General features: G+C 54.7%; 52 protein-coding genes, 1 tRNA gene and 1 pseudogene. 34 read left to right on the forward strand and 20 right to left on the reverse strand.

The features are described 5' to 3' along the window. Positions 1-163 precede the first annotated feature (163 nt). From JUE30_RS06530 to JUE30_RS06550, 5 genes are all read left to right on the forward strand, one after another. Positions 164-3133: a phage tail tape measure protein gene (locus tag JUE30_RS06530; RefSeq protein WP_203624154.1), complete on the forward strand. Its 2970-nt coding sequence runs from the start codon at positions 164-166 to the stop codon at positions 3131-3133. Positions 3134-3167: 34 nt separating this feature from the next. Then, positions 3168-3563 carry a phBC6A51 family helix-turn-helix protein gene (locus JUE30_RS06535; RefSeq protein WP_203624155.1) on the forward strand — a complete coding sequence of 132 codons (396 nt, stop codon included), beginning with the start codon at positions 3168-3170 and terminating at the stop codon, positions 3561-3563. Between the two features lie 18 nt (positions 3564-3581). Beyond that, on the forward strand, positions 3582-3845 hold the full coding sequence (locus tag JUE30_RS06540; protein WP_203624156.1) for a hypothetical protein: 264 nt from the start codon (positions 3582-3584) through the stop codon (positions 3843-3845). A gap of 14 nt (positions 3846-3859) precedes the next feature. After that, positions 3860-4387: a hypothetical protein gene (locus tag JUE30_RS06545; protein WP_203624157.1), complete on the forward strand. Its 528-nt coding sequence runs from the start codon at positions 3860-3862 to the stop codon at positions 4385-4387. A gap of 117 nt (positions 4388-4504) precedes the next feature. Further along, positions 4505-5059 carry a hypothetical protein gene (locus tag JUE30_RS06550; RefSeq protein ID WP_203624158.1) on the forward strand — a complete coding sequence of 185 codons (555 nt, stop codon included), beginning with the start codon at positions 4505-4507 and terminating at the stop codon, positions 5057-5059. A gap of 216 nt (positions 5060-5275) precedes the next feature. On the opposite strand, the gene JUE30_RS06555 is transcribed toward JUE30_RS06550, so the two are convergent. Both JUE30_RS06555 and JUE30_RS06560 read right to left on the reverse strand, forming a co-directional pair. Beyond that, a tRNA-Lys gene (locus tag JUE30_RS06555) sits at positions 5276-5348 on the reverse strand. Between the two features lie 166 nt (positions 5349-5514). Further along, positions 5515-6456 (reverse strand): ribose-phosphate pyrophosphokinase, encoded by a 942-nt coding sequence (locus tag JUE30_RS06560; protein ID WP_125756827.1) that lies wholly within the window; start codon positions 6454-6456, stop codon positions 5515-5517. Between the two features lie 202 nt (positions 6457-6658). Here JUE30_RS06560 and JUE30_RS06565 point away from each other — a divergent pair, with 202 nt between their 5' ends. From JUE30_RS06565 to JUE30_RS06590, 6 genes are all read left to right on the forward strand, one after another. Continuing rightward, entirely contained in the window at positions 6659-7441 is a 783-nt protein-coding gene (locus tag JUE30_RS06565; protein WP_203624159.1) for a tyrosine-protein phosphatase, read from the forward strand. A gap of 148 nt (positions 7442-7589) precedes the next feature. Then, the gene (nagB, locus tag JUE30_RS06570; RefSeq protein ID WP_203624160.1) at positions 7590-8297 is read left to right on the forward strand and encodes a glucosamine-6-phosphate deaminase; all 708 of its coding nucleotides are present in this window, start codon (positions 7590-7592) and stop codon (positions 8295-8297) included. 90 nt (positions 8298-8387) lie between these two features. Next, positions 8388-9173 (forward strand): Cof-type HAD-IIB family hydrolase, encoded by a 786-nt coding sequence (locus JUE30_RS06575; RefSeq protein WP_203624161.1) that lies wholly within the window; start codon positions 8388-8390, stop codon positions 9171-9173. Positions 9174-9779: 606 nt separating this feature from the next. Continuing rightward, the gene (locus tag JUE30_RS06580) at positions 9780-10037 is read left to right on the forward strand and encodes a hypothetical protein (RefSeq protein WP_125756836.1); all 258 of its coding nucleotides are present in this window, start codon (positions 9780-9782) and stop codon (positions 10035-10037) included. 16 nt (positions 10038-10053) lie between these two features. Continuing rightward, positions 10054-10230, forward strand: a complete 177-nt coding sequence (locus JUE30_RS06585) for a hypothetical protein (protein ID WP_203624162.1) — start codon at positions 10054-10056, stop codon at positions 10228-10230. A 231-nt stretch (positions 10231-10461) separates the two neighbouring features. Beyond that, positions 10462-11166: a deoxynucleoside kinase gene (locus JUE30_RS06590; RefSeq protein WP_203624163.1), complete on the forward strand. Its 705-nt coding sequence runs from the start codon at positions 10462-10464 to the stop codon at positions 11164-11166. 58 nt (positions 11167-11224) lie between these two features. On the opposite strand, the gene mnmG is transcribed toward JUE30_RS06590, so the two are convergent. The 6 genes from mnmG to rpmH all read right to left on the reverse strand — a co-directional run bounded on the left by mnmG (position 11225) and on the right by rpmH (position 17510). Next, positions 11225-13141 carry a tRNA uridine-5-carboxymethylaminomethyl(34) synthesis enzyme MnmG gene (gene mnmG / locus JUE30_RS06595; protein ID WP_203624164.1) on the reverse strand — a complete coding sequence of 639 codons (1917 nt, stop codon included), beginning with the start codon at positions 13139-13141 and terminating at the stop codon, positions 11225-11227. Between the two features lie 38 nt (positions 13142-13179). Further along, entirely contained in the window at positions 13180-14568 is a 1389-nt protein-coding gene (gene mnmE, locus JUE30_RS06600) for a tRNA uridine-5-carboxymethylaminomethyl(34) synthesis GTPase MnmE (RefSeq protein ID WP_203624165.1), read from the reverse strand. Positions 14569-14960: 392 nt separating this feature from the next. Continuing rightward, positions 14961-15698: an RNA-binding cell elongation regulator Jag/EloR gene (gene jag, locus JUE30_RS06605; protein ID WP_203624166.1), complete on the reverse strand. Its 738-nt coding sequence runs from the start codon at positions 15696-15698 to the stop codon at positions 14961-14963. A gap of 13 nt (positions 15699-15711) precedes the next feature. Further along, positions 15712-16539, reverse strand: coding sequence for a membrane protein insertase YidC (gene yidC, locus JUE30_RS06610; protein ID WP_239061372.1), 828 nt, complete (start codon positions 16537-16539; stop codon positions 15712-15714). A 29-nt stretch (positions 16540-16568) separates the two neighbouring features. Further along, the gene (gene rnpA / locus JUE30_RS06615) at positions 16569-16928 is read right to left on the reverse strand and encodes a ribonuclease P protein component (protein WP_125756848.1); all 360 of its coding nucleotides are present in this window, start codon (positions 16926-16928) and stop codon (positions 16569-16571) included. Between the two features lie 441 nt (positions 16929-17369). Beyond that, entirely contained in the window at positions 17370-17510 is a 141-nt protein-coding gene (rpmH, locus tag JUE30_RS06620) for a 50S ribosomal protein L34 (protein ID WP_003568442.1), read from the reverse strand. Between the two features lie 583 nt (positions 17511-18093). Between rpmH and dnaA the strand changes: the two genes are divergently transcribed. From dnaA to JUE30_RS06695, 15 genes are all read left to right on the forward strand, one after another. After that, entirely contained in the window at positions 18094-19455 is a 1362-nt protein-coding gene (dnaA, locus tag JUE30_RS06625) for a chromosomal replication initiator protein DnaA (RefSeq protein ID WP_203624167.1), read from the forward strand. Between the two features lie 170 nt (positions 19456-19625). After that, entirely contained in the window at positions 19626-20765 is a 1140-nt protein-coding gene (dnaN, locus tag JUE30_RS06630) for a DNA polymerase III subunit beta (RefSeq protein ID WP_203624168.1), read from the forward strand. A gap of 83 nt (positions 20766-20848) precedes the next feature. Continuing rightward, positions 20849-22231, forward strand: coding sequence for a hypothetical protein (locus JUE30_RS06635; RefSeq protein ID WP_203624169.1), 1383 nt, complete (start codon positions 20849-20851; stop codon positions 22229-22231). 216 nt (positions 22232-22447) lie between these two features. Then, positions 22448-22663 (forward strand): S4 domain-containing protein YaaA, encoded by a 216-nt coding sequence (gene yaaA / locus JUE30_RS06640; protein ID WP_203624170.1) that lies wholly within the window; start codon positions 22448-22450, stop codon positions 22661-22663. Then, positions 22660-23787, forward strand: coding sequence for a DNA replication/repair protein RecF (gene recF, locus JUE30_RS06645; protein ID WP_203624171.1), 1128 nt, complete (start codon positions 22660-22662; stop codon positions 23785-23787). The genes yaaA and recF overlap by 4 nt, the downstream gene beginning before the upstream one ends. Positions 23788-23799: 12 nt before the next feature. Then, positions 23800-25773, forward strand: a complete 1974-nt coding sequence (gene gyrB / locus JUE30_RS06650) for a DNA topoisomerase (ATP-hydrolyzing) subunit B (protein WP_203624172.1) — start codon at positions 23800-23802, stop codon at positions 25771-25773. 316 nt (positions 25774-26089) lie between these two features. Further along, positions 26090-28762, forward strand: coding sequence for a DNA gyrase subunit A (gene gyrA / locus JUE30_RS06655; RefSeq protein WP_203624173.1), 2673 nt, complete (start codon positions 26090-26092; stop codon positions 28760-28762). A gap of 73 nt (positions 28763-28835) precedes the next feature. Continuing rightward, positions 28836-29540, forward strand: a complete 705-nt coding sequence (locus JUE30_RS06660) for an MgtC/SapB family protein (protein WP_203624174.1) — start codon at positions 28836-28838, stop codon at positions 29538-29540. Positions 29541-29905: 365 nt separating this feature from the next. Beyond that, positions 29906-30202 (forward strand): 30S ribosomal protein S6, encoded by a 297-nt coding sequence (gene rpsF, locus JUE30_RS06665; protein ID WP_054662810.1) that lies wholly within the window; start codon positions 29906-29908, stop codon positions 30200-30202. Positions 30203-30225: 23 nt separating this feature from the next. Further along, entirely contained in the window at positions 30226-30804 is a 579-nt protein-coding gene (gene ssb, locus JUE30_RS06670) for a single-stranded DNA-binding protein (RefSeq protein WP_203624175.1), read from the forward strand. Positions 30805-30862: 58 nt separating this feature from the next. After that, complete coding sequence (rpsR, locus tag JUE30_RS06675; RefSeq protein WP_054662813.1) at positions 30863-31099, forward strand: 30S ribosomal protein S18; 237 nt, start codon at positions 30863-30865, stop codon at positions 31097-31099. A 213-nt stretch (positions 31100-31312) separates the two neighbouring features. Then, positions 31313-31846, forward strand: coding sequence for a ClbS/DfsB family four-helix bundle protein (locus tag JUE30_RS06680; protein ID WP_203624176.1), 534 nt, complete (start codon positions 31313-31315; stop codon positions 31844-31846). A 53-nt stretch (positions 31847-31899) separates the two neighbouring features. Then, a complete protein-coding gene (locus JUE30_RS06685; protein WP_203624177.1) occupies positions 31900-32634 on the forward strand; it encodes a hypothetical protein in 735 nt (244 codons plus the stop codon). A gap of 227 nt (positions 32635-32861) precedes the next feature. Then, positions 32862-33176 (forward strand): helix-turn-helix domain-containing protein, encoded by a 315-nt coding sequence (locus tag JUE30_RS06690; RefSeq protein ID WP_203624178.1) that lies wholly within the window; start codon positions 32862-32864, stop codon positions 33174-33176. 64 nt (positions 33177-33240) lie between these two features. After that, positions 33241-33792, forward strand: a complete 552-nt coding sequence (locus JUE30_RS06695; protein WP_203624179.1) for an AAA family ATPase — start codon at positions 33241-33243, stop codon at positions 33790-33792. 97 nt (positions 33793-33889) lie between these two features. Here the strand turns inward: JUE30_RS06695 and JUE30_RS06700 are convergent, their stop codons facing one another. From JUE30_RS06700 to JUE30_RS06710, 3 genes are all read right to left on the reverse strand, one after another. Further along, the gene (locus JUE30_RS06700; protein WP_203624180.1) at positions 33890-34381 is read right to left on the reverse strand and encodes a GNAT family N-acetyltransferase; all 492 of its coding nucleotides are present in this window, start codon (positions 34379-34381) and stop codon (positions 33890-33892) included. After that, the gene (locus JUE30_RS06705; protein WP_203624181.1) at positions 34368-35498 is read right to left on the reverse strand and encodes an Mbeg1-like protein; all 1131 of its coding nucleotides are present in this window, start codon (positions 35496-35498) and stop codon (positions 34368-34370) included. The genes JUE30_RS06700 and JUE30_RS06705 overlap by 14 nt, the downstream gene beginning before the upstream one ends. An 87-nt stretch (positions 35499-35585) precedes the next feature. Then, positions 35586-35762: a hypothetical protein gene (locus JUE30_RS06710; RefSeq protein ID WP_203624182.1), complete on the reverse strand. Its 177-nt coding sequence runs from the start codon at positions 35760-35762 to the stop codon at positions 35586-35588. 134 nt (positions 35763-35896) lie between these two features. Here JUE30_RS06710 and JUE30_RS06715 point away from each other — a divergent pair, with 134 nt between their 5' ends. Further along, positions 35897-37435 (forward strand): multicopper oxidase family protein, encoded by a 1539-nt coding sequence (locus JUE30_RS06715; RefSeq protein WP_203624183.1) that lies wholly within the window; start codon positions 35897-35899, stop codon positions 37433-37435. A gap of 75 nt (positions 37436-37510) precedes the next feature. Here the strand turns inward: JUE30_RS06715 and JUE30_RS06720 are convergent, their stop codons facing one another. Then, positions 37511-37972 (reverse strand): hypothetical protein, encoded by a 462-nt coding sequence (locus JUE30_RS06720; RefSeq protein ID WP_203624184.1) that lies wholly within the window; start codon positions 37970-37972, stop codon positions 37511-37513. 189 nt (positions 37973-38161) lie between these two features. Here JUE30_RS06720 and JUE30_RS06725 point away from each other — a divergent pair, with 189 nt between their 5' ends. Then, a complete protein-coding gene (locus JUE30_RS06725) occupies positions 38162-38485 on the forward strand; it encodes a cupin domain-containing protein (RefSeq protein ID WP_203624185.1) in 324 nt (107 codons plus the stop codon). Next, a complete protein-coding gene (locus tag JUE30_RS06730; RefSeq protein ID WP_203624186.1) occupies positions 38482-38823 on the forward strand; it encodes a cupin domain-containing protein in 342 nt (113 codons plus the stop codon). The genes JUE30_RS06725 and JUE30_RS06730 overlap by 4 nt, the downstream gene beginning before the upstream one ends. Positions 38824-38897: 74 nt before the next feature. On the opposite strand, the gene JUE30_RS06735 is transcribed toward JUE30_RS06730, so the two are convergent. After that, positions 38898-39554 carry a MarR family transcriptional regulator gene (locus JUE30_RS06735; RefSeq protein WP_203624187.1) on the reverse strand — a complete coding sequence of 219 codons (657 nt, stop codon included), beginning with the start codon at positions 39552-39554 and terminating at the stop codon, positions 38898-38900. A gap of 243 nt (positions 39555-39797) precedes the next feature. Between JUE30_RS06735 and JUE30_RS06740 the strand changes: the two genes are divergently transcribed. The 5 genes from JUE30_RS06740 (at position 39798) to JUE30_RS06760 (ending at position 44802) form a co-directional block, all read left to right on the forward strand. Continuing rightward, on the forward strand, positions 39798-41720 hold the full coding sequence (locus JUE30_RS06740; protein WP_203624188.1) for a heavy metal translocating P-type ATPase: 1923 nt from the start codon (positions 39798-39800) through the stop codon (positions 41718-41720). Between the two features lie 48 nt (positions 41721-41768). Next, positions 41769-42002 (forward strand): heavy-metal-associated domain-containing protein, encoded by a 234-nt coding sequence (locus tag JUE30_RS06745; protein WP_125757636.1) that lies wholly within the window; start codon positions 41769-41771, stop codon positions 42000-42002. Positions 42003-42014: 12 nt separating this feature from the next. Continuing rightward, positions 42015-42563: a ferritin-like domain-containing protein gene (locus tag JUE30_RS06750; protein WP_203624189.1), complete on the forward strand. Its 549-nt coding sequence runs from the start codon at positions 42015-42017 to the stop codon at positions 42561-42563. A 164-nt stretch (positions 42564-42727) separates the two neighbouring features. Further along, the gene (locus tag JUE30_RS06755; protein WP_203624190.1) at positions 42728-43309 is read left to right on the forward strand and encodes a hypothetical protein; all 582 of its coding nucleotides are present in this window, start codon (positions 42728-42730) and stop codon (positions 43307-43309) included. 461 nt (positions 43310-43770) lie between these two features. After that, complete coding sequence (locus JUE30_RS06760; protein WP_203624191.1) at positions 43771-44802, forward strand: hypothetical protein; 1032 nt, start codon at positions 43771-43773, stop codon at positions 44800-44802. Between the two features lie 78 nt (positions 44803-44880). Here the strand turns inward: JUE30_RS06760 and JUE30_RS06765 are convergent, their stop codons facing one another. The 7 genes and pseudogenes from JUE30_RS06765 to JUE30_RS06795 all read right to left on the reverse strand — a co-directional run bounded on the left by JUE30_RS06765 (position 44881) and on the right by JUE30_RS06795 (position 55172). Next, the gene (locus tag JUE30_RS06765) at positions 44881-45408 is read right to left on the reverse strand and encodes a TetR/AcrR family transcriptional regulator (protein WP_203624192.1); all 528 of its coding nucleotides are present in this window, start codon (positions 45406-45408) and stop codon (positions 44881-44883) included. Positions 45409-45592: 184 nt separating this feature from the next. After that, positions 45593-47047 (reverse strand): annotated as a pseudogene (locus JUE30_RS06770) (glycoside hydrolase family 1 protein). A gap of 176 nt (positions 47048-47223) precedes the next feature. Next, complete coding sequence (locus JUE30_RS06775) at positions 47224-49590, reverse strand: phosphoketolase (protein WP_203624193.1); 2367 nt, start codon at positions 49588-49590, stop codon at positions 47224-47226. Between the two features lie 206 nt (positions 49591-49796). Then, positions 49797-51281, reverse strand: coding sequence for a glycoside hydrolase family 1 protein (locus JUE30_RS06780; protein ID WP_203624194.1), 1485 nt, complete (start codon positions 51279-51281; stop codon positions 49797-49799). After that, positions 51282-52751, reverse strand: a complete 1470-nt coding sequence (locus JUE30_RS06785; RefSeq protein WP_203624195.1) for a glycoside hydrolase family 1 protein — start codon at positions 52749-52751, stop codon at positions 51282-51284. Between the two features lie 29 nt (positions 52752-52780). After that, positions 52781-54235: a PTS transporter subunit EIIC gene (locus JUE30_RS06790; protein ID WP_203624196.1), complete on the reverse strand. Its 1455-nt coding sequence runs from the start codon at positions 54233-54235 to the stop codon at positions 52781-52783. A gap of 100 nt (positions 54236-54335) precedes the next feature. Further along, positions 54336-55172, reverse strand: coding sequence for a PRD domain-containing protein (locus JUE30_RS06795; protein WP_203624197.1), 837 nt, complete (start codon positions 55170-55172; stop codon positions 54336-54338). Between the last annotated feature and the right edge of the window lie 115 nt (positions 55173-55287).

The raw sequence follows: 55287 nt of genomic DNA on the forward strand, positions 1-55287 counted from the left end.
AACTGGGTCGGTCTGTTCGTGGTGCATCGATCACCAACTTCTCCGCTCAGTCAGTATTCGCAACGCTCCAAACGTTGCTTTCAGACCGGCCAGATGCGATTTCATGTCCCAAATACCGAGGTGAATAATCCAGGGCAAGGGCTTTGCCAGTGCGCGCAGTACCATGGATGGCCTCAGTAAGACTATCGGCGGCGCGTCTGATAAGCTCAAAGCCCTGGGCGGCAAACTCACCGGTATCGGTGCGGGTATGACGGCGGGCATCACTGTCCCCTTCCTAGGGGCTGTGAAGTCCACCGCACAATTTGAAGACAGCATGAACAAGGTGCGCGTCACCCTGTTAGGCGGTCAAAAAGAAACGGCAGCATTTAGGCAGACTTTTAGCGGGCTGCAAGATGATGCCTTGAAGCTGGCGGCAAAGTTCCCCGTGAATGCTCAGGAAGTCTCTGATTCTATGCTTGAATTAGCTAAATCAGGGCAGAGCGCGAATAACATCATGGATATGATGCCGGGTATTTTATCGGCTGCTTCAGCATCTGGCGAGGACGTAGCTACCACAAGCAATACGGTATCTGCTGCCCTGGCCGGTTTTGGTCTTCAGGCCAAGGATGCCGGGCGGGTTGCCGATGTGCTGACTAACTCAGCAAACGCAAGCAAGGCCGGTATCGCTGATATGGGCGAGGTGTTCAAATATGCGGCCCCTACTGCTCACACGTTAGGGATCAGCATGGAAGAACTTTCTGCCGCGTCTGGCCTCATGATGGATAAAGGGCTGGAAGCTAGTCAAGTTGGTACCACCCTAACGATGGCCTTCACCCGTATGGTTAAACCAACCAAACAGGCGCAGGAAGTCATGGATAAACTGGGCTTTAGCGCAGTGGATCAGAACGGCAAATTTAAGAGCCTCACAACCATCGTAGGCGAGCTTAACAAAGCGATGATCAATTACACGCCAGCACAGAAAACAGCCGCCCTGAGCACGATCATGGGCACTGAGGCGGGTTCTAAGTTCCTGATGCTGATGGATAGCGGGGCTGGCAAGATCGCGGCTAACACCAAAGCGATCAGCGAACGCGGCACCGCCGAAAAAACGGCTGCTGAGATGCAGAAATCGCTTAGCGCAAATATCGAAACGTTAGGCGGTTCATTCGATGCACTCACTAAGTCGATCATGAGCCAGAACACGCCGGCTATTACAGCCCTAACGCAAAAGATCACTGGCCTGGTTGATGGCTTCAACAACATGAGCGATAGTACTAAGGGCACGATCGCAACGATCGCGGCCATTGCTGCTGCTATCGGGCCAGTGCTGCTGGTGGTTGGCCCGCTAACGTCTGGCCTAGGTACAATGGGTACGGCTTTAGCCTGGCTGGTAACACCAGCGGGGCTAGTGGTCACGGCCTTGGCTGCCCTGGCTGCCGGTTTCGCCTATATGATGGCAACTAACAGTAAGTTCGCGTCATCAGTCAAGAGCGTGCTGGGATCGGCCCTAGATATCGCAAAAGGTCTCATAAGTTCATTACAGGCCGCTTTCACCGCCGCGCTGCCAACGATCCAGAGCGTGGTTTCGGGCATGGTCACGGGCGTTAGCAACGCATTTGCTGGGCTGAAAGGAATCTTTAGCGCTGCCTGGGAAATCGTGAAATCGTTCGTTAGCGGCTTCCTGGAAGGCTTTAAGGGTCTTAGCACCGGCATTGGTGGATCACTAAGCCAGATCATCCCCGCTATGGGCCTATTATCTGGGCCAATGGGTCTGGTGATCGGCCTGCTGAAGCAATTCGGCCCACAGATTGCCGCCGTGGCGACTAGTGTAGGGGCACAACTCATGCCGGTATTCAGCTCACTAGGCCAAGCCCTGGGCGAGATTGTCGGCGGTGTTATCCCGCCGCTGCTAGCCGCGTTGGCTTCTATCGGCCAGATTGTGCTTCAGGTGGCTACGCAAGCATTCGGCGCATTGCTGCCAATCTTGCCGCAGATCGCCGGCCTTCTAGGCCAGGTAGCGCCGTTGTTCACACAGCTAGGCCTCATCATTGCTACTGTGGTCTCACAAGTCGCGCCGTTGATCACTCAATTAGTTAGTGGGCTGTCCCCTGTTATCACCACGATCTTCGGGGTAATCAAGAATGTGATTCAAGCCCTAATGAACCTGGTCAGTGCAGTGCTGCCAGTCATAACCACGATTCTAACCACGATCATGAATTTGATCCAAACCCTGATCCCTATCGTGCTATCAATCGCCTCAGTCGTGGTCTCAATCGCAGTCCCGATTATCAGCGCAATTCAGCCAATCATTGCGCTACTTGGCACCATCCTGAGCGGTGTCGTCAATCTGATTGCTGGTGTCATCGCGACAGTAACGCCGGTCATTGCGTTTATCGCTGGTGTGATCAGCAGCATCATGAGCGTGATCTCACCGATTGCAGCGTTTATAGGCGGGGTGTTCTCTACAGCGGTCACATTGATCACTGGCGCATTTAATACGGCTGCCACGGTTATCGCTGGCTTTATCAATGGTGCTGGTCAAGTTATCGGCGGCATTGTCAAAGTCGTAACCACGGTAAGCGGGTCAATCGTCAAAGTCTTCAACTCACTGAGTTCAACTGTTAGCCGCATCTTTACTGGCATTGGTAGTGCAATCACCGCAGTCTTTAACGGAATCAAAGCCGCCTGGGGTGGCCTCACTGGTTTCGTTGGTGGCATCTTCAGCGGGATCAGTAAAGCGGTTGGCAAACTGGTCAGCTCAGTCAAGGGCCTGGTCAATGACGTGATCGGCGGCATCAATGGTGCTATCGGTCTGATCAATAAGATTCCTGGCGTTTCGATCGGTAAGATCCCCTACCTGGCGCGCGGTACCGATAACTTCCAGGGTGGTGCTGCCCGCATCAATGAGGGTGGCCGTGGCGAGATGGTTATCTTGCCGAATGGTTCGCAAGTGATTCCACACGATGTAAGCATGAAGGCTGCACGTGAATCAGCAGTGAACCAAACACGCAACTTCACCGATAGCCGTGATGCAATCACCTACAACTACGGTGATGTGGTTCTGAACCTATCGCCTCAGATGAACAGCGAGGCGGATGTAGAAAAGCTATCCACTCAATTAGCCTTCCTGGTTGATCGCAAGCGGCGCGCCTAGGCGTGCTGAAACCAGACAGAAAGGGGGCTAAAACGTGAACCAAAGTGAACATTTGAAATACTTTACCCGCCTTCCCGTAAAGCAACAGAAAGCCATCACCCTCATATTTGAGGGCACCATGAGCCTGAAGGATATCGCCAAAACTGTAAACGTCTCACGCACTACCCTATACAAGTGGTCTAAACGTGATGATTTTGATACGGCACAAGGCGAGTTTGCGGCTTATATGCTAGCGCAGAGTTCGTACCAGTCAGTGCGCACTCTAACTAAGTTGATGCACTCTAAATCTGAGATGATGCAGTTCAAAGCTGCGGCCTATGTACTTGATCATTCAGGACTAGGCCAACAAGCCACAACGAACACAACACCACCAGAGCTAGCAGCTATGGACTGGGCTGACCTGGTACGGGAAGCGGAAACACTAGAATAACAGAGGAGAGCAACGAAAATGGTTGATTACGAAAAGAAATACAAAGATCTATCTGAGAACATCAAAGCTTTAGGCCACGATGATGATGATCCGGTAATGCAGATGCTGGCTAAATCTGATCAGTATGATCCTGAGACTGATCCAGAGGCACAACACCGGGCTGCTATCGCCAGTGCGCAGACTGGGCAAAATGAGGCCGCTGTAAAGCGCCATATCTTGCAGATCAAGGATCCAATGCGCCGGCAGCAGGAAATCGCTAAGAACATTGACCTGTTCAAATAAGGGGGAAGCATCACATGGCTATTGAATATAAAGAGATTGATGACTGGTTTGATCAGCATTACAGCCAGATTCAAGGCGTCATCAAAGACCTATCCGATTGGCTGGACAAGCTAAATGATCAGTTGAATCAGGCTAAGTCATCAACAAGCGCAGATGCATATCTGCAACGGGCTAAGCTCACTGGTGATATCACCAACACTAAGAACGCCCTGGCTGCCGCTAAGCAGGAATATGAGACCATGAAGCAGAACGATGTTGATGAGGTCACAAGCCTGTTCTATAACGCGAATAATCAGCGTAGCGTCAAAGAACGCCAGTACGCACATGATCATTACACCGCACCAGCTAGCGAACTTGTAAAACAAGCCTATAAGCTAATGCGCGAGCGGTATCAGCATGAGGCAAATGATATTCGTCTACTGGCCGCAAAGGTGGATCAGCACGCAGATGAGATTAGCATGATCAACATGATTGACAAACCTAGACTTGCATTCAAGAACGATGATGCACTGAAACAAGACGTTATCGACTTGCTGAAATAGTCCAGTAACTGGAAGGGCACCCACAAAGGGTGTTCTTTTTCGCACTTTTCATGGATACGGTTCCCACCGTATTTAGGCGTTTCAACTTGTGGCGACTTTATGAGGAGATTGTTAGCCGTGAATAATCGAACGATTGAACGTTACTATTCAGTTGATTTAAGGCAGATCATGCACGAAAGGAATAAGCGAATGATGTTTCGATTCACGCTGCCTAACTCCCCTGATGGGTTTGCTGATCTGAACGCTAAGACAATCACGCTGCACCATGAGCAGCTACGGCTAGCCACAACCCGTTCTGGTTTCGGGGGACAGAATTATTTCTTTCGTTGCCCTGACTGCAATCGGCGTTGTCTATTGCTTTATCTCATTTCTGGCAGCTATCACTGCCGGCAATGCTTAGGGCTAGTTTACAAGTCGCAACAAGCCACTAAGACCGATTGGACGCGAGTATATAATCAAGCTGAAAAGTTGGCGCGGCGTATTGATCCCAGCTTTAGGTTCAAAGACTACATTTCAACCTTTGGCGTTATCTGGGCCATGTTTCCAACAAAACCAAAGAGAATGCACTGGGCTACGTATTATCGGCTGCGGGATCGATTTGTTTGCACGGTTGAAAAAGCGAACAAACTAAACGGCCTAGATATGATCCAAGCGTATAAGAATTTGTTATGAAGATTATAAAAAAAGAGGCGTCACCCACTGAGGGTGGCGCTGTTTATCTGCCCGCAAACTGTTAAATAGTTAGTGGTCATACGTTTGGTCATATCTGGTCATATATTTGGTCATATTCGTATGACCAGACAGATATTCTGACTTGCTAAAAGTAAAAGAAAACCGCGATTTATCAGGCTTTAAACGCCCTCATCAATCGCGGTAAATGTTCGCTTCTGGGTGGTCAGGGGATCGAACCCTGGACCCACGGATTAAGAGTCCGTTGCTCTGCCAGCTGAGCTAACCACCCATGAATCGCTGTCGTCATCACTTGACGACTTAAATATATTATCATGCAAGCCTTACTGGCGCAACACCTTTTGCCAAAAAAGTCCAAATAATGCGCGAAAGCCAGCGATAAATGCCCGCGCCCACATAAAAACGCCAGACATCTTTGCCTGACGTTTCGCATTCATTTAGTCGTTATGAACTTCGAAGAGCGGGTGGATCGACTGGTTCGTCGAGATCAGCTTGATAGCCTCGGCCAGCATCGGACCCACAGACAGGATCTTCATGTTCGGCAGGTGCTTTTCGGCCGGCAAATTAATGGTGTCGGTCAACACGATCTGCTTGAGATCCAGCTTGCTGAGCTTGGTGGCTGCGCCGCGCGAGAGCACCGCGTGCGTTGCGGCCGCGTAAACATCGAGGGCCCCTGCTTTACGCAGTGCCTCAGTCGCGTCGATCACGCGCTCGCCGGTGTCGATCATGTCATCGATGATGATGGTGTGCTGGCCGCGCACATGGCCGATGACCCCGACTTCGCCGTTATCCGTCCGCTTGTCGACGATGGCGATCGGCGTGTTGAGCAGCTCGGCCAGCGCGCGGGCGTGCTTCGTGCCGCTGTGGTCAGGCGCGACCACGACAACGTTTTCCGCACCAAGGTTCAAACCCTTGAAGTACTTAGCAAAAAGCGTCATGGCGCGCAGGTGGTCAACTGGCAGGTCGAAGAATCCCTGCAGCTGATCGGCGTGCAGGTCGATGGCAACGAAGCGGTCAATGCCGTCCATTGTCAAGAGGTTTGCCACCAGCTTAGCCGTGATCGGCTCGCGCGACCGCGCCTTGCGATCCGCGCGCGCATAGCCGTAGTATGGCACGACAACGTTAATCGCGTGTGCCGAAGCCCGGCGCAGTGCATCAACCATGATGAGCAGTTCCATCAGGTTCTCGTTGACCGGATCGGAAATCGGCTGGATCACGTAGACATCCGCCCCACGGACAGAATCGTCAAGGTCGATCGCGATTTCGCCGTCGGCAAAGTGCTTCACAGACGCAGGCGCCAGCGGCACCCCGAGTTCTTGAGAGATTTTTTGCGCCAGCGGCACATTGCCGTTGAGCGTGAACAGTTTGATTCCTGCCATGATTCGCTCCTTTATTTGCGTGCTTGTCGCCTTCGATTATACGCGAAATCCGCGGTTCTGGCTATTCTTAGGCCACGGGGTTTCAGAAAATCACTCGAGTAATGATGAAAACGCCTCAACCCCGGCGTTTACCCGGCCTTTTCGCCCGGCGCCGGCCTCACTGGTCTATAATGAAGGCAACGTGTTGAACGGAGGCGGTATCATGGTCGAGCGTTTGCTCTCTTTGAAAAATAGTGTCAACTTGCGCGAGCTCGGCGATTACCCGGCAGCGGACGGCAAGGTCATTGCCCCGCACAAACTGCTGCGCTCCGGCAGTCTGTCGGAGCTGACACCGGAAAATGCCGTCTGGCTGCGCAACTACGGGCTCAATGTCGTCGTCGACCTGCGTTCGGACAGCGAGGTCGCCATGAGCCCGGACGTGCTGGCACCGGGGGTCACATACAAGCACCTGTCCGTTTATCCCCTCGACAACAATGGTCTGGTCCAAAAAATCGGTCGGCACCTGCGCGCGCATTTTGATCACCGCATGGATCCGATGGCAGAAGTTTACCTGAAAATGCTCACGGATCCGCACGCCAACAACGTATACCGCGAACTGTTCAGCCTGCTGCTGGGCAATCCGGAGCCCGGCCGCTCAGTCCTGTTTCACTGTGCGGCGGGCAAGGACCGCACGGGCATCGGCGCGATGATGATCGAAGGCGCACTGGGTGTGCCTGAGGCCACCATCCGCGAGGACTACCTGCTGACTAACGCCGTGTTCTTCGCACCGACGGAAGAGGTCCAGGCAGCGCTGAAAACCGGCGCGAGTGCCCTGGTCGACCGGATGAATCAAAATGCCGCCGAAACTTCCTGCTATGTGGCCGTGAAAGATCTGATCGACAACGACTACGGCGACTGGCCGCATTACGTCATGCAGCAGCTGGGCTTTTCGGCGACAGACCTCAAAGATTTGCGCCGGCTGTATCTGACCGATTCGCATCAGTAGGCAAAACACCCCTATCTTCGTATAATGAAAGCGGTTCTAAGGCATCTACGCCGGCGCCGCTTTTTTTGGTGGAAAATCTGTATAGACCGGTTGACATTTTCTCCTGTACGTTCGATAATGGACTAGACCAAAACAAGGAGGAACAGACATGAAAGTTATTACTGTTAAAGATAAAAACGAGGGCGGCAAAAAGGCCTTCGAGCTGATTAAGCAAGGCATCGACAACGGTGCCAAGGTGCTGGGGCTGGCGACCGGCTCCACGCCGATCCCGCTGTACCAAGAAATGATCGCCAGCGACCTCGACTTTTCGAACATGACCTCTGTCAACCTCGACGAGTATGTGGGCCTGCCGGAAGACAACCCGCAAAGCTACCACCAGTTCATGAAGGACAACCTGTTCAATAAGAAGCGGTTCAAGCACTCCTATGTGCCAAATGGTAACGCGGCAGACATCGAGCAGGCAGCCAAGGACTACGACCAAATCATCGCGGACAACCCGATCGACATTCAGATCCTGGGTATCGGCCGCAACGGTCACATCGGCTTCAACGAGCCGGGCTCAAGCTTTGACTCCACCACGCACAAGGTGCAGCTGACCGAATCCACGATCGAAGCCAACAAGCGTTTCTTCGATGATGAAAAGGACGTGCCGCGGTACGCCATCTCCATGGGCATCGGCTCGATCATGAAGGGCAAGCAGATCATCCTGATGGCTTACGGCGAAAACAAGGCCGACGCCATCAAGGCCACGATCGAAGGCCCGGTCACCGACCACGTGCCGGCTTCCGTGCTGCAGAACCACAAGGACGCCATCATCATCATTGATGAAGCGGCCGCTTCCAAGCTCAGCAAGTAATTCCCGTTTGACGGCCGCGAGCACGAGCTCGCGGCCGTTTTTGTATGCAGCTATGGTAGAATAGCCCTATTAAGCTTGTTGGAGGATCACATGACCAAAGCAGTTTGTTTTTTTGATCTCGATGGCACGTTGCTGAACAAAGAAAAGCAGGTCCCTAAGGAAAACCTGGACGCAATCAAACGCATGCAAGCCAACGATGTCCTGCCGGTGATTTGCACCGGCCGCAACCGCTGGGAACTCGCCGATCTGGTCGCGCAAACCGGCGTTGACACCCTGATCTGCGGCAACGGCGCGGATGTCTTTTATAAGGGTCAGCACCTGTTCCAAAGCCCGATCGGCGCCCCGCAGCTCGCCCGGTTTGTCGCCCAAGCAGACAAAGACAACGTGGCAATCAGCTTTTATAACGACTTGCACGTCGCGGCCACACACCATGACGATAACATCGAAGGCAATTACAAGCTCGTACATCAAGCCAAGCCGCAGGTCGATCATGACTTCTACCGGCGCGAGCCGACGGTGATGATGTTGCTGTTCACCCCGAACACAGACGCAGGACGGGCAGTGGGTGCCCAGTACGTGGCCGCCTTTCCAGAACTGGCCTTTTTCCGCAATGGCCCCTTTGCGCTGGACGTAGTGAACGCCGGCATTAATAAGGCCACTGGTATCGATATTCTGACCGACCGGCCCGAATTTGCCCGCATCCCCACTTACGCGTTTGGCGACGGCAACAACGACATCCCGATGCTTAAGCGCGCCACTGTAGGTGTCGCAATGGGCAACGCGCTGCCACAAGTGGCGGCCATTGCCGACTACCAAACGACCGACTATCAAAAAGGCGGAATCGTCGACGCCTTGACCCACTTCAACCTGATCTAACATCACCCGGGAAATAATTGAACTTAGCGGTCCGCGTCACTGGCGCGGACTTTTTCTTGCCTCACTTGACGACAGTAAAATAACACGGTCAGCAGAATCGGTGCTGACCGCTTTGGAGAAAACACCGGATCCACACCGCCCAGACGATACCCTCACTCCGTTGGCCTAAATCCGAGACGATTCAACTAGAAAGTCGCTCTTTGCCCGCCATTAGGAAACTTATTTTCGACTGCCGTGTATTCAGCGTTGACTTTGCAAACGTGTGTTCGTATACTTGGTGTCAGTGAGAGAAGTAGCACCGACTTTGTGAAATTTACGTCTGTGAGTGGCCAAGTAAAAATATTTTTTTCGTGGCTGGTCAGAGCGTACCATGATATGCTTTCATCCTTGTTTCAATGCTGGTTCGCCGATTTTGGGACTTGACAGCCTGCCCCTTACGGCCACGCCAAATTGGACGCTTGTGAAAGTTGGTTCACGAAATTTCACGAACTAATTTTACCTGGCCGGCGGCCCTTACTCTGCTATAATTAATGTCACAGCGATTACCTGTTTGCACATTCCGGAAGGCAGGCCATCGGCTCGATCTGGAATTTGGAGGAAATGGCAATGTTGGATCAATCTGTTGTTAAACCGATCGTCGCGCTTGACGATCACAGGTACATCGCAATCATCCCAGACGCCGAATACAATCTCGAGGTGTGGGAGAAAAAGAACGGCCGGTCGCACCGGATGGGCCGGATGGACTACAAATTTCACCGTGACACGTTTGCCGGTTTCATCTACCGACTGATGCCGTCGGTTAATTTGGTCCAGATCCACGACCTGCAAAAGCAGATCAATCCCTACTTTGATTTAGAAGTTTAACTTGCGGAGGCGGCTTATGGATGCATTGGTAACCAAATTACTAATCATGGGGATCGTGGCGCTAGTGGCAACGCTCTGCCTGATCTTCGCAGAATGGCGGACGAAACAGCTCTCCTGGCGTGCGACTGGCCCGAAAGGCATCGTTGCAGTCATTGTTACCGGCGTCATCATTAGCCTGCTGACGGTACGTTAGAGGCCGTCTCTTGCTTGCTTAAAAATGACTAGACCCAGTGCCGGGTGATGCGGATCGCCGCGGTGCTGGGTTTTCTTTTTGGCCAATCACCAGGCCTGACGCCTATCTTGTGGGTGCTTTGCAAACGGCCACCCACATCTGGCCCATTTTGAGCTGTTAAGCCGGCTGATTTCGCGTATAATGTAAAACGTTATTGTTTTGACACTACTGGTCACAGAAAGAAGCAGACGCATGATCTATATCCTCGGAAGTATCGGTGCGGGTAAAACCTCCCTCACAAAAATCCTGTCACAGGATCTCAATTCCTCGGCCTTTTATGAGGACGTCGAAGGCAACGGCATGATCGCCAACATGTTGCAGAAGTTCTACTCCGCCGGCGAAGATAGTCGCAAAACCACTGGCACCATTTTGCAGATTGCCTTTCTGACGTTCCGTTATCAGCAGCTCAAGAAAGCCATCCTGCAAGAAAACGCCGTGATGGACTCCTCACTGGAATCCGATTTCGTCATGGCCAGCCAGCTGCACAAACACGGCGAGATCGATGACATCGACTTCAACGTCTACGTCACTTTGTCCCAGGAAATGCAGGCCAACGTCAACGGCAGTCCCTGGAATGGCATGCCCGACCTGGCTGTCTACCTGAAGATCGACCCGGAGCATGAGATTGACGAGATCCAGGGCCGTGGCCGCGAAATGGAAGACATTCGCCAAAAGCCGGAACTGATTGACTACTACCACCGCGTCAACCAAGCCTACCGCGACTGGTCCAAGGGTTACACCCGCTCCACGCTGCTGACCATTGACCGCGACAAGTACGATTTTGTCAACGATCATGACGATCGCAACGCCGTGCTGGACCAAATTGAAAGCAAGCTGGTCGAACTGGGCAAGCTCCCACCGGCCGAATACAAGCAGATTCAGCAAAAGCGTGCCTAACGTGCGCTGCCCGAAACGCAAACCGGCACTGACCGCAATGGTCAGTGCCGGTTTTTCGTTAGGCGCCAGGCGCCACTTTCGCGATTCGGCCTTGCTCGACATAAACGGACAGGATTGCCACATCGGCGGGGTTAACCCCGCTGATGCGGCTGGCCTGAGCCAGCGTCTGCGGCTGGATCTTGGTTAGCTTCTGCCGCGCCTCGGTGGCCAGTCCGTTGATGGCACTGTAGTCGATCCGCTCCGGGATCTTCTTGGCTTCCATCCGCTCTAACTTGGCGATGCTTTGGTTTTCCTTTTCGATGTAGCCGGCGTACTTCAGGGAGATTTCCACTTCCTCAGTAATGTAGTGATCCAGCGGCATTTCCCGGGGAATAAATTGCATCAAGTCCTGATAGGACACTTCCGGCCGCCGCAGGAAGTCGCTCGCCAGCACACCGTCCTTCAAAGGCGCGGCATTGATGCTGGCTAGCCAGTCGTTGACCTGGCTCGGCTTAAGGCGAGTCGTCTCGAGGCGCTTGATCTCCTCCTCGATCGCCGCCTTCTTAGCCTGGAACTTGGCGTAGCGAGCGTCAGAGATGAGACCCAGTTGGTGCCCCATTTCGGTCAGGCGCAGATCTGCGTTATCGTGGCGCAGAATCAGGCGGTACTCGGCGCGGCTTGTCAGCAGCCGATACGGCTCATTGGTGCCCTTGGTGACCAAGTCGTCGATCATCACCCCGATATAGGCGTCGGAGCGCTTCAGGGTGAAGCCAGGCTTGTCCTGGGCGCGCAAAGCGGCATTGATGCCCGCCATGATGCCCTGACCGGCTGCCTCTTCGTAGCCGCTGGTGCCGTTCATCTGGCCGGCGGTGAAGAGATTCTTGACGATTTTCGTCTCCATGGTTGCGGTCAGCTGCCACGGCTCGATCACGTCGTACTCGATGGCGTAACCGGGGCGCATCAGTTCGGCGTGCTGCAGGCCGGCGACGGAATGCAGCATTTTCAGCTGGATCTCTTCGGGCATGGACGTCGAAAAGTCACCGACGTAATATTCCTCGGTGTCGCGGCCCTCGGGCTCCAGGAACAGCTGGTGGCGCGGCTTATCGGCAAAGCGCACGACCTTGTCCTCGATGGACGGGCAGTAGCGCGGACCGACGCCCTTGATCACGCCGGAGAACATCGGCGCGCGGTCGAGGTTCGCGCGAATGATCGTGTGCGTCGTCTCGTTGGTGTAAGTCATCCAGCAAGACATCTGGTCCTTCAGATACACAGAATCCGGCGTTTCGTAGGAAAAAGCGTGCGGCGTGGTGTCGCCCGGCTGCTCCTCGGTTTGAGAAAAGTCGATCGAGTTGCCATCCACGCGCGGCGGCGTGCCGGTCTTGAAGCGGCGCAGCTTGAAGCCCTGGCGCTCCAGGTCTTCCGACAACTTGATGGAAGGCAGCGAGTTGTTCGGCCCTGACGAGTACATCAGCTCGCCGATGATGATCTTGCCGCGGGAAGACGTGCCGGCAGTCAGCACGACGCTCTTAGCGCGGTAACGCGCACCGGTGGCCGCAACGACACCCACGCAGGTGCCATCTTCGACCAACAGGCGCTCAACCAGTCCCTGACGCAGGTCGAGGTTGTCCTCTTTTTCAATCGTGTCCTTCATTGAGCGGTGGTAGGCAGCCTTGTCTGCCTGCGCTCGCAGCGCCCGAACGGCCGGACCCTTGCCAGTGTTCAGCATCCGCATCTGGACGTAGGTCTTGTCGATGTTGCGGCCCATTTCGCCGCCCAGCGCGTCGATTTCGCGCACCACGACACCCTTGGCCGGCCCGCCGACCGAGGGGTTGCACGGCATGAAGGCGAGCATTTCCAGGCTGATGGTGATCAGCAGCGTCTTTTGCCCCATCCGCGCGGCGGCTAACGCGGCCTCGCAGCCGGCATGCCCGGCGCCGACGACCACGACGTCGTAGGTGCCGGCCTCGTATTCACGTACTTTTGGATCTGCAGTCATAGTTGTGCCCCTTTTTAATTGAAAATTGCGTTCCTCGGTTACTTGCCAAGGCAGAATTGCGAAAACAGCTGGGTGATCAGCTCGTCCGGAGCGGCATCCCCAGTGATTTCACCGAGCTTGTCCCAGGCGGCGGTCATGTCGATCTGAACCAGATCGATCGGCATCCCCGCATCGATCCCGGCCAGCACACTTTTGAGGCTGGCCTTGGCCTGGCGCAGCAACCCGCTCTGCCGGGCGTTGGTGACCATCACGGTGCTTTGGCTGTTTTCAATGCCGCCGAAGAACAGGTTCTTGATCTGCTTGTCCAGTGCGTCCACCCCAGACACGTCCAGCATGCTGGTGCGGATGAGTTGCGCTTCCGGCACCAGGTTGGCCAGCTCCGCCATGTCGAGCTGTTGCGGCAGGTCCTGCTTGTTGAGCACGACAATGCGCTTTTTATCCTTGGTCAGGGTGATCAGCTCGCGGTCCTCAGCGGTCAGCGGCTGGCTGGCGTCCAGCACCAGCAGCACCAGGTCGGCCTGGGTGATCGCCTTGCGCGAGCGTTCAACGCCGATTTTTTCGACCTTGTCCTCAGTCTTGCGAATGCCGGCGGTGTCGACCAGCTCCAGCGGCACGCCGCGCACGTTGACGTACTCTTCCAACACGTCGCGCGTGGTCCCTGGCACGTCGGTGACGATGGCTTTATCCTCCTGCAGCATGTGGTTCAGCAGCGAGGATTTACCGACATTGGGCCTGCCGACGATGGCCGTCGCCAGGCCGTCGCGCAGCACCTTGCCCTGGTTGGCCGTCTGCAGCAGTTCATCGACGCGGCCGAGTACCAACTCCGCCTTTTCGCGAAGCATTTTGGTGGTCATCTCGTCGGTGTCGTACTCCGGATAATCGATGTTGACCTCAACTTGGGCGAGCACCTCGAGAATCTCCTGGCGCAAGTTGGTGATCAGCTTGCGCAGGTCACCGTCCAGCTGATCGACCGCCACCTGCATGGCCCGGTCCGTTTTGGCGCGGATCAGATCCATGACGGACTCAGCCTCGGTCAGATCAACTCGCCCGTTCAAAAAGGCGCGCTTGGTGAACTCGCCTGGCTCGGCCATGCGGGCGCCGGCGCCCAGCACCAGCTGCAGCACACGGTTAGTGCCGACGATGCCGCCGTGACAGTTGATCTCGACGATGTCCTCGCAGGTATAAGTGCGCGGCGCACGCATCACCGAAGCCATCACTTCATCGACCACCTCACCGGAATCCGGGTCGATGATGTGCCCGTAATTAATGGTGTTGGTCGCGACCTTCGTCAGGTCCTTGCCCTTGAAGAGCTTGTTGGCGGTCTGAACCGCCGTCTCGCCTGACAGGCGCACGATGGAAATCGCCCCTTCGCCAGGCGGTGTTGAAATGGCCGCGATTGTATCGTATTCAGTGACTGTTTGTGCCACGTTAATCGTCCTTTCCTAATCAGGCTCCGGCTTGGCAACGCCCGAGCATCTAGCTACGCCTAACGCCTCGCCGCCAAAACCCAGCGGCAACGCGTCAGGCTAGGCTAGCTGTCGGGCTAAAACCGCCAGCCTGCGCACCTTGACTTAATCGGGCTCCGAGTTCGCAACGCCCGAGCGCTCAGCTACGCCTGAAGGCTCGCCGCCAAAAATCGGCGGCAAACCTTCAAGCTAGGCTGATCGTCGGACTAAGACCGCGAACTCTGCGCACCTTGCACATAAAAAAAGTGCGTCGCCACACTGGTCCCCGGTCTGGGGATCAGTATGGACAAAGCACTTTGACTACTTTATCGCTTATTGAATTGCCTGTATCATACAAAATTGCGGGTGATCTGTCAAAACGTTGGGCGTTTGGGCGTGATCACGACGTAGCGCCGCGGGTCAAGGCCCTCGGAATGGGTGTCAACGTATTCGTTGTCCGCCAAGGTCTGGTGAATCGCCTTGCGTTCAAACGACGGCATCGGATCGAGGTAAATCGCGGTGCCGCGCGCGATTACTTCGCGCGCGGATTTTTCGGCCAGCCGGCGCACTGCGGCGTCGCGGCGTTCACGGTAGTCGCCCACGTTGAGCATGATGGTCCATTTACTTTTACCATAGTGGTTGAACTCGGTTTGGGCCAGGTACTGAATCGCGTTGATGATCTTGCCGTGCTTGCCGATGAGCAGCGCGTCTTTCGGCGTCGTCATCGCATACCAGACGGTGTCACCGCGGCGCTCGCTGTCGATCGTTGTGGGAATCTGCAGCTGGGTGGTGATGTCTTCCAAATAGCTCTGCACCAGCGCAATGGCCGTCTGGTCGTCGCGCACCGGCTGATCGCGGCGCAGGACCTCGGGCAGCTTAGGCTTTGGTAGTGGTGGCCGGTGGTGCGTTTTTGGTTTTGGTTCCGGTTTAGGCGTGGGGCTGGGCTCCGGGTTGATCTGCAGGTTCACGATCGCCGGCTTTTTGCCGATGCCTAAGACGCCCTTTTTGCCTTCTTGCACGACCTCAACAGACACGGCGGCGCGCTCCTGCTTCATTGCTTTCAGACCGGCGTCGATCGCTTTTTGGATCGTGGCTCCTTGGAAAGTGGGCATGATTACCTCCCGATTACTTCTTCAGTGCGCGCTTGTAGGCCTTGCGAACGGCTCTTTCGTGTTCTTTCTCGGCCCGGGCTTTTTCTTCCCGCTCCTTCTTCATCTTGAAGGGGTTTTGAAGCAGGAAGGTCTGAGCCAGTGAAAAGGCGTTGGTGACAACCCAGTAAATCGACAGGGCACTTGGGAAGCTGAACGCCACGACCAAAATCATCAGCGGCGATACCGCGGCCATGATCCAGTTCGTTGAAGTCCGCGTCGGCTGGGCCAGCGTGGAAACGACAGATGTGGCCAGGGTGAACAGCGCAGCCAGGATTGGCATGATGAAGTACGGATCAGGCTTGCCCAGGTTCATCCACAGGAACTGGCCGACTTTCAGGGCCGGGGTGCGGTAAATCGCCTGGTACAGGGCCAGCAGGAACGGCATTTGAACCAGCAGCGGCAGGCAGCCCATGACCGGGTTGACGCCCGCTTCGGCTTGCAGCTTCTGCGTTTCTTCGCGGAGCTTCTGCTGGGTCTCAGTGTCCTTGGAGCTGTATTTCTTCTGCAGTTCCTTGAGCTGCGGCGCGATGGCCTGCGTCTTGCTCATGCTCTTGATCTGGTAGTAACTCAGCGGGAAGATCAGCACCCGGATAATCAGGGTGAAGAGGATGATGCCGACCCCGACGTTGCCGCCGGAGATCTTCGCCAGCCACAAAACAAACTGCGCCGCGTTGTAAATGACGTAGCGGTCCCACGGGTTCGTCGATGCTTTAGTGACGGTCGACGTCCCGCAAGCGCTTAAAACTAGTACCAACGTAATAATGCCAAGACTCAGTAGGAGCCGTTTGGTCGATTTTTTCACGAATAAGTCCTCCAACACAAAACCGTATTCTAGATTGTTGTAACGTCTGACTCAGCGAGCAGGCCAGCCAGCTTCATGACATGGACCAGATTCTTCTTGGTTCCGGCCATATCGAGCTGGTTGGCGCTGCGCCGCGCGATCACGAGAAAATCCGCCTGTGGGTCGATGTCGGGCTTGAGCTCAAGCAGGCTCTGGCGGATGTAACGCTTGATCTGGTTACGCATCACCGCGGTGTGGCCGACTTTCTTGCCGACGCTGATGCCGACGCGAAAATGCTTCTGGTCACGCTTAAGCGTGTAGATCACAAAATTGCGGTTCGCGACTGATGCGCCGTTTTCAAACACGTCTTGAAATTCTGATTCCTTTTTAATGCGGTATGACTTTCGCAAAGCGCTCCCTCACAATCTGCTTACTAGTATACAAGACCAAGCCGCGCCACGCACGGGTTTTTCTGGGGGTGGGGCGGAATCTAACTATAAAAGGCGCGCGGCAGCTAATCGGGCTTTGCAGTCGCAACGCAGGAGTGGCTAGCTACGCTTAGGGCCTCGCCGCCAAAGAGCGACGGCAATGCCCTAAGCTATGATCAGACTGTAGCCGTTCACGGCGTACAGTCTGACATGCGTAGCGGCTACCCATCTCGCTAAGAACGCGAAACCGAAGCACCTTGTTATAATCGGGCTCCGGCTTCGCAACGCGGGAGTGGCTAGCTACGCCCAGGGCCTCGCCGCCAAAGCCCAGCGGCAATGCCCTGGGCTAGGCTACCCATCCCGCTAAAACCGCGAAACCGGAGCACCTTACAAAAAAAACCACCGACAGCGGTCAGTGGTTGGTTAGGCAGATAATACTTTACGTCCCTTAGCGCGGCGACGTGCTAACACTTTGCGGCCGTTCTTTGTGCTCATCCGCTTCATGAAGCCGTGTACGCGTTCGCGGTGACGCTTCTTCGGTTGGAAAGTCCGTTTGGTGGTCATAGGAACACCTCCTGTTATAGTTTGCTTTTTTATGCGTATTGCTACGCCGATTAACTGATTGTCAGTAAACAACTTTTCATTATACGGACTGCCCCGCATCACGTCAAGGATTCCATGAAAAAAATCGCCGCGTGAATTGTCCACAAATTGGCCACTTTGCGCACAAAACTGTGGACAACCTGTCGGCCAATTTTGGCCCAAATGCGATTATCCCCAGGCTAATGACCGGCTTATCTGCAAAATCACAGCCTGTCGAGAAACTTATCCACAGGCGGTTCGCAACCTGTTTAAAACTTGTGAAACACGCACCACGTCAGGCCCCACGTTTCACATTTCCGTGTGCATAACTTGCTTAAACGCTGATTTTTCGCGGTTTATTCACGTGTTGGGGACAAGGTTTTCCCGGCGCTGGGGAAAATTGCTTTACGTGGACGGTCAACATGTGGAAAACTTCTGATTCTGTGGAAAACTCTCCAGGGCAATGCTAAACTGAAAAGTGCGATGTCGCGAATCGATCATCCCCGGGGTAATCAGTTGGCGGCTTGATTTCGACTACATTTTTTCGGTTGCGGAGGGGCAATACGTGCCAAATATCGATGAGTTATGGGCATATTTAGAAGAGAAATTCCGGGCAGAAATGACCCCGGTCAGCTTTAATACCTGGGTCGGGGCGGTCAAACCGCTGACTTTGACCCAAACGACGATCACCGTGGGAGTGCCGTCGCAGCTGCACAAAACCTACTGGGAACAGAACTTAGTGACGAAGGTCGTCGAATGGTGTTACGAGTTCGGCAACCTAGAGATTTCGCCGGTCGTCAAGATCATGGGCGATGACTCGAGCGCCTCGAGCACCCAAGCAGCCGGGGCGCAGCCTGCCCAAGCGCAGCCCAACGCACCGATCCCGACCTACAAGGAGACGTCTCACCTCAATAGTAAGTACACCTTCGAGACCTTCGTCACCGGCAAGGGTAACCAGATGGCCCACGCCGCGGCGCTGGTCGTTTCCGAAGAACCCGGTGTGCTCTACAACCCGCTATTTTTGTACGGCGGAGTGGGGCTGGGCAAGACTCACCTGATGCAGGCAATCGGCCACCAGCTGCTGGAGTATAACCCGCAGGCCAACGTGAAGTATGTAACCTCCGAGGCGTTTGCCAACGACTTCATCAACTCCATCCAGACCAAGAAGCAGGAGGAGTTCCGGCAGGAGTACCGCAATGTTGACCTGCTGCTCGTCGATGATATTCAGTTCTTCGGCGACAAGGAAGCCACCCAGGAAGAGTTCTTCCACACGTTCAACGCTTTATATGAAAACAAAAAGCAGATCGTTCTGACCTCCGACCGCCTGCCCAACGAGATTCCAAAGCTCCAGGAGCGGTTGGTTTCTCGCTTCAAGTGGGGCCTGTCCGTCGATGTGACGCCGCCGGATCTGGAAACCCGGATCGCCATTTTGCGCAACAAGGCGAATGCCGAACACCTCGTCATCCCCGATGATACATTGTCTTACATCGCCGGGCAGATCGATTCCAACGTCCGCGAGCTGGAAGGCGCGCTGGTGCGGGTTCAGGCTTACGCCACCATGGCGCACGAGGACATCACCACCAGCATGGCGGCCGAGGCGCTCAAGAGCTTGAAGCTGTCGGGCAAGGATTCCGAGCTGTCGATTGCCAAAATTCAGGATATCGTCGCCAAATATTACCAAGTCTCCGTTAGCGATCTGAAGGGCAAAAAGCGCGTCAAGCAAATCGTCATGCCGCGGCAAATCGCGATGTACCTGGCCCGCGAAATGACGGACAGCAGTCTGCCGAAAATCGGGCAGGAGTTTGGCGGCAAGGATCACACGACCGTCATTCACGCCCACGAGAAAATCGAGCAGGCCATCAACGATGATTCAACGCTGAAGGATCAGGTCATTGAATTAAAGAACCGGCTGCGCAACCGCGGTTAGGGCTTGTGGAAAACTCTCGGGAAGCACACCGACTTTTGCGCCGAGTTATCCACAGGTGGAAAACTTATCTGTTCGGGTTTCTCAGCATTTTCCCCAAGGTCCACAGCCTCTACTACTATTACTTAAAAAGCGTATTATATAGATAACGCTACGCTTGGGAGGACAGAAAAATGAAATTCACGATCACACGTGCCACGTTCATCAAATCGCTGAATGATGTGTCCAGGGCTATTACCAGCAAGACCACCATTCCAATTCTGACGAACCTGAAGATGGACTTGACTGACAATGCCTTAGTCCTGACCGGCAGTGATGCCGACATCTCCATCGAAAGTAAAATCGACGCCACTAGTGAGCAAAACGACTTGCAGATCGAAGACCCTGGCAGCATTACCGTGCCTGCGCGCTTTTTCACCGAAATCGTTAAGCGTCTGCCGGAAAAAACGATGACCGTGGACGTTCAGGACAACTACCAGACCGTCATCACCAGCGGCAAGTCTGAATTTAAGATCAACGGCTTGGACGCGAACAACTACCCACGCCTGCCGGAAGTATCCGGTGAAGACGCCTTGACCGTGCCGGCCGACGTGCTACGGCAGCTGATCGCCCAAACCGTCATCGCCGTGTCCACGCAGGAAAGCCGGCCCATTCTCACCGGCGTCCACATTCAAATTGAAAAAGGCAAGCTGATTGCCGTGGCGACTGATTCTCATCGCCTGGCGCAGCGCACCCTGGACCTGCCGAGCGCTGGGGATGCCAGCTACGACGTGATTATCCCAGGCAAGAGCCTGACCGAACTTGGCCGGACACTGACTGATGACATCGACAACGTGGAGATTCGTTTTGCGTCAAATCAGGTCCTGTTCATCGCCGGCAACACATTGTTCTATTCCCGGCTGCTGGAAGGCAACTACCCAGACACCAGCCGCCTAATCCCAACCACCAGCACCACGACCATCGAGTTCGATGCGCCAACCCTGCTGTCCGCTATCGGCCGGGCCAGTCTTTTGTCGCACGAAAGCTCCAACAACGTCGTGCGCCTGGACCTGAACACTGCCAAGCAAACCGCGACCATCTACGGCAACTCGCCTGACGTCGGGAATGTCGAAGAAGCGCTCCAGTTCCAGAAGCTGGAAGGCGACGACCTGGAGATTTCCTTCAATCCGGACTACATGAAGGATGCGCTGCAAGGCGTCGGTGCGACCTCGATTGTGCTGGCCTTCACCGCGCCGCTGCGCCCATTCACCCTGGTGCCGACTGAAGACAAAGAACACTTTGTCCAGCTGATCACGCCAGTGCGGACGTTCTAACTGAAATCACCTATTTGCCCCTGCAGCCGATCCTGCAGGGGCTTTTCGTTTGCGTAATCTACGGCTAGAAAGGGGGCCGCAAGATGCGCAAGTGGTGGTTTGCGTTGGCGGTAGTCGTCGGTTTGTGGTGGGGCGGGGGCCAGCGAGTGGAAGCGGCACTGCCGTATCAGGATCTGTTGTTTGAGAATGTAACTTGGTCGCCGGGACAAACTCAGAAAGGAATATTATTTGCACCACCTACTGAATTGTGGGTCAAGGTTGACACGACACTGCCGGTCTATTTTTTCGGAACGGACAATCTTCGCTACGGTACGACAGCTGGATATACAGTGCATGTTAAACGGACTGATAACGACGAGAATGATCCGTCAGTTAAGGATGAGATATCAGGACCAAGGCCTGATTCAGCAATTCTTATCGATGTTAAAACGCTTGGCATCCAGAAGTACGATATCAGTCTTAGCTTCAATGGTGCCATTCTACCAAATCTTACAATGAAACTGATCTTGCACGTCGTGTCTGCACTTCCGCCTAATTTAAAACTGAACGCAGATGACTCACAAATATTTGACTTTGTCCCACTCCAGTTATTTCCGGTTGATGAATATGGGCATAAGTATATTGTGCAAATGTATAACGCGAAGGAAGCAAATCGCGTGGAGCCTCAATACGTTCAGCCAATAGTGACGCAGTCTGGTCGTCAACCCTCGCTGGAAAACAAATCGGTAGCTGTTTATATCAATTACGACTCTGGACCAGGCGTCGCAGGCGGTGTAAGGAGGCAGATTGGAACCTATACAATCGTCCATAAACCTGGCCCAATTACTGTGAATCAACAGGGGTCAGCGAGAGTCAAATTGCCCGTGATTATTCCACCAACCGCGTCGACGTACGTTCAATTCAGGTGGTTGAACCCAGCTAATGAGGCCACAGTATTACCGATTGAAGCAGACGGGACTGTTCAGTTTCAGGATTTGAAACCATCCAGTTTCCCCATGAAATGGCAGATCCAATATAAAAATAGCCCGTTCGCTTCTGTCTCAGATAATGTCTTGCCTAGCAACTTATTCGAGTACGCAGGTGTTCAAGGAAAATTTATTACCTCACAGAATTTAGACTTACCTGCCATCCCACTCCCGCCGCTGTTCTCTGGCACTTATACCCTCTCTCAAATCGCCAATGGCCCGATCGCGGTCGCCCCTGCCTGGCAGCAGTTGGACATCAGCGCAACCGGCCCATGGACACTGCAAATGAGCATCAAGGCGCCGCCAGCTCTGCCGATGCGATTAAGGTTAGGCGTGCAAGACACGGGGACGGGTGAGGCACCAATCGCGATTACTGGCACAGACAGTCAAGCCTTGTCCCTGGCTGAAAGCCGGCTGATGATTCCGAAAATGCGGCTACTTTCACCTGGTGAATATGCGGCAGATATTACCTTTAACCTAATTCGAGGGCCGACGCCCTAAAAAGGTGGCCATTTTCGCCGTAAAACGCGAGAATGGCCATTTTTCGCGTTTTGACCGTTTTGGTCATATTTGTGACCCCTTGACCAGCGTTGATTAAATCCGCCGCAGAACCGCTTAAAACGCCAAATTGGATTGAAGCCAATGCATTATTACGGTATAATATATAGGTAGTAAATTCGCTTATTGCGATAATCCTAACGTCAAAGGAGTGGCAGCATGACGACTGTGACGATCACAACCGCCTTCATCACACTGGGGCAGCTTTTAAAAGATGCCGGTGTCGTGGATAGCGGCGGTGCGGCAAAGTATTTTCTGAAAGAAAATGCGGTGCTGGTCAATGACCAGCCTGAAGACCGGCGCGGGCGCAAGCTTGAAGCCGGCGATACCGTGATTTTGCCGGATCAAACCAGCTTCACCGTGGCGCGCGCGTGAAGCTCGAACACCTAACGCTGCATAATTATCGCAATTATGCGGATGTCGATACCGATTTTTCGCCGCAGATCAACGTGCTGATTGGCGAAAACGCGCAAGGCAAAACCAACTTGCTCGAGGCGGTGTACGTGTTGGCGTTAGCACGGAGCCACCGCACCAATAATGACCGCGAACTGATTCGCTTCGGCGAGGACTTTGCCCGCGTGAATGGGCGCATCGGTCGCAGTAGTGGGCCAATGCAGCTCGAGCTGGTGATCTCGACGCAGGGTAAGCGCGCGCGGGTCAACCAGATTGAGCAACCAAAGCTTTCTCAGTACCTTGGCAAGTTCAACGTCGTGCTGTTTGCGCCGGAAGACCTTGCCATCGTTAAAGGAAGTCCGGCCAATCGCCGCCGCTTCATCAATATGGAATTCGGGCAGATGAGTCCTAAGTACCTGTACAATCTCACCCAGTACCGCACCATGTTGAAGCAGCGCAACGCCTACCTCAAGCAGCTGAAGTATCACCAGGCCAAAGACCTGGTGTACCTATCCGTTTTGTCGGATCAGCTGGCGGCGTACGGCGCTGAGCTGACTGCCGCGCGCGAGCAGTTGCTGCACCAAATGGCGGACTTTGCCGAAGTGATTCATAGCGGCATCACCAAGGGCCAGGAGAAGCTGACGTTCGAGTACCGGACGCAGGTGCCGTCAAGTGCCCGGGGGGATGTTCAAACGGCGTACACGGCGCTTCAGGACCTTTACAGCGAGCACCAAAGTCGAGAGATCGACCAAGGCACTTCGCTGGTCGGCGCCCACCGCGATGACGTCGCGTTCATTGTGAACGGCAAGGACGTGGCCAATTTTGGCAGTCAGGGTCAGCAGCGCACCACCGCGCTGGCCGTGAAGCTCGCCGAAATCGACCTGATGAAGGCTCAAACCGGGGAGTACCCGGTGCTGCTGCTTGACGATGTGCTGTCCGAACTGGATGACACGCGCCAGACTCATTTACTTAAGGCCATCCAAAACAAGGTGCAGACTTTTCTCACTACCACTAGTCTGGATGGTATTGCCCAGGAAATAATTGAGACCCCGGCCGTGTACCACGTGCAAAATGGGGTCCTGACCGCAGACTCTGCGGAAGCGTAAGGAGGAGCATGAATGGCAGAAGATAAAGAAACCAAAGAAGAGCTCGTCAAGGAGAAAGAGGAAAAAGCGGCGGAGTATGATGCCAGCCAGATCCAAGTCCTTGAAGGCCTCGAAGCGGTCCGCAAGCGGCCAGGGATGTACATTGGCACGACCTCGAGTCAAGGCCTGCACCACCTGGTGTGGGAAATTATCGACAACGGGATCGACGAAGCCCTTGCCGGGTTTGCGAGCGAGATCGATGTCGTCGTTGAACCCGACAATTCCATCACCGTCACCGATGACGGCCGTGGCATTCCAGTCGACATTCAAAAGAAAACCGGTCGACCAGCGCTGGAGACCGTTTACACCATCCTGCACGCCGGCGGTAAGTTTGGCGGCGGCGGATACAAGGTGTCCGGCGGCCTGCACGGGGTTGGCGCGTCTGTCGTCAACGCCCTGTCGACCGAGCTGGACGTCGTGGTCACTCGCGGCGGCAAGCGCTACTACATCGACTTCACTCGCGGCAAAGTGAAGACTCCAATGAAAATTATTGGGGATGCGCCGGAGCACGAACACGGCACCAAGGTTCATTTTGTGCCGGATCCGGATATTTTCACCGAGACCACGACCTACGACGACAAAATTCTGGTGCAGCGGATTCGTGAGCTGGCCTTCCTGAACAAGGGCCTGCAGCTGAACTTTACCGACAAGCGCAAGGACACCGCCGAAAAGCTGTCGTTCAAGGCGGAAGGCGGCATTCGTGAGTACGTTGAATTCCTTGATAAGGGGAAGGACAACCTGCTGGAAGAGCCGATTTACGTCGAAGGCCAGTACAAGGGCATCACAGTTGAAGTCGCGCTGCAGTACGCGACCAACGGTTATGCCACCAACCTCCTGACCTTCGCCAACAACATTCACACCATCGAAGGCGGGACCCATGAAACTGGGTTCAAGGCTGCCCTGACGCGCGTGATCAATGACTACGCCCACAAGTCCGGCGCCTTGAAGGAAAATGACGAGCCGCTGTCTGGCGAAGACGTGCGTGAAGGCATGACAGCCGTGGTTTCCGTCAAGCACCCAGATCCGCAGTTTGAGGGCCAGACCAAGACCAAACTCGGCAATGCCGATGCGCGGACGGCCGTGGACCGCATGTTCTCCGAGCACTTCTCCAAGTTCTTGATGGAGCACCCGGCAGAAGGCAAGCAGCTGATCGACAAGGCAATGCTGGCCAACAAGGCCCGCGCCGCTGCCAAGCGCGCACGTGAAGTGACACGCAAAAAGTCAGGACTGGAAATTTCCAACCTGCCAGGCAAGCTGGCGGATAACTCCAGCAAGGACCCGGAAATCTCCGAGCTGTTCATCGTCGAAGGGGATTCCGCGGGCGGTTCCGCGAAGTCCGGCCGCAGTCGTCTGACTCAAGCCATCCTGCCCATTCGGGGGAAGATCCTGAACGTTGAAAAAGCCAGCATGGAGCGGATTTTGGCTAACGAAGAAATTCGAACCTTGTTTACCGCCATGGGCACCGGGTTTGGCGATGACTTCGACGTTTCCAAGGCGCGCTACCACAAGCTGATCATCATGACTGATGCCGATGTCGATGGCGCGCACATTCGCACGCTGCTTCTGACGCTGATTTATCGTTACATGCGGCCGCTGTTGGATGCCGGCTACGTCTACATCGCCCAGCCGCCGCTGTATCGGGTGCGCCAAGGCAAAATGATGAAGTACATCGACTCCGATGAAGAGTTGGAAGAAGTACTGGGACAGCTGCCACCATCACCAAAGCCAGAGATTCAGCGCTACAAAGGGCTTGGTGAAATGGATGCCAGCCAGCTCTGGGAAACTACCATGGATCCGGACAAGCGCCGGCTCCTGCGGGTCTCCCCAGAAGACGCCGAAAACGCCGATGGCATTTTCGAAATGCTGATGGGCGATTCGGTCGGCCCACGCCGCCAATTCATCGAAGACAACGCGGTTTACGTCGACAGCAAGAACATCGACGCTTAATCGGGGGGCCTTGTGACCTACGCCGGGAATGGCTGGAACGTAGCGGACACCGCTTCGAGCCTCGCAAGCGAGTCTCTCAGTCGGGTCTTCTGCTAGGCGGTAAACCGCCAAGCAGAATTTCGCTACTGAGCCATTCCCGGCTCCGGCCACAAGGCGGTATCACCGACGGTTGAGTGTGGCTCAAAGGTGTGCGTACTGCTCTATGAATGCGGCGTCCCGTTGAGTTCTATGAAGGTCGCCCCCGCTGTATCAGTAAATTTTTTAAGTAAAAAGAAGCATCACTAAACAGCACCACTGAGAGGAGCTAAGAATTCACATGGATGATCGTCAAGAAAGCCGGATCACCACCGTTAATCTGGCAAAAACCATGAAGACCTCATTCCTGGAGTACGCGATGAGTGTCATCGTGGCGCGGGCCTTGCCCGATGTCAGAGACGGCCTCAAGCCGGTCCAGCGCCGGATCTTGTACGGCATGAATGAACTCGGGGTCACCCCGGACAAGCCATACAAGAAGTCCGCGCGTATCGTTGGGGATGTCATGGGGAAATACCACCCGCATGGTGACTCATCGATTTACGAAGGCATGGTCCGCATGGCACAGGACTTTTCCTACCGCTACATGCTGGTCGACGGGCACGGGAACTTTGGCTCCGTCGACGGCGACGGCGCTGCCGCGATGCGGTACACCGAAGCCCGCATGAGCAAGATCACGATGGAAATGCTCCGCGACATCAACAAAGACACCATCGACTACCAGGACAACTACGATGGCACCGAAAAAGAGCCGACCGTGCTGCCGGCGCGCTTCCCGAACCTGCTGGTCAACGGCGCGACCGGGATCGCCGTGGGGATGACCACCAACATTCCGCCGCACAACCTGGCGGAAGTCATTTCCGCGCTGCACATCCTGATGGATAATCCGGATGCGACGACGGCGGACTTGATGTCTGCGCTGCCTGGGCCCGATTTTCCGACTGGCGGCCTGGTCATCGGCAAGTCTGGCATTCGTCGGGCTTACGAAACCGGCAAGGGCACGATCATCGTGCGCGCCAAGACGGAGATTCAAACCTCGAAAAACGGTAAGGAACGCATCATCGTCACCGAAATTCCGTACATGGTCAACAAGGCGAAAATGGTTGAACGCATCGCCGAGCTGGCTCGCGAAAAGAAGATCGATGGCATCACCGACCTGAACGATGAGTCCGACCGTGACGGGATGCGCATCGTCATCGATGTGCGCCGCGACATGAGTGCCTCGGTCGTGCTGAACAACCTGTTCAAGCTGACGCCGATGCAGACCGGTTTTTCCTTCAACATGGTCGCCATCGTCAATGGGGCCCCGAAGACCCTCAGCCTGAAAGAGATTCTGCAGTACTACCTGCAGCATCAGGAAGAGGTCATTCGCCGGCGGACCGAGTTCGATCTGAAAAAGGCTCAGGCGCGGGAGCACATCCTGGCCGGGTTGAAGATCGCGCTGGATCACATCGACGAGATCATCAGCATCATCCGCGGCAGTGAAACCGGGGATAAGGCTAAGGTCATCCTGATGGATAAGTTCGGCCTGTCTGATAAGCAAAGCCAGGCCATTCTCGACATGCGGCTGGTTCGCCTGACCGGACTGGAACGCGAGAAGGTCGAAAACGAGTACAAGGACGTGCTGGCTGCCATTGCTGACTACAAGGACATTTTGGCCAAGCCTGAGCGCATCCACCAGATCATTTACGACGAATTGCTCGACATCCAAAAGAAGTTCGGCGACAAGCGCCGCACTGAGCTTTTGGTCGGTGAAGACCTGACCATCGAAGACGAGGACCTCATCGAAGAGGAAAACGTCGTGATCACCCTTACGCACAACGGCTACATCAAGCGTCTCCCAAGCGATGAGTTCAAGGCGCAAAACCGCGGCGGCCGCGGGGTTCAAGGGACCGGCGTGCACGACGATGACTTTGTCGAGCACCTGGTGACGACCTCGACCCACGACATGCTGCTGTTCTTCACCAACACCGGTAAGGTTTACCGGATGAAGGGTTACGAGGTGCCTGAATACAGCCGTACGGCCAAGGGCATCCCGATCATCAACCTGCTGGGCATCGACAACAACGAAAAGATTCAGACGGTGTTGAACGTCAAACGCCATGACACAGACGCGGATGAGGACGCCGAGGCGGCCAGTGATGACTACCTGTTCTTCGTCACCCGCAACGGGGTCGTTAAGCGCACGCCAACGCGGGAGTTCTACAACATCCGCAAGAATGGCCTGATCGCCTTGAACATGAAAGACGGCGATGAGCTGAGCAACGTCATTTCGACCACCGGCGAAAACACTATCTTCATCGGCACGCACCTGGGCTATTCTGTGACCTTTAAGGAACAGGACGTCCGCAGCATGGGCCGTTCTGCCACTGGGGTGCGCGGTGTCCGTCTGCGCGACGGGGACTACGTGGTTGGCTCTGACATTCTCAAGCCGGATTCAGAAGTCTTCGTGATTTCCGAAAAAGGCTACGGGAAGCGGACTGCCGCCTCCGAGTACCCAATTAAAGGGCGCGGTGGTAAAGGCATCAAGACCGCCAACATCACGGAAAAGAACGGGCCGCTGGCCGGCGTCACCACTGTTGATGGCACTGAAGACATCATGGTGATCACCGATGCCGGGGTCATGATCCGCTTCAACATTGACACGGTTTCGCAAACTGGGCGTTCCACGCTTGGCGTGCGGCTGATCAAGGTCGACGATGGCGCCAAGGTCGCCACCATGGCAAAGCTGGCCCCAGAGCCAGATGAGCCGGAACCAACCGATAGCGCGGCAAGTGTTGACGGCAGTGCCGCAGCGACCGGTGACCAGCCTGCAGGCAGTGAAGTAGCAAGCGCCGGCTCCTACGCTGGGGATGCTGATTCACAGGTCAACGAGCTGCTGAAGCGCGCCGAGGACGATCAGAACAATCAATCTGACGGGGATAGCGATAGCGACAACAGTTCAGACGATCAATAATCGTCAGCTTAGATTCGGACCGGGCGGGGTACTTCACCTTCCCGGTCCTTTTTGAAAGAAGTGGGTAAAAACAATGCACTATTCTTTAAGTCTGATAGAGATCATTGGTCGGCTGCTGCTGGCCATGCTGATCTCCGGGGTGATTGGCTACGACCGCGAGCATAAGAACCGGCCAGCGGGCATTAAGACGCATGTGCTGGTCTGTGTAGGTGCCTGCATGATCGCGCTGATGCAAAAAGAGATCGGCTTTAACGCCTTGAACACCGCGCTGGCTGAGCCCAAACTCGCCGGTGTGCTGCGGGCCGACGACGCGCGTCTGATCGCCCAGGTCGTTTCCGGCATCGGGTTCTTGGGCGCGGGCACGATCATCGTGCAGCACCGCACTGTGCGCGGCCTGACCACCGCGGCGAGCCTGTGGGCCGTTGCCGCGATCGGCTTAGCGATTGGGATGGGCAACTACGACATCGCCATTCCCGGGTCCGTGCTGATCATCTTGGTGCTGGTCTTCGCCAAAAATCTGCTGCACGTCAATACGATGAAGCGACTGCTGGTCCAGTACCATCACCGCGTCGAAACCAAGGAGTTCATCCAGCAATACTTTGATGATCACCACATCAAGGTCACCGACGTCAACTTCCGTGTGACCCAGTCGGATACCGATTCTGTTTACACCAACATCTATGAGATCGAGCTTCCTCGCGGGATGAACTACGCGGACATCATCGAGGACATCTCGATGAACAAGAACATCATGCAGATCCAGACCGTGTCAATTTAATAAAAGGTTGGCATTCGGGCGCTTGGTTTGGTGAGCGTCGATGGGTAAAGAAGGGAGCTGGCCGGAGTCGAAATCGGCTCAGCAGTGAAGAAATTGTTGGCGACTTGTCGCCTACAATTTGCCCCGACTGAGAGACTCGCTTGCGAGGCTCGAAGCGGTGGCCACCACTCTAGCTTCGCGTCGCCAGCCGAATTTCGACGGAGGCCAGCTCCCTTTATGGGCCAGTGCAGGCACGCGCCCGAAATAGTTTGAGTAAACCCATTCGGTATGATACACTATTAGCTTGTGAGCATGTGCCCTTTTGGCACGCTTACTCCTTGCCCTAGGGAATAGGGCCAATAGTCCATAAGGAGGTGACATGTCAAATGGCTGAAACTAAGTATGAAGTGACCTACATCATTCGTCCAGATATCGACGAAGAGGCCAAGGCTCAATTAGTTGAACGTTTTGACAATATCTTGAAGGAAAATGGTGCCAGCATCATTGATTCCAAGGATTGGCAGAAGCGTAAGTTTGCCTATGAAATCAAGAATTTCACAGAAGGCACTTACCACATCGTTAACCTGACCGCTAACGATTCCAAGGCGATCGACGAATTCGACCGTCTTGCTAAGATCAGTAGCGAAATTCTTCGCCACATGATCGTTGTCCGCAACGACTAGTTATCGTTAAGGGGGAAACTTGAATGATCAATAATGTATCATTGACCGGGCGTTTAACGCGCGATGTCGACCTACGTTACACCCAAAGTGGGACCGCGGTCGGGTCATTCACCCTGGCTGTTGACCGGCAGTTCACCAATGCCCAAGGCCAGCGCGAGACGGACTTCATTAACTGCGTGATCTGGCGCAAGAGTGCTGAGAATTTCAGCAACTTTACGCGCAAGGGCTCACTGGTCGGCGTCGAGGGGCACATTCAAACGCGCACCTACGACAATGCTCAAGGCCAACGGGTCTACGTCACCGAAGTCGTCGTCGAGAACTTCGCGCTGCTGGAAAGCAAGGCGACCACGCAAGCGCGGCCGTCTGAACCGGCAACCGGCAACAACCAACCACAGGCTGGCGGCTTCGGCCAACAGCCTCAGTCAGGATTTGGTGGCGGGCAGCCTGCACAACAGGCCCCGCAAACACCAAACTTTGGCGCCCCTGCATCATCAGCTGCCAGTGCGAGCCCGCAAAAGCCGGCGCAACCTGACAACAGTGCCGATCCGTTTGCCAACAATGGCAAGACAATCGACATCTCGGATGATGATCTGCCGTTTTAATCCAATCAAGTTCGCTTAGGTGAGTTTGAATCAATCAATGAGTAAAGGAGTGACATCCATGGCACAACAGCGTCGTGGTGGCCGTCGTCGTCGTAAAGTCGACTTCATCGCCGCAAACCACATCGATTACATCGATTACAAAGACACCAATTTGTTGGAACGGTTCATCTCTGAACGGGGCAAGATCTTGCCTCGTCGGGTGACCGGTACCAGCGCCAAAAACCAGCGTAAGCTGACGATCGCGATCAAGCGGTCACGCATCATGGGTCTTCTGCCATTTGTCGTTGAAGACTAGTCCCACCAGCCCTCTGCAGAGATGCAAAGGGCTTTTTTTATCGGTTTGGTGATGCACAAAAGCCGGCTATGCATTCGCTTTCTGTTATATTTTCAAATATTTCTTTGTAAATTCTAATGACCGGTCTTGAAAATTTCCTCGTTTAGGCCCACCATAGAGAGTGGAGACAGTGTTGAATGCGTTTATCTCAAATCCCTCAGGAGGCGATTAAACTTGGCAGAGCCACATTCACGGCAGTCATTGATTTTGGCGACGTACGAGCGGCACGATAAGCTCGATCAGATTTTAAGCGGTATGTCAGATGAAGAATTGAACGGGACCTTCCCGTTCAAAGGCCGCGATCGTAACGTTCGCGACGTATTGGTCCAGCTGGCAGCTTGGCAGAAAATGTACCTGGATTGGAGCAAAGCAAACCTGGCTGGGACCGCAAAGCGGTTCATGCCGAAACCGTACAGTTGGAAGAATAGCGGCAAGCTGAGCCGCAAGATCTGGCAGGCCAACCAGAAGACCACGTTGGCAGAGGCCAAAAAAGCCTTCGAAAGTTTGTACAACGATCTGATGGACCAGTTCGAGCAAGGCAACAACGAGGAAATGTTCCTCAGGGGCTTTTACCCTTGGACCGGCAGCATGTCACTCGGCGAATTTGCGACGATGGTGGCATCCACGCACTACGCTTGGGCGATCAAAGTCCTGACGCAGTACCTGAAGGCCACCCGGAAGTCGAAGCCGCTCGAGCAAGCAAAGTAATTTCAACGAAAGGCGACCACCCGGGCCGCTTTTTTTATCCCAAGGAGAAAATGATGAAACTGACGATCACAATGACTATGACAGACACCGAGACGCGGCTGGACCTGGGTGAAGGCCTGGGCACGATGCGATTAACGTCGAACCTAGAGCAGCCCGTCCCAGCCAATGATGTTCGCCTGGCAACGGCCACCCACGCGTTGATTGGCGCCGGTGACGTGCCCGCCAATGCGGACGGCGTCATTATCCTAGGCGTGCCGGACAGTGTTGACGGGGTCAAGGTCCAGCGCTTTTTTGAGCAGCTGATCGCCGAGGGCAGCGCCACAGCCACCGGGGAAGCATTGCAGAAGCTGCTGGAGACGCAGATGCGGGTCCTGGTTCGCCTGGGTATTCAACTCCAGGCTGCGACTCCTGCCAAGAAGCGACCCGCCAAGGCGCGTCACCGCTTCGACAAGACGCTGAAGGCCCATGCGTTCCACGTGAAACGCGGCGGCAGTGAGGCGACAGTGTACTGGACCGGGGCCAAGGAAATGACCATCGCACCAGGCGCCAAGCTCGTGCGCGAGCCGCTGCTGAATCGCGACGGGTCGCAGAGCTATGGCACCAAGTACGGGGACAAGCTGCGGGCAGACAACGCTGATAAAATCGCTGACTTTACGACGACTGCCCCGGTGACACTGCGCAGCGTGAACGAGGTCGGCCTCTTCCTGTATTACGGCGATACCAACGGCTGGCTGGAGCTAGTCGACGCAGATGGCAAGACGCTGGACGAGCTGACGCGCGTGGATTAGGTCACTGATGAAGAGACTATTCTTCATTAGCGTAAAAAAATATTCCTAAATTTAAGTTTTTTATTTTCGGATTAAAAGCGTAATTTTCAAAGCCGCCGCGGCTTTCATATTTTTATTTTCTCTGGAAACTGTTATTTTTATTTTGCGCGGCTTTTAAGCTCTTTAACTGGAACCGTTTTTCTTCTACCGTGTAGGCTAGTTAAGTGTGAATAGGAGCTGAGCGGCGATTGAAAAATATTAGTCGACTGGTGCGCGCGCAACGCAAAAAGCTCGGCTTGACGATCGAACAACTAGCGGAGAAGGCTGGCGTTTCGGTCAGTCTGCTGTCCCGAGTGGAACGCGGCGACGTGGATAACATCAGCATTAAAAAGTTAACGGAAATCGGTGAAGCCTTGGGGCTGCAACTGGCGGACTTTTTTGTGGGCGACCAGTTTGCGGACGTTAACACGCTGGCCCTGCTGAACTACCTCAAGACTTTGCCAGAGGCGAAGCGTCAGGAAGTGTCAGCGGCCCTGTTGGCCTTGTTGCAGTCTATGGATTAAAAAGGCGATAATGAAGTCGCGGTGCGCTTTGAGCATGCCGCGACTTTTTAGTGGGGGCGAGGCAATGAAAGTGATGCTGATTGGGGCACCAGGCAGTGGCAAATCGACGCTGGCGCGGCAACTGGCCCGCCAGACCGGCTGGCCACTGTTGGCGTTGGACCGGGTGTGGCACGCGATGGATTACTCCGCTGCGGCCAAGCAGCGATTCATTGCCGAGCAGACGCGATTCATGGCGACGCATCGCGACTGGTTGATCGATGGCAACTTCACCAGCACCGTCCCCTTGCGGCTGGCCCAAGCCTATCTGGTGGTGTGGCTGCGAGTCCCAAGCCTGGTGGCCCCGGTGCGACTGATGCGCCGCTCACTGGCTTTTCACCGCAACCCGGCGACGCGCCCAGACATGGCGCCAGGGTTTCAGGAACATTTGGACCGCGATTACCTGGATTTTTTAACTTACGCGCTGACTTTTCGCAAGGCGGTTGAACCACGCCTGGCCGCGCTGCTGGCGACTGCCCCAGCACAGACCGATATCCGCATCATTCAAAGTACCAGCGGCAAGTCGGCCCTCATCGGTGAGCTGACTGAGTTGTCCCGGCGCGGGCGTGAAGCCGACTAAAGGCGCAGGGCGTGGGCACTGATCGCTGCTGTTCCACGTGAAACACCCTGAGCAGGCAGACAAAAGCAGCGCTGAGCATCGGCTCGGCGCTGTTTGCTTACGCGCCCACGTACAGCGCGTACTGATATTCGTCCTGCCACTGCTCGGCGAGCCAAAACTCGCGGCGGTGGTGGGCTTCCTGGGTCATGCCCAGATGCTCGTAAAAGCCGATGGCGGCCGTGTTACTGGCAAGAACGCGGAAGCTGATTTTCCCGATGGCTTGTGTTGCTGCGGCCGTTTTGACCGCTTCGATCAGCGCCCGGCCAACCCCTTGGCCTTGAGCCTGCTTGCTGACGGCGAGACCGGCGACCCACTGGCGGCGCATGCTGGGGTAGGGGCCGGCGACGTGGCACGTGATGTAGCCGCAGACCTGACCGGCCTCATTGCAGGCGACCAGCGTCAGCGCGGCATGGTGCAACAGGTCAGTTTTAAACCCCTCGTACTCATCCGGCTGCATCATGTGCGGCGTTTTGGTTTCATCCATCTCGCCGGTTTCAATTTGCCAAACGGTGGCCATATCGGCTTCGGTGGCGGTTCTAATGTTGATCATTTGAAGAGTTCTCCTTTTCTTGCGGTGAATCCGTGCTGGTCCAGGGCCAATCGACCGCCGGCAGGTGCGGCTTGGGCAGGCTTGCGCGCAGGGCGATGATCAGCTGCCCAATCGCCAACTGCCACTGCTGGTGCGCCATAGGATCGCCGTGTCTGAGTCCTGAGAAAATAATTTTGGCGTTTTGCGGCCAGTTGCGCTTGAGCTCGGCAAAGCTTGTCGCATCGGTGCGCGTCACCAGCGCGTATGCAGCATCCAGGCAGGCCTGCTTAGTTTCATCAGACAGGCTGGCGGTCCAGTTCGCGATGGTGTCCTGCGCCAGCTGCGAGAGCAAGTCGGTTTTTGGCAGCGAGGCGAAGTCTTCCCCGGCAACTTCCCAGGAAAAAGGATCGTGCTGGCGGAAACCATGGGCGCGGCTTTGCACCACGGAAAAGCCGGAGTCGGGGTCAAAGAGCGTGCCAATCAGGCTGGTTTGCGGCACCAGCTTGTGGACGCGCGGCGCAAGCGCGGTCGGCACCGGCTTACCGATACCCGGCCCGTCGGCGTTGAACGCGGCCTGCACCTGGTCCTGCAGCGCGCCGGGGGCTTCGGCAAAGGCGTAGGTCGCCAGCGTCCCACCCTTGGAATGCCCGCCTAGGAAATATGGCCCGGGATAGGTGGCGGCGATGCGCTGAAAATAGGCCAGCGCGGCCTTTTGGGAGGGAATGGCCTGCATGTAAGCCATGTTAAAGTCTTCCTTCCAGTCGACAAAGTCCGCTCGGGTGCCGCGAAAGGCGATAAACTGGCCGTGCAGTAGGGTGAGCGTCAGCGCTGAGAACTGCTTTTGCGCCTCGACGTCGAGCTGGGCGACCTGATCGTGCCAGGCAATCGTCTGATAGCGCGGCGCGTGGGTCATCAGCTTGAGTAGCGCGAGGTTCTCAGCCGGCCGCCAGGTGTGCTCGGTCAAGGCCTTCAGGTCGGCACTTTTGCGCAGCGCGTGGAGCGTGCCGCTGGTCACTGGTAATCGGGCAAAATCAAAGTAAGCCAGCTGCGACAATAGCACGCCGTCGATCGGCCCCAGCGGCACGGCGCTGAACGGTTCCTGCGCATAACTTCGCGCATAATCTAGCATGTTGGGCATCTGGCTCACCTCCTGTGCTTATTATGCCATACGTGTGAAGTAATTTTTGGCAAATGAAAAGGCCGAAGCCACGCCCGGCCTAAATACTTATTTCTTGCGGTACATCATGTAAAGCGACATGATTGAATCAGCCAGCATGATGATGGCCATGAGCCACATAGCGTGTTCCATGTTGACCATGTTCATGCTGATGTTGGTCCCGAAGACCATCCACACGAGGACCGCATTGGCGGCAAACATTAACCAAGTAAACAGCTTAGACATTTTACACCCCTCCAGATCTATCCACTATTTATAACGATTCTATTCTACACTGTTTTTGGCGTGGAAGCGTGTTAAAATGGAATCGGACTTAGGTGAGGCACAATTTCCTTGCCAGTAATGAAAGGGGAAAGATTATGACACAGCATGTGTATGATGATTACTTTTTCGATGAACCGGCGTACAACACCCACGATGGCGGCTATGTGCCGCTGGAAGTCGCGGACGCGCCGGAGTCCCAGCTGGCAATTCCGCCGCTGCTGAAGCCCGACAAAGAGACTGACACCGACGCCTGGTATACCCTGGAAGCGCAAAAGGGCGAGACCCAGATCCTGCCTGGTGCCAAAACCAAGACCTGGGGCTACAACGCCCCACTGCTGGGCACGACGCTGGCCTTTGAAGTGGGCAAGCACATTCATGTCACCTTGAAAAACTCGCTCGATGAGTTGACCACGTTCCACTGGCACGGCCTGTCCGTGTCCGGCCCGTACGTTGACGGCGGCTGCCACGCGCCGGTTTATCCGGGCGAAAGCAAGGAAATCGACTTCACGCTGGATCAGCCGGCCGCGACGACCTGGCTGCACGCGCACCCGTGTCCGTCGACCGCTGAGCAAGTCTGGCATGGCCTGGCTGCGATGGTGCTGGTGCGCGATCAGCACGAGGCCAGCCTGCCGCTGCCGCGGACTTACGGCGTTGACGACATTCCGCTGGTCCTGCAAGACCGTCGCTTCCACGAAAATAATCAGTGGGACTACCACGCCGATTACGATCCGGATGGCGTTCAGGGCCCAACGGCGATGATCAACGGCACCGTCAACCCGGTCTTCGATGTCACCACACAAAAGCTGCGCCTGCGCATCCTTGATGGGGCCAACCGGCGCGAATGGCGGTTGCATTTTTCCGATGATCTGCAATTCACCCAGATCGCCAGCGACTCCAGCTTGCTCCCGGAGCCGGTGCAGCTGACCCACCTGATGCTGACCTGCGCCGAGCGGGCAGAGATCATTGTCGACTTTAAGAACTATAAGGAAGGCGACACGGTCACCCTGTTCTCCGACGATGTACCGATCGTGAAGTTCCGCGTTCACGCCTTTAAGCCAGATAACAGCGTGCTGCCGGATCACCTGATCGACATTCACGCGCCTGAAGTGCTGCCAACCACGCCGGTTCGCAAGATCGTCATGTCGGGGATGGATGAGCAGGTTGCCATCGACGGCAAGAAGTTCAACATGCAGCGCATCGATGCCACTCAGCCAATTGGTCTGGCGCAGTACTGGGATGTCACCAACACCAACTCGATGAACGGCGGCATGGTTCACCCGTTCCACGTGCATGGCACGCAGTTCCTGGTCATTTCGCGCAATGGCGGCGCGCCTTACCCGAATGAGCACGGCTACAAGGATACCGTCGGCGTCAACCCAGGCGAGACCGTTCGCCTGCTTGTGCGGTTCGATCTGCCAGGCGTCTACATGTATCACTGCCACATCATCGAGCACGAAGACGGCGGCATGATGGCGCAAATTCAGACCTATGATCCAAACAAGCCGATGCCAAAGTACAAACTCATGGATATGGAGACCTTAACGCAGGCCTTCGCCAAGGAGCGCGGCGTCGATCCGGACACCATGTGGATGGCCGGCATGGATTCATACAAGAAAATGGGCATGAAGATGTAGTCTGATCTTTTCCCGGGAAATAGCGAAGTGGTTCAACTCACACGCATTTTGCGTGGTGCTGGACCACTTTTTCTATCACCCGGGAAATACGCGATGCAACAACGCGGTGGCTACGGGCCGCACGACCAGGCCGCGAATGATGTAGGCCAAGGCGAAGGAGCGCACCCAAGTGAAAAGCAGGGCTGATACAGGGAGGCCTGGCAGCACGCCGGCAGTCACCAGGCCCCAGGTCGACATGCTCAGGCACATGATGAGAATAGTTGCCCACTGGTGAATTTGTTGCGCCCGGTCGGGATCAAGGCTCTGCTGCTGGGTGGTGGCGAATACGCTGATCAGCAGGTTGGTAACCGGCGCGGCAACTGCCAGATTCCACGCGAAGGCGACTAAGATGGTGGGCGCCCAGCCGCTGAGAAATGTGGTCAAGGCGGCTGCAGTAAAGCCCAGCTGGAAAAGGATGTTGAGGCCGCTCATGAGCGACCCCATGCCCAGACACATTTCAGCGGTGAAGAACAACTGTTGCTTAGTGTAGGTATACATGTCGATAGCCTCCCTTCCAGCCCGGTGAGTGGCTGCTGGTTAGTCTTGTGGTTTGTGTATGACTGGGCATCTGGTCGGGCAACTGATTCGCCTTGGTGCTGGGGTGGCCACTAGTCCAGGCCTTCTCACGGTATCAATTTTAGAGCGTGCTGGGTTATGATTAATGTAATGAATAGTGGAGGTAACACGATGGCAGAAACTAAGCTTGACCTGACGACCTTGGTCCCGTATCGCAACCACCAAATTGCCAGTCGCTCACTGTCGCGCCGCCTGGGCATCACCTTGCCGCTAGCCGTTTACGCGATGGCGGCAGGCGAAACAATCAGCACCGAAACCGCCAGTCGGACACGCCTTTTGCAGTGCCTGGAGGGGGAGCTGACCGTCATTTTTACGGATCACCGGACCACTGTCGAACCCGGGACAATGCTGGTAGTCCCAGCTGGCACAGCTCATGCGTTGAGCGCTGAGCAGCCGTGTAAGTTTATGCAGATTGAAAGCGAGGTTCGTCAATGACATATATCGATAAAATTCCGCAGGCCACTGTCGTCGATCTCAAGCAGTTGATCGATTTAGCCGATGATGAAGTCACCAGTCGTACGCTGGTCCAGCGGCCCGATTTGACGTTGACCCTGTTTGCGGTGGGCACCGGCGAAGAAATCGGTGGCCACGAAGCCGCTGGCGATGCCATGGTGAATGTCTTAAGCGGTGTGGCGGAGATCACCATTGCCGATCAGACATACACGGTGGCGGCTGGTCAGACCATTGTGATCCCCGCCGGGCAGCGCCACTCTCTGTATGCCAAGGAGGGGTTTCAAATGCTGCTGACCGTTGTGAAACCGGCCCGGTCTTGAGTGAACCGCTTTGCCGTGACCAAAAGGGCGCTACTCCACGTGAGAGTAGCGCCCCTTTTTGTACGCTGGTACGTTTAGTTGTCGGCCTGATCGTCAGGGTGCAAGCCAGGCCCACCGCCTTGAGGACCGTGAGGACGGCCGCCAAACTCAGGCCGGCCATCATAGCCGCCAAAGCCGCGGCGGAGACCGCCGCCCCATTCCTGCCGGTAGCCGTGATGGCCGTGGTGGCGGCGCGGCCCAAACTGGCCGAGCTTTTCAAAGTAGGCGTCAACGGCCTCGTCCTGGTCGCCATTTTCCAAGCTGCCGATAAGCTTTAACATCAAGCCGGTCAGCTGCGCCTGTTCTTCCGCGGTCAGGCCGGCAAACATTTTATCTGCCAGCTGGTCCTTGTCGTCGCGGGCACTTTCAATAAAAGTTTTGCCATCATCGGTGAGTGAAATCAGCTGCACGCGGCCGTCTTCATCAGAGGGGGTGCGGGAGACCAGGCCGGCGTCCTCGAGCTTTGCCACCATGGCGCTGGCGGAGCTGGGCCGGATGTCGAGCGCCTCAACGATGTCGGCGTTGGTCAGGCGGTCGTGCTGCGCAATCAGCCGCAGCACGCGCAGCTGGCCTCGCGGGGCGGCTCCTTCGCGGTGGTCAGAATGCAGCGTCCACATCGCGCTTTGCGCAAAGCCGCGCTGCGTGAACAGGCGACCAAAGAGTCTGAGCAATTGTTGGGTATCTTGGGTCATGAGCGATTACCTCCAAGGATTTTATTTAGCTAGTCACACATATAGACTAACTAACGAAAAGAGTTTAATCCCTTAGTTAGTTTTTGTCAACAAAAGATAACTAAAAAAGATTTTCGGCTTTTTTTCCGCGAACTTGATGCCGGTCAAGTCGGATTTTTCCGTTCGGCCTTAAGCTGAACTTGTCAATCAGGAAAGGTCATTCGGCAGGCGTCGAAAAGGCCGCCTACAAGGAGAGTGGAAAATATGAAATTTCAACTATGGATCGAAAAACACACGACGCAGCTGACCGCCGTTTCGGCGATCCTCATCGTGCTGGGGTACGCAGGCAAATACCTGCTGAATGCACCGCTGGTTTACACGATCACCCTGGCGACAGCGTCGATCGTCGCCGGCGTTCCGATTTTCCTGCATGCCTACCAGGCGTTGCGCGTGAAGGTCATCAGCATTGAACTGCTGGTCACCATCGCGGTGATCGGGGCGTTCATCATCGGTGAGTACAACGAAAGCGCGATTGTCACGTTCCTCTTCCTGTTCGGGAACTTCCTGGAACAGAAAACCCTCGCCAAGACGCGCCAGTCGATTAAGAGTCTGACCGAAATGGCGCCGACCAGCGCGGAACTGATCCACGATGACGGGACGATCGAAGAGGTCGACGTTGATGACCTCGATGTCGGCGACGTGGTCCAAGTCAAAACCGGTGGCTCGATCCCAGTCGACGGGGAAATCGTCGACGGGCAAGGGTACGCCGATGAAGCTGCCGTGACCGGCGAGTCGCGCGCCGTCACCAAGAACGCTGGGGACAAAGTATTCTCTGGCACGCTGCTCAGCGACGGGTACGTGAAGATCAAGGCGACCAAGGTCGGGGACGACACGACGTTTGCCAAGATCATCGAATTGGTCGAAGACGCGCAAGACACCAAGTCCCACGCCGAGAAGTTCATCGACCGCTTCGCCAAGTATTACACCCCCGCGGTGCTGGTCATCGCGCTGATAGTCGGCCTGGTCTCTCGCGACTTCAAGCTTGCCATCACGGTCCTGGTGCTTGGGTGCCCTGGGGCTTTGGTCATCGGCGCGCCGGTTTCCAACGTTGCCGGCATCGGCAATGGCGCCAAGCGCGGCATTCTCGTCAAGGGCGGGTCTGCAATGGATACCTTCTCGAAAGTCGACACGTTTGTTTTTGATAAAACCGGCACGCTGACGACGGGCAAAACCGCGCTGGCCGACAGCAAAGTTTACGGTCCAGACGCCAATCAGGCGCTGCAGCTGACCGCCGCCGTCGAGGCGCTTTCCGACCACCCGCTGGGCCGTGCGCTGACCCAGGCCGCAGATGATGCGCACCTGGATTACAAGGCTTTGGCGATCGAAAACAGCAGCACCATCAAGGGCCAAGGCATTACGGCTACCGTCGCGGGTCACACCGTATGCGCCGGCAACCGCAAGCTGCTTGAGGCGCATGACGTCCAGCTCTCTGCCGAACAGGCCGAGACGCTGAGCCAGTTCCAGGCGACCGGCAGTTCGATCGTCATTGTGGCCATCGATGCGAAGGTCGCGGCAATTTACGCCATCGCGGACACCATTCGCGAGGGTCTCAAGGACGAGTTAGCCGAGCTGAAAAAGGCCGGGGCCAAGCACCTGGTCATGCTGACCGGTGATAACACGCAAACCGCCAATTACGTCGCGAACCAGCTGGGGATCGATGAGGTCCACGCCGACTTGCTGCCCCAGGACAAAGTCACTTATGTGAAGCAGTTTGAAGACGAAGGCCGCACCGTCGCCTTCGTTGGGGATGGCATCAACGACAGTCCGTCGCTGGCGACCGCTGACATCGGCATCGCAATGGGCTCAGGCACCGACGTTGCGATTGAAACCTCTGACATTGTCTTGATGCAGTCCAGCTTTGCGGCTTTGGACCACGCTTACAAGCTGGCCAAGAAGACGGTGCTGAACACCCGTGAGAATATCTTCATCTCCATCGCTGTGGTCGCCTTCCTGCTGCTGGGCCTGATCGCCGGCTTCATCTACATGGCTAGCGGCATGTTCGTTCACGAAGCCTCTATCCTGGTCGTCATTTTCAACGCGATGCGCCTGATCAACTACGGCAAGCATGACGACAAAAAAATCTCAGAAAATGTCGCGAACTTGACCGCGGTCAATTCCGCCAAGTGAGCAACTCGATAGAATGTAGTTGTAAATAAGCGAAAGGGAGTCTTTCAAATGAGTAAAAAAATCACAATGCAACTGGATCAGCTGACCTGCCCGTCTTGCTTGACCAAGATTGAAGGGGCCGTAAAGCAGCAGCCCGGCGTTTCCAACGTCAAAGTGCTCTTCAATGCTGGCAAGGTGAAGGCCGACTTTGACGACAGCCAGACCTCAGCCGACCAGTTGTCGGACGTAGTCACCAAGCTGGGCTACGAAGTCAAAAAAGTGCGCGTGAAGGACAATGAGTAGGGGGAACATTTCATGACAATCGATGAACAATACGCAGTAGAAGTGAAGCAAGCAGACTTGGATCACCACAAGCCGACCGCCGGGGCTATGACCGGCCACATTGTCGCCAACTTGTTCGTGATGAACGTCAAGCTGCACCAGGTCGCCTGGTACGTCAAAGGCGAGCAAAGCCTGGCCGTTGCTGATTTTTACCAGCAGCTGATTGCGCAGAACCGTCGGCAGATCGACGAGCTGGGTGAGGTGTTGCTGGATGAAAACCAGATTGTGCCCAGCACCACCGCTGAGTTTGCGCAGTACACCGGGCTGCAGGAAGACGGCCGCCTGAAGTACGACACTGCGGCCAACATGGTCGCCCAAACCGCCAAGGACTTCACCACTGAGGATATGTACGTCGACCGCGCCATCAAGCTCGCCGAGCGTGAGGAACGCCCAGCCATGGCGGCTTACCTCACGAAGTTGCGCGGTGAGAATAACCAGGCCGTTCGCAGGTTGCAGAGTTTTCTGGGCAAAACGGCCTGGGAGGACCTCGTCGAAGTGGACGACGATGATGATGAAGATTAGCCTATATTAACGTCAACCTATGCCACCTCTAAAATAACTGCCTTGTGCCGAGCTGTTCTCGGCGCCGGGCAGTTATTTATTTTCTTCTTGTATTTTATTGCCAGGGTGTTAAGCTGGTCTCCAGTTAAGTTGCAATTACACCTAAATAGAAAGGCATGATCAATATGGATGACATTACCGCAATCGAACAAGTTGTTGCCGCAGAGCGCCAGTACCGGGTTCGCGGGGCTAACGACGCGCTGACCAGCGTTTACTGGCCGGACGCTACCGTGCACACCAGCTGGCAAAGCGGGCCCATCAGCTCATTTATCGGCAAGGGTACAGCCGAGATGAACAGCACGATCATCACCCGCGCGTCGACGCCGGTGGTCCACCAGCTGAGCGCCACACGCGCCTACGTCGAAATGCCGAACCTCTCCGACTACTGGGAGCAGCTGCACGGCGTTGAGGTTGTCCTCGAAGAGTTCATGCGCCTGATCTACCGCGTAGAAAAACGCGATGGCGAGTGGCGCATCGCCGATATGCTGTCGATTTACGAGGCCGACAAGCTGACTCCGGCGATTCCAGGCACTGACCTGAAGATCGATCCGGCCGATGTCAAAGACTTACGCCTGCCGTACCGCTGGATGGCGTACACGCGCACTCAGGACGGCGGCACAATTAGCCAGGATCTGCTGGGCGTTGACCAAAAAGACAAGGTCGCCAAGGTTTACGCAGACGCCGAAGCATGGGCGAAGCAAGGCTAACGAAAAGCACTCACTTTTGGTAAATCCGAAAGTGGGTGTTTTTGTGTGAGATCAATGACTTAACCAAGGCTGCCAGAAGTTCGCTCAAAAATCACGTAAACCCTGATATAACAGCCTACAATCAAGGAAAAAACGCAATTTGGCACGGCACCCTAAAAACACGCAAAAAAAGAAACGTTGATACACCGGCTCTTAACGTTTGAAAAAACGCGCTTTTTGGTCGGTTAACCAAACCAATCAGCTTCAGGGATTTTGTCTAAAGGACCTGGTCAGCGACTTACCATATTCGGAGTTGTGGTAATTGTTTTTCAATAGTCGGGTGCATAGACTAGAGGTGGTAGATAATAATTAGAAAGCGCAGTCTTTTTGGAAAGGAGCCAACCGATCGTCATATTTATTATCACAATATAATCTTTTATAACAGACGTTCCGGGAAAGCAAAAATTTGGAGGGACTTAAACATGGCTAAATTCAAAGTGATTGTTTGGGGCTTGGGGAATGTTGGTCGGGCTGCGATTAGGATGATTCAAAGCAAAGAAAGCCTGCAACTTGTTGCCGCGGTTGATTCTGATCCGGCCAAGGTTGGGCAAGATGCCGGTGAGGTGTTTGGCTTTCCCAAGACGGGCGTGCAAGTCACTGATGATATTAACGGCGCGGTCAAACTGGATGCTGATGTGGTACTCGCCTACGTCCCGCTACGGCGCGGCGAGGGGAATGTGTACGATCCCAGTATTGATGACATGATGATCCCACTGACCGCCGGCAAGAATGTGATCACCACGATCCCGCTGTATTATATGCAGATCCTTGACCCCAAAAATTACGCGCGGCTTGATCAATGTGCCAAAGACCATCACGTCTCATTTTTGCCTACGGGACTGCTGCCAGGCGCCTATGCGTCATATCTGCCAACGGTCTTGGCTGGGCTCATGGGCCGGGTCGATAACATTTTGGTCCAAAGCGGCGAAGACGATCAGGAAAACACGGCGGCCTGGGTCAAGGTCTTTAATTACGGCGGTGATCCTACCACCTTCCCGTCAGATATGCTGAAAGATATTATCACTCGGTATTATGTTGGCGCGGTGTATGAGATTGGTGATCGGCTCGGGCTTAAATTCGATCGGGTCGACAGTACCCACGAGTTATTTACGGCCCCTGAGGACCTTAAATTTGTGAATGGGATCGCTAAGAAAGGAACCATTAGTGGTCACCGCTTCGAGATGAGTGGCATCATCAATGGTCAGAAAAAAGTGACGCTGCGTTACGTTCATAAGATTTGTGACGATAAAAACCCTGAGCCGGACATCACCAACTTGATCCATATTGAAGGGCTGCCGAGCACCCTGGATGCGCGGATCGATGGCTTGATGCCGCTGGATGAATCCTTTGTGACCAGCACAGCCCCGTCGATTAACGCGATTCCACAAGTGGTTAGCGCCAAAGCTGGTGTGGTCTACGCGCTTGATCTGCCAACCATCGTTCCAGTGCGCTGATTACTGGGGGTTGGCCAAACTAAAGACCCTTCCCATTTTTGGAAAGGGTCTTTTTGGCACCTAGTGGGACGACACAGGTCAGGCGTGTGCAGTTGTCGTAGTTTGGAGCGTGCTGTCCACGCCTTTGTGGATGAGGTCTGAGATGATCGTCGCGAGTTCTTCCTGCGTAATCGCGGATTCTGAACTGAGCCAGGTGCGATAAGTATAGAAAATACTGTTGATGATAAAATTGGCAGTGATTTCGGCGCACAGATCCTGACCACCGTTTAGCCGCTTGATGTCGTCCTTGATGGCAATCACGTAGCGGCGGCGCACGCCTTCATAAATCCAGGCGTAACTTGGATCACAGATCAGCTTTTTTTGCAGTGGGGGATCAGAGGCAATGATAGCCGTGAATTCCTGGGTCAGGAAATACTCATCTACCGAGTTGCGCCGCATCAGGTGCTGCTTTGTCCCTTTCAGCATCTGGTGAAAGATCTCATCTTGCAAGGTTAGGAACAGATCGTGCAGCGTGGGGTAGTACAGGTAAAACGTTTTGCGGTTAATGCCGAGACGCCCAGTCAGTGCTTTCACGGTGATTTTGTTGTAATCCATTTCCAGAATCATCAACTTTAGCTCATTCAAAATGCGTTGCTTCGTGGGCAGACGACCATTTGCTGTGGCACGCTTGTTGTTAGTTGATGACATGGGTTGAAAAGTTGTCGTTAACTGCCTGTTTTTCATGACTCACACATTCTTTTTCCTAGTGAAATCGCTAAACCACGCGCTTTATCAATTGAAAAAACGCGTTTTAGTAGTCAAGGTGATCAGTGCTCAAGTCAACACCGTTTGATGCAATTACCTGCTTGTACCAGTAGAAAGATTTCTTCTTGGAGCGGGCGAGGGTGCCGTGGCCCTGGTCATCCATGTCAACGTAGATAAAGCCGTAGCGCTTGCTCATTTCGCCAGTTGAAAGGGAAACCAGGTCGATGCAGCCCCATGGGGTGTAGCCCATGACGGGGACACCGTCGTCGATTGCGCCCTGGATTGCTTCGATGTGTGACTTCAGGTAATCGATGCGGTAATCGTCGTTGATCTTGCCATCGGGTTCCACCGTGTCGGCAGCACCGAGGCCGTTTTCGACGATGAACAGCGGGACCTGGTAACGGTCGTAGAGCCGGTTTAGTCCAACGCGCAGGCCGACTGGATCGATCTGCCAGCCCCATTCGCTTTCCTTCAAGAACGGGTTTTTGAGGCCGCCCAGGATGTTGCCAGCGGTTTTTTCGTTCACTTTGCCGGTGACTTCAGTGACGCTAGACATGTAGTAGGAGAAAGACAGGAAGTCGACGTGGTACTTTTTGAGCAGGGCGAGCTCCTCCGGCGTGCGGTCGAGGTCGGCGCCGGTGAAGCCGTACTGTTTATACAGCGACTCACTGTAGGCCGGGTATTCGCCGCGGACTTGCACATCGGTGGTGTAGTAGTTGAAGCCTTGGTCGAACTTCAGCGCGGCCAGCTAGTTGACCGGGTTGGCGTCGTACGCGTAATTGGTGGCGTAGACGATCATGTTGCCGACCTGGCTGTCAGGGTTCTTCTCGTGCGCCGCCTTGACCGCGTAAGCTGAGCCGACGAACTGGTTGTGCCAAGCCTGATAGACATTGCGCTTGTCGTCAGCCCCGGTCTTGGCGATCATGCCTTGGCTGGAGAAGGGAAAGCTGGCCGCCGAGTTGATTTCGTTGAACGTCAGCCAGTATTTGACCTGGTCGCCGAAGCGGTCAATCACGGTGTCGGCATAGTGCTTGAAAAAGCCGATTAGCTGTTTGTTCTTCCAGCCGCCGTAGTGCTCGGCGAGATACAGGGGCAGTTCGTAGTGGGAAATGGTGATGACTGGCTCAATGCCGTACTTCAGGCACTCGTCGATGACATTTTGGTAGAAGGTCAGGCCCTTTTCGTTGGGCTGCTCCTCATCGCCTTGCGGAAAAATCCGGCTCCAGCTGATGGAGAAGCGGTAGGCCTTGAAGCCCATCTCTGCGAACAGCGCGATGTCTTCTTTGTAGTGGTGGTAAAAGTCGATGCCTTCGTGGTTCGGGTACGTGTACTTGGGGTTGGGCTGCCAGTCAAAATCGGGACTCTTGATGATTTTCATGCGGTCCTTGCCGCCTGGTGCGATGTCGTCGATTGACGGCCCGCGCCCGTCGATGTCGTATGCCCCTTCAAGTTGGTTAGCAGCTGTGGCACCGCCCCAGAGAAAGTTTTTGGGAAAACTCATATATGATTCCTTCTTTCATTCAGCATGATACGGTGAAACCGCATCCATCGTTTATTATACAGGACTGCAGCGGGTACCGTCGCGTTCCACGTGAAACATAATGACCTGGGTAGGCAAAAGAAAAAACGTGCAGTCCGACTGGGGACTACACGTTTCTCAAACTGATGTTGAATGCCTTACTTGATCGGTTTCCATACCCAGTTTTGGACTTCTGGGAGGTCTTCACCGGTATCGCGGATGTAATCGTAGTGGTACTGCAGGGTGTCATCCATCTTCTGAACGAACGCCGCGCCTTTTGCCGCGTAACCTGGGACGTGTTCAACGACGTCCTTGGCCAGGTGGAAGCGGTCGAGCTGGTTCAGGACCCGCATGTCGAACGGCGTCGTGATGGCACCTTCCTCGCGGTAGCCGTGAACGAACAGATTGTGATTGTGGCGATCGAAGAAGATGTCCTTAATCAGATCTTCAAAGCCGTGGAACTGGAAGAAGACTGGCTTGTCCTTGGTGAAGTACGAGTCGAATTCTTCGTCGCTCAGGCCGCGTGGATCGTCCTTCTTCAGCTTCAGAAGATCCAGTACGTTGACGAAGCGGATCTTGAGGTCAGGGAACTGATCGTGCAGCAGGGTGATGGCAGCGAGGCTTTCCAGGTTCGGCTCGGTACCGGCTGCGGCGAGCACGACATCCGGTTCTACGCCATCGTCGTTAGACGCCCAGTCGATGCGCTTCAGGCCATTATTGGCCAGGACCGTCGCTTCTTCGATGGAGTAGAACTGCGGCCGCGGCTGCTTGGAAGTGATCAGCAGGTTGATGGTGTTTTCGCTGCTAAAGACCTTTGGGGAGATGGCCAGCAGGGAGTTGGCGTCGGCCGGCAAGTACTCGCGAATGAATTCGCCTTTCTTTTCGGCCAGGTGAGTCAAAATGCCTGGGTCTTGGTGCGTGTAGCCGTTGTGGTCCTGCTGGAACGAGGTCGAAGTGGAGACGACGTTCAGTGACGGATACGGGCGGTGCCACGGCTCGTCGGCGGCTTCGCGGATCCACTTGAAGTACTGGGTCAGCATGGAGTCCACGACGCGCAGAAACGCCTCGTAGGACGTGAACACGCCGTGGCGACCGGTGAGCGTGTAGCCTTCAAGGAAGCCTTCCGCCTGGTGCTCAGACAGCTGGGAGTCGATGATCCGGCCGGACGCGTTCATGTCCTCGTCGGAGCCGTTATCGGAAATGCGTTCTAACCACTGACGGTTGGTCGTGTCGAACAAGCCGTACAGACGGTTCGACATGGTTTCGTCAGGGCCGAAGACGCGGAAGTTATCCGGGTTCAGCTTGATGAGGTCGCGCAGGTAATCAGACCAGATCAGCATATCCTGGCGCACATTTTTGCCGCGCTCGGTGTTGTCGAGGGCGTACTGGTGGAAGTCAGGCAGGACCAGCGGCTTGGTGTGGTTGCCCATGTTGGTGATTGGGTTGTCCGCCATGCGCTTGGTGCCGGTCGGAGCCATCGCCTTGAGTTCCGGCTTCAAGACACCGTTGTCGTCAAACAGTTCCTCAGGCTTGTAGGACTTGAGCCAGGCGGTCAGGGCGTCAGCGTGTTCCATGTGGTCGCGGGATACCGGGATCGGGATCTGGTGGGCACGGAACGAGCCTTCGATTTTATCGCCATCCCAGCTCTTCGGGCCGGTCCAGCCTTTTGGCGTGCGGACGATGACCACCGGCCAGTGCGGCATCGTGGTGTCGCCGGTCTCACGGGCGTGCTTTTGGATGGCCTTGATTTCCTCAATGGCGGTGTCAAAGACCTGCGCCATCTCGGGGTTCAGCTTGTCCGGGTCGTCGCCTTCGACGAAGTAAGGCTTCCAGCCCATGCCGCCGTAGTATTCGGTCAGCTCTTCGTCCGTCTTGCGGGACAGGATGGTCGGGTTGGAGATCTTGAATCCGTTCATGTTGATGATCGGCAAAACCGCGCCATCGGTAATTGGGTTGATGAACGTGTTGGAGAACCAGCTGGCTGCAAGAGGGCCGGTTTCACTTTCGCCGTCGCCGATGACGGTGGCCGCAATCACGTCCGGGTTATCGAGAATCGCGCCGGTGGCGTGGCTCAGCGCGTAGCCGAGTTCGCCGCCTTCGTGAATGGAACCGGGGATCTGCGCGTTGGCGTGACTGGCGGCACCACCAGGGAACGAGAAGCGCTTGAAGAGAATCTTCATGCCTTTTTCGTCTTGGGTGATGTTCGGGTAGGTCTCGGTGTAGGTGCCGTCGAGGTAGGCGTTCGAAATCATGACCTGACCACCGTGACCTGGGCCTTCAATGTAAAACATGTTCAGGTCGTACTTGTTGATCAGGCGGTTGAGGTGCGCGTAAATGAAGTTCTGACTGGCGATGGTGCCCCAGTGGCCCAGCGGGTTCACTTTCACGTCGCTGGACGCCAGCGGCCGCTTCAGCAGCGGGTTGTCGCGCAGGTACAGTTGGCCCACGGAGACATAGTTTGCGGCCCGCCAGTACGCGGTGAGCTTGTCAAAATATTCTTTGGAAGAGTAATCGACTTCGGACATTCAGATCCCTACTTTCTATGACTTAATGACTTAAGTATAGCACGAGTGACGCGGGAATGCTTAAAACTGCTTAATTATGCTTAAAATGTCGTCAAGTATTTCAGGTGGATAGATTGCTGATGGCAACCGAAAAGGCCCAGCAGCGATATTATCGCCGTTGGGCCTTACTAGTATTTCATTGACGGATCGAGTTAATCGTGATGTCATTACTTGCTGAGATCTTCACCGTTAGACGCAATGACTTTCTTGTACCAGTAGAAAGAGTCCTTCCGTAGTCGCTTCAGCGAACCGGTTCCCTCATCGTTCTGGTCAACATAGATATAGCCATACCGCTTCCGCATCTCGCCTGTTCCGGCAGAGACTAGATCGATGCAGACCCAGCTGGTGTAGCCCATCAGATCAATGCCATCTAGCGTTACCGCATCGCGCATTGACTTTATGTTTTGCTGCAGATAATCGATGCGGTAGTCATCGTGGATCTTACCGTCAGCTTCGACCTTGTCGAGCGCGCCGAGGCCGTTTTCAACGATCCACAGCGGCTTGCGGTAACGGTCATACAAGGTGTTCAGCGCCATTCTCAGCACGTCAGGATCATTTGCCCAGCCCCAGTCGGAAGTTGTCAGGTATGGGTTCTTCACACCTTGCATCAGGTTACCGCCAGTCTCCGCTTCGTCTTCGTGAGTGGTCAAGACATTCGAGGTATAGCAAGAAAAGCTAAGGAAGTCCGCCGGGTATTTAGCCAGTAGGTCATAGTCTTCAGGCCGGTCATCCAACTTAATACCTTGCCGCTGGTAACTGGCCAGGCGCGAAGCGGGGTAGTGACCACCAGTTTGCACATCTGAATAGAAAAGGTTGTCGTCCATCGCCTTGAGGGCTTTCAGCTGATCCGCTGGATCTGCGGTTAGCGGGTAAAACTGACTGTAGGCCAGCATCTGGCCAATGCGGTAATTGGAATCGATTTCGTGTCCTGCCTTAACGGCGAGGGCAGAAGCAACGAACTGGTTGTGTGCCCCTTGGGCCCGGTTTTGCGCACTGCCGTCAATCAGCCCACCGGCAACAAACGGCATCATGTCCATGCAGTTGATTTCGTTAAAGGTCAGCCAGTAGCGAACTTTACCGGTGTAGCGCTTGAACACAGTGGTGGCATACTTCACGTAGAAGTCGATCAGATCACGGCTTGCCCAGCCGTTGTACTTGATGGCAAGGTGCAGCGGCGTCTCATAGTGGGACAACGTGACGAGGGGCTCGATGTGATGGGCGTTGAGTTCGTCAAAAACGTGGTCGTAAAATTCCAGCCCAGCTTCATTTGGGGTTTCGTCATCGCCGTTCGGAAAGATGCGGGACCAGTTGATACTCATACGGAAGGTTTTGAAGCCCATTTCCGCCATCAGGGCAATGTCTTCCTTGTAGTGGTGGTAGAAATCGGAAGCCACGTGGCTGGGGTAAAATTCACCTGGCAGAATCGCCGGCTCGGCGCCTTCGGGAGCAACTCGCTTACCCCCAAAGCCCAATTCAGAATAGCCAGTTTCACCCGTTTCTCGATTGATCCAAGTGATGTGGCGAGGCTGTTTGTTTGAGCCTGCAGTCATCACATCCGAAGTGCTTAGGCCTTTACCATCAGCATCAAAGCCGCCTTCGACCTGGTTCGCTGCGGTCGCGCCGCCCCATAGAAAATCTTTGTTGAATGCCATTTATTTTGCCTCCTGAATGGTTAAATCTGTGCCGTTTGACTTGGTGCACTTCTGGTACCAGAAGTAAGAGTCTTTCTTATACCGGTCGTAGGTCCCTTGGGCGTTGTCATCAGCGTCGACATAAATGATGCCGTAACGTTTACTCATCTGCCCGGTGCTTGCAGCGGTGAGGTCGATGATGCCCCATGGCATGTAGCCAATCAGATCCACCCCGTCGGTGATTGCATCCGCCATGGCCTCAACGTGTTGCTTCATGTAGTTGATGCGGTAAGGGTCGTGGATTTTACCGTCAGGCGTCAACGTGTCTTCGGCACCTAGCCCATTTTCGGTGACCATGAGAGGCTTTTGATAGCGCCGGTAAAACTCATTAAGGAAGAAACGCAGGCCCATTGGATCGATCGGCCAGCCCCACTGACTTTCCTTCAGGTAGGGGTTCGGGGCCCCAAACGCTCCAGCGGCACCGTCATGCCCTTTGCTCTTGTCAGTAGTGACACATCCGGTGGCGTAGTAGCTGAAGGTTACGAAATCGACGGTGCCATTCTTCAGAATCTGATCATCGCTCGGTTGCGTTTCAATTGCGATTCCATTGTCGCGAAAGAACCGTTTCATGTAGTACGGATAAGCACCGTTGGCTTGTACATCAGGACAGAAGAACAGGCCGGTTTGCAGCTGTTGTTGCCAAGCCAACATGTCCTCAGGCTTTGGCGTGAGGGGATAAGAAGTTAGTCCGGCAATCATGCAGCCAATCTTGTTTTCCGGATCGATGGCGTGTCCGAGATTCACGACACGGGCACTGGCAAGAAACTGGTTGTGCAGCGCGGTGTAACGCTTACTCTTATCTTTTGCGGTTTCCTCAAAATCTGGGAGTATCCCATGGCCGCCGGCAATTGACAGAATGCCACCGTCGAAGTACCCACCACCTGGCATCGTCATCGCGTTGATCTCGTTGAACGTTAACCAGTAGTGAACCAGACCCTTATATTCAGACATCACGGTATTAACGTAGTGCACATAGAAGTCGATGACCTTGCGGTTGTACCAGCCATCGTATTTTTCCGCCAGTCCGTAAGGCGTCTCGTAATGCGATAGGGTCACAAGAGGCTCGATGCCGTATTTCTGAAGCTCAGTAAAAACATTGCGATAAAAGGCGATTCCTTCAGGGTTTGGTTGGTTCTCATCGCCCATTGGGAAAATGCGCGACCAAGCGATCGACATTCGAAACATCTTCAGGCCTGCGCCTGCCAAGAGCTTGATGTCCTCCTTGTAGTGGTGGTAGAAGTCAGACCCTTTGTGTGACGGATAGATGTACTTGTCATCGATTGGCTTCACGAATTTACGATCTTCGGTCTTGGTCCCTGTGGTGAGATAGTCTTCAGTCGCGGGACCCTTCCCATCCTCGTTCCAACCACCTTCAAATTGATTAGCGGCAGTGGCACCGCCCCAGAAGAAACCTTTTGGAAATTCTGCCATGTGTGTGTGCTCCTTTTCTAGACGACGAATTAAGCTTGTTTAACGTGTACAGCTGAAGCATTGTCTTTTGTCTTATCAGTTGAAGTGGTCGTTTCCTTATCACTGGCTGGCTCATTGTAAAGAATCATTGTTGCGATAAAGGTAATAACCATGCCAATGGTCATGCCGACCAAAGCCCAAACGAAGCTCATGATGGTTTGACCAATGAATATGGGGGTGCCAAGCAAACCCGCACTACCAGCCATAGCATAGGCCTTAACTCCCATCAATCCTGCAAACGCACCACCGAAGAAGCTACCAACCATTGCGCCGTACATAGGCTTCTTCAGTTTCAAATTGATCCCGAACATAGCGGGCTCAGTAACACCAGCAAGAATCGCAGTGACCGCGCAAGAAAATGCGGTTGAACGAAGCTTCTCATTGTGGCGCGTCTTGACGCCCACTGCCAGAGATGCAGCGCCCTGGTCAAGGTTATTTATGAAGCTGGAAATGAACACAATTGGTTCATAACCGACTGTCGCGAAAGTCTGGAGTGCATAAGGGCCCAAAGCAGTATGCATGCCGGTCATGACTAGCCAAGGCATTAGTGATGCTAGTAGACCAACGCCGACAAACCCAATGGTGTTGTAGATCCCGAGAACCGCCTTGGTCAGGTAAGTGCCCAAGAACGCGCCAGCTGGAGCCAGTACCCACAAAGTGATGGGTGCCATCACCAAAATGGTGAAGAACGGTACAATCAGCGACTTCAGTGAATCAGGGGTCCAGCGCGTGAAGAAACGCTCAACGTAAGACATCACGAACACGGCTAGAATACTTGGGAAGATCATGTTGCCGTATGTTGCGCTGTAAATTGGGATGCCCATCAGTGACAGGGCTTTGCCCGCAGTGACGGCGCTTACAAAATTGGGATGAATAAGCATTGCGCCGAGGAACATGCCCAATCCTTGGTTAGCACCGAACTTCTTCGCCGCGGTCGCACCAACAAAGACAGGCATGAAGTAGAATGTTGCATCACCGATAAAGTTTAGGACAGTATATGAGGGACTCTTCGTCGTGAGGACCCCCGCCATGGTCAGAACCAGCAGGAGAACCTTGACCATCCCACCACCAATCGAAACGGGGATCAGTGGGATAATGCTGCCGGCGATCGCGTCGAGCACATTGTTGAATGAGAACTTCTTCTTTGGCGCATCGTCATCATCAGCAGGGACTTCACCGTCGCCTTTGAGGTCGTTATCTGCTAAGACCTCGTTGTAGGCAGTGCCGACATCTTGGCCAACAATGGCTTGAAACTGTTCCCCGGACCACTGGGCACCGATCACTTTATCAAGGTTTTCGATGGCGTCCTGATTGACCAGGGTCTTGTCTTTCACGTTGAAGCGCAGCCGGGTGACGCAGTGGGTGAAGAAGACGATGTTGTCCTTACCACCCAATAGCCCAACGATATTTTGGGCAATATCTTCGTATTTCTGTTTCTTTGCCATGGTTATTTCCTCCTATTTTTTCCAATGAAAAACCCTTCAACAAGCGGACGTAGACTGGTCGTGTCTGCGCCTTGCTGTTGAAGGGTAATGCCCGCGTAGGTTACAAGCCTTCTTTTGCACAAAGTCGATTAACATGCATCATTAAGTATAATTTCTCTTCATCCTCAAGGGTGAAGCCGCGCTGCTGCTGGAGATACTCGGCAATTTGGTCCACGCATTCGGCGACCTTCGGATAATTCTTACGCGCATCTGCGTACATTTGCTGGTTATCTGTGTTGAGTGATTTGCCTTGCGTTTCTCGTTTAAGCAAGTACTGCATATGGGTGACAAACCTTGAATAATTGAAGTCGTGCTTGTCGATGTAGAGTGAGAAGAACCCCGCGATGATGTCGGTAATTTCGGATATCAGATCACTGTTCTCCTCGTTTTTGAGCGGCGCTTCCGACATGTTTTTGGCATTGATAATGTGAAGCGCCAAGTTACTGGCCTCTTCGGTGGGTAGATGAGCTTTTAGCCGTTTATTGAAGATAGCCAGGGCCTTTTCGCCTAACTCGTACTCGTCTGAGTAGAGGTTCTCGATGTCGTACCGCATCGGGGCGGCAATCACCATGCCGGTTTTGCGGCGCTGAATGGCAAAGTGGATGTGGTCGGCCAGGGTAAAGACTAGGTTGGAACTGATTGGCACGTTGACGTTCATTCGGATCATATCGACGACTTCAGCGGAGGCATCGATGATGTCCTCAGGAATCTCCTTGGCAAGACCCACGTACATCGAATCGACGTTGTAGAAAGTCCGTCTTATTGAAGAGAGGTCTGTAATCTCATATGGCATCTCCGGGAAACCAAGGCCACGGCCAATCGCGATGAGCTCATGATTCTCGTTGTCCAAACAGACCGCGACATTGTTGTTGATTTTCTTCCCCAGTTTACAATTCAAGTGCAACACCTTAGCGACTAGACCAAAAAGGCCATGAAGACCTATTCTTGTTAGTGCAACCAGACAAGAAAGCAGGAATCTTCATGACCCACTCTCAGATTAACACTCACAAGCA

Origin of the sequence: Lacticaseibacillus sp. 866-1, from assembly GCF_016861825.1 — a bacterium.
Lineage (GTDB): Bacteria > Bacillota > Bacilli > Lactobacillales > Lactobacillaceae > Lacticaseibacillus.

Coding starts and splice junctions, on each gene's coding strand:
- JUE30_RS06695 (WP_203624179.1), top strand. CDS start 33,241: ATGAAAGTGATGCTGATTGGGGCACCAGGCAGTGGCAAATCGACGCTG.
- JUE30_RS06715 (WP_203624183.1), top strand. CDS start 35,897: ATGACACAGCATGTGTATGATGATTACTTTTTCGATGAACCGGCGTAC.
- JUE30_RS06580 (WP_125756836.1), top strand. CDS start 9,780: ATGTTGGATCAATCTGTTGTTAAACCGATCGTCGCGCTTGACGATCAC.
- yaaA (WP_203624170.1), top strand. CDS start 22,448: ATGACGACTGTGACGATCACAACCGCCTTCATCACACTGGGGCAGCTT.
- gyrA (WP_203624173.1), top strand. CDS start 26,090: ATGGATGATCGTCAAGAAAGCCGGATCACCACCGTTAATCTGGCAAAA.
- JUE30_RS06725 (WP_203624185.1), top strand. CDS start 38,162: ATGGCAGAAACTAAGCTTGACCTGACGACCTTGGTCCCGTATCGCAAC.
- JUE30_RS06720 (WP_203624184.1), bottom strand. CDS start 37,972: ATGTATACCTACACTAAGCAACAGTTGTTCTTCACCGCTGAAATGTGT.
- JUE30_RS06780 (WP_203624194.1), bottom strand. CDS start 51,281: ATGGCATTCAACAAAGATTTTCTATGGGGCGGCGCGACCGCAGCGAAC.
- JUE30_RS06750 (WP_203624189.1), top strand. CDS start 42,015: ATGACAATCGATGAACAATACGCAGTAGAAGTGAAGCAAGCAGACTTG.
- rpsR (WP_054662813.1), top strand. CDS start 30,863: ATGGCACAACAGCGTCGTGGTGGCCGTCGTCGTCGTAAAGTCGACTTC.
- JUE30_RS06700 (WP_203624180.1), bottom strand. CDS start 34,381: ATGATCAACATTAGAACCGCCACCGAAGCCGATATGGCCACCGTTTGG.
- JUE30_RS06740 (WP_203624188.1), top strand. CDS start 39,798: ATGAAATTTCAACTATGGATCGAAAAACACACGACGCAGCTGACCGCC.
- JUE30_RS06635 (WP_203624169.1), top strand. CDS start 20,849: ATGCGCAAGTGGTGGTTTGCGTTGGCGGTAGTCGTCGGTTTGTGGTGG.
- ssb (WP_203624175.1), top strand. CDS start 30,226: ATGATCAATAATGTATCATTGACCGGGCGTTTAACGCGCGATGTCGAC.
- JUE30_RS06660 (WP_203624174.1), top strand. CDS start 28,836: ATGCACTATTCTTTAAGTCTGATAGAGATCATTGGTCGGCTGCTGCTG.
- jag (WP_203624166.1), bottom strand. CDS start 15,698: ATGCCCACTTTCCAAGGAGCCACGATCCAAAAAGCGATCGACGCCGGT.
- JUE30_RS06775 (WP_203624193.1), bottom strand. CDS start 49,590: ATGTCCGAAGTCGATTACTCTTCCAAAGAATATTTTGACAAGCTCACC.
- JUE30_RS06730 (WP_203624186.1), top strand. CDS start 38,482: ATGACATATATCGATAAAATTCCGCAGGCCACTGTCGTCGATCTCAAG.
- JUE30_RS06760 (WP_203624191.1), top strand. CDS start 43,771: ATGGCTAAATTCAAAGTGATTGTTTGGGGCTTGGGGAATGTTGGTCGG.
- JUE30_RS06755 (WP_203624190.1), top strand. CDS start 42,728: ATGGATGACATTACCGCAATCGAACAAGTTGTTGCCGCAGAGCGCCAG.
- JUE30_RS06575 (WP_203624161.1), top strand. CDS start 8,388: ATGACCAAAGCAGTTTGTTTTTTTGATCTCGATGGCACGTTGCTGAAC.
- JUE30_RS06705 (WP_203624181.1), bottom strand. CDS start 35,498: ATGCCCAACATGCTAGATTATGCGCGAAGTTATGCGCAGGAACCGTTC.
- JUE30_RS06565 (WP_203624159.1), top strand. CDS start 6,659: ATGGTCGAGCGTTTGCTCTCTTTGAAAAATAGTGTCAACTTGCGCGAG.
- nagB (WP_203624160.1), top strand. CDS start 7,590: ATGAAAGTTATTACTGTTAAAGATAAAAACGAGGGCGGCAAAAAGGCC.
- rpsF (WP_054662810.1), top strand. CDS start 29,906: ATGGCTGAAACTAAGTATGAAGTGACCTACATCATTCGTCCAGATATC.
- JUE30_RS06560 (WP_125756827.1), bottom strand. CDS start 6,456: ATGGCAGGAATCAAACTGTTCACGCTCAACGGCAATGTGCCGCTGGCG.
- JUE30_RS06585 (WP_203624162.1), top strand. CDS start 10,054: ATGGATGCATTGGTAACCAAATTACTAATCATGGGGATCGTGGCGCTA.
- JUE30_RS06790 (WP_203624196.1), bottom strand. CDS start 54,235: ATGGCAAAGAAACAGAAATACGAAGATATTGCCCAAAATATCGTTGGG.
- dnaN (WP_203624168.1), top strand. CDS start 19,626: ATGAAATTCACGATCACACGTGCCACGTTCATCAAATCGCTGAATGAT.
- JUE30_RS06785 (WP_203624195.1), bottom strand. CDS start 52,751: ATGGCAGAATTTCCAAAAGGTTTCTTCTGGGGCGGTGCCACTGCCGCT.
- gyrB (WP_203624172.1), top strand. CDS start 23,800: ATGGCAGAAGATAAAGAAACCAAAGAAGAGCTCGTCAAGGAGAAAGAG.
- JUE30_RS06540 (WP_203624156.1), top strand. CDS start 3,582: ATGGTTGATTACGAAAAGAAATACAAAGATCTATCTGAGAACATCAAA.
- JUE30_RS06745 (WP_125757636.1), top strand. CDS start 41,769: ATGAGTAAAAAAATCACAATGCAACTGGATCAGCTGACCTGCCCGTCT.
- JUE30_RS06545 (WP_203624157.1), top strand. CDS start 3,860: ATGGCTATTGAATATAAAGAGATTGATGACTGGTTTGATCAGCATTAC.
- JUE30_RS06710 (WP_203624182.1), bottom strand. CDS start 35,762: ATGTCTAAGCTGTTTACTTGGTTAATGTTTGCCGCCAATGCGGTCCTC.
- JUE30_RS06530 (WP_203624154.1), top strand. CDS start 164: ATGGATGGCCTCAGTAAGACTATCGGCGGCGCGTCTGATAAGCTCAAA.
- JUE30_RS06765 (WP_203624192.1), bottom strand. CDS start 45,408: ATGATTCTGGAAATGGATTACAACAAAATCACCGTGAAAGCACTGACT.
- JUE30_RS06735 (WP_203624187.1), bottom strand. CDS start 39,554: ATGACCCAAGATACCCAACAATTGCTCAGACTCTTTGGTCGCCTGTTC.
- JUE30_RS06685 (WP_203624177.1), top strand. CDS start 31,900: ATGAAACTGACGATCACAATGACTATGACAGACACCGAGACGCGGCTG.
- mnmG (WP_203624164.1), bottom strand. CDS start 13,141: ATGACTGCAGATCCAAAAGTACGTGAATACGAGGCCGGCACCTACGAC.
- rpmH (WP_003568442.1), bottom strand. CDS start 17,510: ATGACCACCAAACGGACTTTCCAACCGAAGAAGCGTCACCGCGAACGC.
- JUE30_RS06590 (WP_203624163.1), top strand. CDS start 10,462: ATGATCTATATCCTCGGAAGTATCGGTGCGGGTAAAACCTCCCTCACA.